We start from the raw sequence: 44,503 nt of genomic DNA on the forward strand, positions 1-44,503 counted from the left end.
CGATACTGCACCTATTTGTCAACATTACTTGGGGCGCAACGTAAACAAAAAGGACAAAATTGTAACCGTTAGAATCAACCGAGAAGCTCTCGCAGTGAGTGAAGTTATTGCAAGAGTTTACGATGCTCATTCGGTTCCAACAACTCACCATCGGCAGCACTTTCCGTTACGGCGGCGGTCGCTGGCTCAAGTCCAGCACCAACCAAGCTCAACTCATCGGCCAATGGTCCTCCCAACTCGGCCAGCCCATTGCATTCGCACCCACTGACTTGACAATTTATCGCTAGAGTTCTCGCCCTGGCTTGGGGAAACCCGAGCCAGTTGTCCCGCGTTCGTGTCGCGCTCTGGGACAAAACATCAGCTTAGTTTATTGTCCTCGCCTGTATCAACCGAGCTAGTTGTTCCGCGTTCGTGTCGCGCCCTAGGCAAGTTATATAGCTGGTTGGAGTGTTACGATCGCCTCGACAGCCTGAGTGATTAGGTTGCTGGTATTATTCATGCGATCGCTAAGGACAGTTTCGGTGAGTTGGTTCTTTACCTTGAGTAGTGCAATCGTCAAGGATAAGTCTCACTATTGGAATTACGGTTTCTTTACAAAACTTTACATGATGTCCTATCGTGCCCGTATCTCGGCTGGGCTTGAGCAGGACCGATTGCTTAGGTAGTCTGGGTGATTAGGCTACTGCATTATGCGCTTTCCAAGGGCAGTCTCGCTCAGGGCGCTGATTGACCAGAATATTGTGATCGCCTAGGCAGCTTCAGTAGTTGAGCCGGTGTTTGGTTGATGCGATCGCCAAGGATAGTCTTCGGTTGGTTTGAGTGTTGCGATCGCCTCGTCAGTCTGAGTGATGGTGCGGGTTGTTTGGCGTTGGGACAAAAACGGCAATGACTTGTGGATTATGGACAAAATAAAGACCATTCTAGTAACCAATAAAAACTAACAAAACCAAATAAAAACAAATAAAAGGCTTTCGCAGAGGATGAAAAAAATGAGGACAAACTATGAAAAAATTAGGAATGACTGAAGCCGAATTTGTCAAAATTTTTCCCGCCACTGAGAAAGAAACTTTTTGGGACAAAATAGGGGTTGGCTTAGAGTGGATAACCTATGCAATCTTTCTCTGGGTGATTCTCGGTAACCCGCTCTATGGCGTGTACCAGTATCTTACCACCGAAACTTTAGAGCAGCATTGTGAACAGATAAGAACCGAAATTCGCACTATCAACAACTATACCAAAGTAAAGCTTAAAGATGTCTGGAAATCCGAATGGGAAAACTGTTCGGAAATTGCCCGCCATAAAGCCAGAATCCTAAGAAACAATTGACCCGTTCAAGCTAAACCCGCCCACAACCGGCGGGTTGACGGACTCAAATTCACTCGTAAGACTGGAGCCATTCCGCCATTCGCTGACTCACCCAGTCGCCAACCATCTTGCTCTCAACACCCATCAAGTTAGCCCCCACAAATCTGTCAATACCATCAGCAATTCTAATGCATAAAACACAAAATAAATCGTGGATTATAAGATATAATGATGAAAAAATCAACTAAAGGCTTTCGCAGTGGGTGAGACAGACGAGATAGAGTCTGACCCCAAAAAAAGGAACGGCAGCAACCGTCCCAAACCAAGTAATTAATCTAAGGAGATTATAGATGACAACCGTAGTAATCGGCTACTACAAAACCACCGAATTGCTAAACGCAGCGATTTGGGACCATATCAAGCATTACCAGAATGTATCCCAGGCAATTAGTGTGCGATTCGAGCCGTACCAGAAACCTGTCTGGCATCGGGGCCATGTCCTGTATCACGAACTCAAATTCAAAGCCATCGTGACTTACGAGACTGTTGATGGCAAGATTCAGACACGCCGCTGTTCGGCGCAAGGCTGGAGCGTTTTCGGCATTACCCGCGAGAACAATCAGTTACGAGTCCACAGTTGGGATGGCCGTGAGTTCCATGAATATGCCCTCACCCGCACAACCTGCACCTGCCAGTCCTTCCAGTTCCAGACTGGCTTAGTCGAGGGCCAGTGCAAACATTTACAGGTAGCTGCTCCCGAACTCAATCAATCGCCTTGGCTCGAACAACCGCTCTATGTTTACCCGTTTGGACAACGACAAGCCGAACCTGAAACGGTGCAGCTTCATCCCGGTTTGGTCTTAGCACCTGGGTTCCGGTTGGTCCGCACAGCGCAAGGATATCGGGTGGTGGCAGACCTGCGCGATCGCATGGGACGAGAGCAGGCTAAGGTCATCGGGACCGTGGAGCAGCAGGGCGAATGGGTCAACTACTCGAATCCGCGCGGTACATTCGGAAAACGGGTCACCGCCACTGCCACGAATTTGAGGGTGATGTGCCAAGAGTTGCACCAGCGTTCGATGTATAGCGATTGGCAAGTGATAGACCCGAACGCCAAAGACGAGGATAAAGTGGACCTCAATGAATTGGCGAGTGCGGCGATCAACTGGAGCCGCATCAAGCCGATCGCTAACCGGGCAACCCCGCAACCTGCAACCCCGCAACCGACACCGGCGCGATCGGGTGAGGACGAAGTAGACCTCCAGGAACTCGCAAGTGTAACCATCAACTGGAGCCGCATCAAGCCGATCGCTAACTCGGCAACCACACAACCGACACCGGCGCGATCGACACTGATCCGACCGGCAACCCCGCAACCTGCACCGGCGCGATCGGCACCGGCGGCGAAACAATCCGTGCAGTCCGAGCAAGAACAGCACCAGACTCGAACGATTCGGGTGGAGAAGGACGAAGAGACTGGACTCTACTGGTTCCGCGATATGAACACGGACAAATTCTGTGGTGATGGCTACCCAAAAGACCTCGTAAATTACCGCGCTCAACAGTTTATTTTAATGGGATGTGTCGTGGAAACCTTCGACCCAACTAAGGGAAAATGGTACGTCTTCCAAAACCAGAAATGGCTTCCCGTTAGTTCCCCTCAACCGGCTTTAGTCTTAGCTTGATTGGGTCATATCTGGCCTCTATCTGCTATCAAATGGAGGTCAGATAAATCCAAGAAAGAAGGAAAAAATAAGTAAAGTAAGCTAAAAATAAGAGCCTTTCGGATAGAGTGAAACAATTGAGAATTTGTTATGACTCAAACAGACAGAAAACCAACTATCTCGGTATTTGGCTTCAAAGAAGAAAACGCACTCGTTGTCCCGGAGATTCCGATTAATGCTCGGAACAATTGTCAAGCTGGAAAGTGGACTCTAGGCGATGAAGACTACGGCTCGAAAGTGACCATGACCATCTTAAAGTTTAGCAAGTTCTTTGGCAGTCTAGGTCAAACGAAACATACGCTCTGGGGACAGATTTGGTTCATCGCTGAATCGGGGGAATTGCCTCACGATGTTTTGCTAGTAACCTACGTCAAAGGTCGCAGCCTCAGTGACTTCAACCGACTCGTTGCCACCGTCCAGGCGCGAGGGATTGAACCGGCTGAAGGGCTATTTATTCCTAGTTTCATCAAGCATTCGGGCCAGAAACCGGACGAGTCGGGCATGGTCAAACCGATTAACTATTACAGCCTCAAATGGGACTGGATGGAACGCTCGAACTGGGACATGATTGAGAAGGCCGCAGCGGTATTAGCCGATCCACAAAACCAAGCGCGGATGATTGACTTAGATGGCACACGCGAGATGATTTGCTTAGACGAATTACCGCCTCATCAGATTGCTAACTTGATGGCTGCTCACTTGGGAAATTCGAGCCAAACTCACGAACCGAACGTAAAACTTTTGGCGGGCAACTAACTCAAGCATTCTCATGGAAGGCTATCAGCTTTATCTTGACCTTAACGTGCGAGGAATCCGGCTAGAAAGTGGTGATAGAGTCTTGATTTTGAGCGGTCCACAAGCGGGAAAAACGGGACGGGTCAGTATTCCTCGCTATTGGGCAGGTCGGGATTTTCAAGATTATTTCGTGCGCTTACGCGGGAATAAACGTATCTCTTGCCCTCGTCATCAACTGCACAAAATCAAGTAAAAACTGGGAGGTTTAGAAGCCTCCCACCCCATCTCACCGGCATCAACTGCCAAGAAATCTTGCACTCAACCTGTAAACCTTTGCACTTTGGAGCATTACCATGACCGAATTTACCGATTTCTGGAGCCGCAATGGATGGCTCTGTCAATTCCAGCATCGCGATGGAGTCGTGGGTGATTGCCTCATCATCACGCCCCACGTTAGGCCGCCCTATCACACTAGCGATCGCTACCAAGGCTGGAGTGTCACTGCACTTGAAAGCTGGTTCCAAGAACTAGAGGAAGCCACCACTCTCACTATGGTCTTGCCCCAAGCCGAAGTACCGGCCTTGGACTTGCGAATCTTTCCCACACCGGACGGTTACTGGTGCGCCGCTTGGCCGCCGATGCCCGAAAGTGAGCCGGGTCAGATTTATGTTCTAGTGCGTCGGTTCAGTCCCCATCCGAGTTGGCGCTCGTGGGATTGGCAGGAGCGCGCTGAAGCCAGTCGGTTGCAGCACATTCAAGACCAACTCGCCCGGGCTGCCAAGATGATTTGGCGAGCAATCGAGCGCGGTTAGTGACCGTTGAGGCGATCGCTTCCCAACGAGGCAATCGCCTGTCAAAATTAAAGGGTAGTCTTAACAATTATTGCTAATCAAACGGAGCAAAATCGGATGAATCTTGAGCAAATTAAAGTGTTTTTGGACAGCCAGAGCGAGGAATTATCATTGAGCGATTATCTAGCTTTGGCTAAGGTGGCAACTCATGCGGCATTCTTGGTAAGCAGCGAGGATGAAGACTGTGACCCTCTAGTTGTCAGCCCTGAAGAATATGCGCTGCAAGATGGAGACTTCTGCCATTTCCAGGATGCGGCACAATCTCAACTTGATGAGCTAGATTTCTGGTGGTTTCATGAGCTAAACTGGAATCCAATGTTAGAAATTCAGCTTTCCTCGACTAACTGGATTAATCTAGCCCAATGGCTCTTAGAACGCGCGGCCCAAGCTCGTAAGGAAACTTTGCCCTACAAACAATTGCAACTATTTGATTAAGAAAATCTAGCCAACAATGAACGATACTAGATAAAATTGTCAGACGAGTCAAAATCCAATAATCGAGAACCTTACCCATGCAAAAACAAAGCAGAGTCTTGTCAATCAAAACCTCGAAAATACCTTGCCCTTGGTACGAGGATTGGAATGCCTCAACCCAGTATCTTGAAGAAAAAGCAGCATGGGATTTTACTCGCAAAGGATTACCTCCAAAAGAGCCTAAATTATCCTGGAAAATTAATTGTCTCCGAGGAATATTACAGGCTGTTGGGTTTATGCTTGATAACGTTGGGCTGCAAAGAAAACCTGGTTATTTCTATGGTGAGATTCCAGAAAGGGTTGAGTCGGTTTCGCTAGAGTCTTGCCTTGAAACGGGTGAGGGCGAGTTCGTGCAAACTTTGACCAAAAAAGTATGTCACAACCTAGCTAATAAAGAATTGCATATAGCGGAATACTTGATGCAAGTGCGGGGTGTAACTCAAACAAAATCTAGTCCATAAGAATTAGCAGAGGGTCCATTTGGTGAAAGTCTATTTGGAGATTAGGAAATCATGTCTCTAGGGTTTGGTGAATGGGCAAGGCAAGTCTCGAATGCGTGGCGAGAGGAATATGCTCGTAATGGTGTGTTCGACGATAGCGAGATTCAAAACTACCGAAGACAGGGCTATTATGTGGTGTACGAATCGGTCGAGATTTGCTGCCCTGAAACGGATGGGTCGCTCGGATACGCCCAGTCAATCCTAAGTCAACCCGATGGCAGTCCAGCTATCTTCCTCAATCAAGAACAAGCTCAAGAATTTGCCCAGGAACATCAAGCCTTCTGTGCTAAACCTACTGGAATCCACCGGCATACTCCCAAACCCAAGCTCAGGCCCAAAGACCAACCTCGCGCAACCGATGCAGTCTTAGGCGGTAGGGGAACTCAACCTCACGCGACCGATGCAGTCTTGGGAAATTCCATTACTGCCAGCCGCCAGCAACTATTTCGCAAACTCCAAGCCAAAGGGGGAACACCTCAAGAATGGGCAAGACTAGCAATCCTAGACCATGAATCGGGCTGCACTTGTCCCCAGATGCCTCGCGTCCAGCCCTATCTCGCTGCCTGGAATCGGTGTGGTTTACGTTCGTGAACAACCGGATGCAGTCAGCGGGTGCGATCGCCATGAATGCAAGACCCACCCAGACAATGCGCTATGGATACGGATAGATGCGATTGGTTTCGGCAACTTGGCGATCGCTTCTAAAGGGTACAATTATCATACCCTTGGCAACTCTTGACCTCAGCCAGCTTCAGCCGGACCGATTCACGAGCATCGGACTGTGGACTAGATGAGTAGGCGATCGCTCAGAGCATGACAAGTTCGCGGCAACACCGAATCCTCTCTGACTCTAGTCAATCACGACTGGCATCAACCCGATAGAATCGCTCAACGAGCCGATCACCACGGATGCAGGATTGAGCTAGATGCAGCCATAACTCACGGATGGCGGGTGGGTGCGATATGGAGGAAAAGGCAATCCAGCATCATCCTCCACTAACGATTAACTACAAATCGCTACGGGCATTAAATGGTTTTCAATCAAAGACAAGACTTGAGAAGCATCATCATCGGAAATTCCGTTTAAGATAGTTTGAGGCAAGTAAATCGGTGCAGGTCGAGAGGTTTCTTGCAAATCAGCCAGTTTTATTACACATTTCCTCAAGGCTTTTAAGTCTGTTTGGTCACCAATTTGAGTGAACAAGTTGACCACTGATAGACTATTTGAGACCGGAATTACTCGAATATCACCTAAGCAACAACAGAGCAAACTATCTTGATAGGAATCGTAGACGCTAGGATAACGTTTGCATATTTGCTGGGATAGTCCAGTCATCACTCCATCGGGACTAACCTCGTGGCAAATGAACCCATACTTAATATCTAGCAAATCATATTTAATGGTGAGTGACTTGTAACTTAGCAAATTCCACAATTCACTAGCCAATGAGCGTAAACTATTCAGGCCATCTTGCTTGATTTTTAGCATGATGTCCGCTTGCCCAAACGGAAAAGATTTGTTTTTGTACGAGTCATTAAATTTGTCGAACTGCTGGAGGTATTCTAATTTTTCAGGGTTTTCTCGTAGATGCTTGTACCACAATAGGATATACCACTGCACCCCGAAATCATTTATTTTATACCCCTTGCTATTCATCCTGAGCGGTAGAATAAAATCGCCTATTTTCCAGCCTATTTGTCGAACTCCGGCTTTAGCCCATTTCCTTGATTCTTTCCAGTCTTCGGGAAACATTGCAGTTCCATTAGGCGATTTAAAGACCTTTGCAGCATGGTAATGGTTTTCTATGCAACGGGTTTCGTTGAATACGCTAACGTAGGCAAAGAACGCGGTGAATTCTTTATGCTCTTTTTTCTGGCTCTCGAAAATTTTCATTTTCTTTTTCTTGATTCATTTCGCCCTCCGCGATAGCTTGCCTTTAATCAGTTTTAGTTTTTCTTGATTATCCATTTATTTTCTAGTTTTTTAATTGAGTCCAGCCCGTTTACGGGGCCAAAATAACGAAAAAGGCAACAGCAGAACAGCACCGACCACCCAGGCGATCGCATACAAGCAACAACCTACCGCACCCAGGTAGAAAACGAACGGACGAGCGAATAATACCGCAATATCAGCCACCCGCTTGCGTTCGTCTAGGTCATCCGCCCAGCAGAACAAGCCACCAGCTAGAATCACCACAACCAGGCTCACGAGGGCCAAGTTGAGGAAAAAAGGATAGCCAGCAAATTGAGCCAGCCAAACTAGGATTAGACGGAGTAAGAATAGATAGAAACTCAGGAAGACTGCAACAATTAATCCACCTGCTAAAAGGGAACGATTCATTTTTTATATTTAAGTTCGATGTTCTAAAGCAAACAGTATCAAAGGTCCAAAAAATGGCAGCCCAATTATTGCAAAAGAGTATCCAACTATTTTAAGGTAGCTTACAAATGGAAAAAATAAGATGGATGCAGCTTTGCCAACCCATGCCCGCCTATCGGGGTGACTAGCCCACGGATTAACAGCCATTTTTAATCTCACTACCATTAGACTCAGTAGAAACAACTTAAAGGCAACCCAGAACCAAAAGAACTGAGATAGCCATGTGAGCAAAAAGCCAACGACCACCAGATACAGGATAACAGCTAGATAAAATACAATCTTGTCTATCAGTAACTGGTTCATAATCTTGCATCCTCCCGAAACAGCACTTTGGATCTTAACCTGGCTCCTAACGAAATGGCTTTAAGTTTTTTTACTCAACTATAAAGGAGCAATGTGCTTGGGTTAGTGAGGGCGATACGGTTGAGTTGTCCGTCGCCGTTGATTGAGTTCTTGTTCCGCAACCAAGGCACGATTCCGCATGGACTCGGCAACTCTATCAGCGGCAAAAGCTCGTTGGTTGGCGCGTTTGATTTCGGCTCGGCATCGGGCAGCACTGGCATTTTCGAGTTGAGCGCTGTGAATGCTAATACCGAACAATTTAAACTCAAAATGAACCCAACCGAAATAGATGCCGCAGACCATGCCGCTGCCGAATAATGTGCCTAAGATAAAGTCTTTCATTGCAGATAACCTCGATATTTGAGTACGTTTCTAATCGCTGTTGCGCGTCTTCTTTGGTCCCATCTAATGCAAGCGGCCCGCCATTGTTCTGAGCGATGCGGATAAGACTTGACGAAATCGTGTGCTTGGTTGGCTGGATTAGCGCAAATGTTGAACAAGCCACCGGCGCTCAATTGCTCGGTTGTTTCATCCCGGAAAGATTCGACTCTTGTGGTCAGAATAAAGTCTTCACCTCGTAACCCTTTCTTGTGCAAATTCCCAGCAACAGATGGGGCAACATCGCTCACTCGGGGACTGGCTTGATTCCAAAGGTCGAGAATATTCAGGAACAATTCAAGGTGTTGTTCCGGTGGTAGACCGTGTTTTTCCATTCGGGAAGCAATCAAGTTGATGCGAGATTGTGTTCGTTTTAAGCAACCTTGATTGGCTTGCTCTAATGTGCCGCCTTTTCCATAATTGCTGCACCAGCCTTTGTTGAGAACCTTTCTCCCTCCAATCAGACTCGGGTCAATGTGTCCATGAATCAAACTGGTGTATTGTCCAGAAACAGTGAGATTGCCCTCGGCGTGACCGATCGCTAACACCGCAATCGAGTCCATGTTCTTGGCGACATCCGCTATTACTGGAGGAGTGCGGTAGGTGACTTGATTGACGGCTTGAGTAACAGGACGAACGAGCGGACTATCGGCAAGAGTTTGACGAGTGGTGGGGTTACTGATGGCGATCGCACTGGCAATCCCAACCGCACCGTAAATCAACCAATTCCACTGGAACTCGCTCTGTTGCGGTACGGGTTGTGCGAGACGCTGCATTAACTGGTTCGCGTACAATTCGCCCACGCTGGTGGCTGAACCGAACGAGTCGGGGTTTGGGTGACATTCGATGCGATCGCCTGAAGGTGATTTCTTGATGGCTCCCAATCCCATGCCCACTGCTGTAAGAGTTCCAGCGAGGATAAACCCGCTTTGGGCAGCAGCGGCGGTATCCGGAATCGTTGCCAATTCGCACATCTGTTTGGCTCCAGGTGACAGCAATTGGCACGGCATTACGTTGATGTGGTGGTTGATTCCTCCGATGGCGACTGCACCTAAGCTGGCTCCTATCAAAATCTTGTCGTGAAGTTTCATTTCTGGTTTACCCATCTAAGGCTTGTCTAGTGCGGTGGGCTGCATTTTCACAGGCATCCAAACAAGGTTTGTAGCCTGACAAGTTCTCGGATTCTATTTGGCGTTTAGCCAGTCGTTCGGCAAACATGATATCCACCAGTTCTTCTGTTTCTAAGTGGTCTCTCAAGTTAGCAGTTCGAGATAATCCTCTGGCTAGTTTTACTTCTTTGCAACTACCTCCCAACAAAGGGCGATACATGGCATTCGTGCAAGCTCCGAACTGCCAGCCTTCTACCACCCCATGATTGTGCAAAACTGTGGTGAAACTAACCCGGATTTCCTTGCCCTGGAGCCTCAACTTAATTCGTTCTAAATCCTCGGGGCTTGCGCGGTCGATTACTGATTCAGCAAGTTCGGGTGAAGCCTCTAAATATTGCAGGAAAACTTTAGCCGCATCTTCCCGGTAGGCTTGCCCTACTGCCCCTGGGAGTAATCCAATGATGTAAAGAAGTTGAGACCTATCCGCTACTGGGGTGGCTCGTGCTGCACCACCTCGTCCAGGAAATTTGTATTTCTCACTCCGAGTGAGTAATTCAGAATGCTCACGGCACAAGCGTTTCCAGACTTCATGCGGATTCTTCTGACCACAAAACCGAATGACATCATAGACAGAGTAACGACCATCTTCAGTAACTCGAATTTCTTGATTTTCAAATTGTTCAAAGGTGACAATATTCATCCCCTAGTTTCTCCTCATTTTTTCACTAAAACTAACAAGAATTTATCCACGAATGATGCCCTCGCACCAACTCGAATTCATGTCAAGTTTTTGGCTCAAATTCTTGTTTTAATGCCAGGTAGCTATACCGTCCACAATCGAGATAAATAGTGTAATCATCGGGATAACCAAAGATTCCAACATAAACCTTTCCGCAAGCGGTAAACCAGTCTTCAGTCTCGGGATATTGATTGCCGAATTCTTTGAACTGAAGGAACCATTCTAGGCGAGTTTCAGCCGGTAAATGCTTGATATTCTGCTCAATAGTCTTAACAACTTCACTCATGAGTTTGGCCTCCAGTCGCTACAAAATCTCGGTATTCGTCTATCAAAGGAAACGTGATACTTCGGTCAGTGATTTGATAGTTTCGCCACAATCCTGGACCAAACCCAGCCATGATTCCGTGGTGCGCGTGTACCCCGGATGAGCGCCCGGTTGTGCCTTGGACACCGTAGGTTTGACCTTTTTGGATAACATTGCCAACCTTGACCGAACGTTTAGCCAAGTGTCCCGTCAGCCAGACCAAGGGCTTACCCTGGATTGTGCGGTCAAGGCACTCAAGAATGACCACATTGCCATAGCCGCTGCCGGTCTTTAGTCCGCCAGTTTTGCCCTGGAATTCACTGACAAGAACCTTGGCATGACAAGGAGAGGGCAAGGGGACGGCAGTGTTACGCGGTTCATCCTGGAAAACATAAACGGGGTCATAGCTGCCTGGGGGAGACTGGTCGATAAAGTGCGGACCACGATGCTGAATGAGTGGCCTAAACGGGACAACAGACTCAGCCGATTTGGTCTTGTCGGTTTCTCGTTCAATGGCCTGGTTCGCAGTGGTTGCGGTAGTGGTTGCCAGTGAATGAGTCCATTCGTAAAGTTTGAGGCTCTGTTCAGCGATACGGTTCAACGGCGGAATTACCATGAACGAGAGCAACGTCACTGAGGCGATCGCACACAAAGCATTACCTCGACTCACTGCTGCATAATGTTGGGCATTAGCTCGTTCTTTCTGGGCTGCTTGGGATTCGAGATTAGCGATAAATTGGTGGTTTTCTGCGATGATGCGATCGCGTTGTTCTTGGAGTTGCCGCTCGGTTCGCAGTTCAATTCCTTTGAGTTCACGATACTGGAACTCTGGCTCTAATTGCTGGAGTACATCAAGTGAGGTTTGGTTCATAACTGGCGACATTGACTGGCATAGACTTCGATTGCTGTGCAGTTGGCTCGTTGTGGTGGCGGTTGAGGTGGCTCGTTTGCTGTGGCGGGTAGCGTTTCAGGTGCGGGCAGGTTCGGGATAATTCTAGGTTTGGGAATCGCTTGAATCGATTGTGAGGCTGATTTTCTTAAACTAGGAATAAGCGCAAATTGTCCGATTCCTGGTTTTGCCATGTCCAACCCAAACAACACCAGCATGAGTAGAACGAGCAAGCCTGAGACTCTAGGAATGATTATCCAGCGTTTCATGTTTCATTTTCATCAAACAATTTGACAAGGGCGACACCTGCTCCTAAACTAGCCCCTGAAGTTGCTGCCATTGCAGTTGCACCTCCACGAATTATCAGGAAAAATAGAGTGCTGCCACCCGCAATCGCCAGGGCATAACCAATGGCTTTGGCAGTTTTCGTTAGCGGAAACTCGCCCCATCTAACTAGAGGCTTACTGGGTTCGATAGTCTGGAGGGAAATAATGGAGTTATGGGTCGAATAATCTTGGAGCAAATTGTTCAGAGCAACCAGGATGGGAATTTTCTCGCTAACTTCAATTTCATTGGACCAATCTATAGGATGAGTTTCTAAATAGTGTCGCGCTTTCTGTTCAAATTCTTGCCGTTGCAAAGCCGTGAGTCTAGCCTGCAATGCCGCACCTTTGAGAGGCCGTCCGTTTCTGTCGATAAATTCGTTCATAATTTGCTCCAAAGCTGAATAAATAACAGCAAGCAAACAGTGTAAAAATACTGTCGCTTGCTGTAGTTTTATCGAGATTGATACTGCTCTACGTTGGTCCGCACATTCAGGATGCGGCTACTATTAACAGGGATAGGCCCATTGTTCGCAACTGGCCCCCCTTGCTGACGGATGAGTTGGGTCCGGTAGGTGCGATCGCTCTCCTCAACCAACGGACTGCCCAACTGCGTCACCAACTTGAGTCCGCGCACCGTGGCGTTGCCAGTCCGGGCTGCAACCGGGGCGTTGTAGGGCAAAGGCTCGTTACTAGCGACCCCGGAGATTGCACCTTGGCAAGCATTGAAAAGGCCAGTGACAATGACAAACAAGCCGATGCTCATGGACCAGTACGCCAAAGAGCGCCAGGGATGCTTGGGATTCGAGTGTTTGAGGGTGTTGCCGAGCGCATTCCCAATCGTGTCAATGGCAGTCCCCGCGCCGGATTTCATCGCATCAGGCGCACCCGCCAGCCGGTTGTTTGCACTAGCCGAAGCCCGTTGGATGGCATTCAACGCATCTTGTGTAATCCGTTGAGCGTGTTGGAGTTGGGTTTGAGCTTGTTGGATTTGAGTTTGCGGGTCAGTTTCCGTTGGATAAGAATTCATGATTTACCTCGATTAATGAAAGCTAAAAAACCTAGTTAGTTTCGTGTTTTGGTGGAGGTCTGCCCAGCCAATTAAAGTTGGTCATCCTCGGTATCATCAGAACGCTTCTGTTCAAGAAACTCGTTAAATTCTAAAGCGATGGCCTGAGGGGACAACGAACGTAAATGAGCGATGTCTTCGTCATCCATGGAATCTTCCGCACGGAACAGTTGTTGTCGTTGGATATCTTTGAGGTCCGGGGCGTAGGCAATCTGTCCGCCTGCACTAGAGAAGCAGACGGGGTGATAAGGACGAGCCTCGCTGAGTTTTTTGAGCTTGCCAAAGAGTTGGACTTTTTGAGCCTCGTCACTCGTTGACCTTTCGATAGCTTTCTTGCAAATTTCAATAGATTTCATGTTGAAGCCTCGACCAATGGCAAAGGTGCAGAATTGGGCGCTAACTGAGCCATCAAAACCTAACTGAGAGACGTAAGGAGATTGGGAGACAATCCACAGAAAAATCTTGTCTTCTAAGCCAATAAAAGCTAAAGTTTCTGCTAGTTGAACAATTGTTGAGCGATGTTTGGTTCCACTGGTAAGGTCGCAGTCTTTGGCAGCTTTGATGATAGCGGGCCATTCGTCCAGGATGACGATGTAGGGCGATGGGTCATAATTCTGCCCAGTCTGCATCGCTCGTTGCCGTGCTTTTTTCCGTTGGGTTTGCTCACTCATCGCACGACGTAATAGCTCAACGCACATCGACACGCCCACGTTGGGTTTGTCTAGGTCAATGCTGACGATGACCGGGAATCCATCGCTATGACAGAGCCGTTCGAGTCCCAGGAACACTGAACCTTTCGGGTCCACGCCATTCCAGATGACATCGGGACAGATTTGCGAGACTTCCCGAATCATCCCGCACAATGTGCTAGTTTTCCCGGACTGGGTGATAGCCGGAATCAGCAAGTGAACTTTGATGCTATCCGAGTTTTGTCCGCAGCCAAACACTGCCGCTTGCTGCACTAGATTGAGTTCCGGTTGTTCAGGTTGAGTCGGCATTTTATTGGCATATCCCGATAGCACGATTGGCTCGGATAACGATGATTTGACTTTATCCGTTGGGGCTGGATGATTCGGTGATTCTGTTGGTTCATGCGATCGCCATAAATCCGAACCCAACGCACTATCCTGGGACTCGTTCAAGGCTTCGTGGCTGGGGCTGGACGGCTTCGGCTGGACTTGGGGTGCGGTGGTAGGCATGGTTCTAGCTGGCTGATTTCCCGTTACCGGGATGGGCCTTGTCAACCGTTCATGCTGCGTCTGGGAACCAGCATTGCGCTTTGAGTCCGAACCCGACCCGACCCCGAAAAAAGCAGCGGCGGCAGTTCCCCCGATGGCGATCGCGCCGCCACCGAATTGCAGAATTATTCTTGCGGTTGTGGGAACGCCAAATGAGACTTCCTGGGTTTGGTTGTTGTACGCATTAACTAGCACTGGCACCCGCTCAACCCGCTCAAAGGAGGCCGCAAACATCGTGCCGCCAATCAACCAGGACACAGGAGCCAGTGCCAGCCATTTCAAGTTTAAGGACATCAGAATCCTCCCGGGAATGGGTTGTAGTAGTCCACCGGGTTGACTTGCCCTGGGGCGGCATCTTCGGGGATGTTTTTCACGACCGATCGCCCGTAAACATCCCGCCGTTCCAATTCGGTTGCTACTGCATCTAATCCTTGTAAGCGCAATAAAGGGACCAGTGCAGCCTTGAGGTCTTCTTGTCCGTTCATCAAATCGAGTGCGACTGCAACGGCGTCAGACTGGGGCAGGTTCGGGTTTTCGCTGATAATGTTAGCCAGCAACTGCACCATGCCAACGGCTTGAGTCAGATGCGGAGATAGCTTTTCGTAGACCACTTTGCGCTCAGGTTTGCCGTTCTCGTCCAGAACAGGTTGACCCGTTTCGTCCGTTTTCACCGCAGCCGGGTCGGTCCAGACTAACGTAGACCCTTCGCCACCGGCACCCAGGTTAACCTTTTTCATGGCTTCAATGGCACTGGCATACTTGATGGCGGCTGGGTGTTTGCCATAGTTCGGGTTGTTGCGATCGCCCCGGGATTCTTGGACCCGACTATTGAATGCGTTGGCTTCGTTGGTAATCGCCATTTGCAAATATCCCATCGCCTCGGGATTGTTCGGGTTGAGGTCGAACTGCGTGATTTTGGCAACTTCAGCAACCCGTCGGTTTTGCAGTTGGTTTTGTGCGCTGCTGCGAATCGCCTCCAAACAGCTAACTTCAGTTGCATTGCAGTTGGCCGGATCGACTTGGGCGATCGTTGCCCCACTCTGGCTGAGGGTCCCTTCGCTGTGAACAATGGCAATCACCGAAAGCATTAACGTAGCAAGCGCTGCGGCCAATCCTGCGGCTAACCAGCGATTGAGCAACAGTTGCAGCAGATTGGCCTTGATTTGGCCCAACTGCGGTAGCCGTGAGTCTTGGACTAAATCATCCGCTAACTCATCAAGATAGGGCGTATCAAATCCTGGATTAGCAATGGTCATGGGTTTTCTCTCTAGTAATGAACAATGTTGTGAGCTTCGTCATACCACTGAGGGTCCAGACTCAGGGCACTTTTGGCTTGAAACAACAGGTATTCGATGACTGGCACGGCAAAAGCACCCACAAGCAATCCACCGGCCAGCATTGCCGGAGTGAAGGCCAGCGCTATACTTCCGTGGGTCATACAGCCGACTGCTGCACCGACTAGGCTCGACCAGGTGACCCCGATTGCCAAATGTCGAGCGCGTGTTGCCAAGGTTTTGAGTAGTGATTTCATGTGCGAATTTTCTTGAATGCGTAATGAATGAACGAAACGGAGGCGATCGCACCTAGGATGATGCCGATGATTCCCCCGGTCAAAAGTCGCTCATGTAAAGCTTTGGCCTGGGGGAGCGCCACAGCTATCGTGGTAGTGGTAGTGACTGAAAGTGTTTGGATTCCCACCGATGCGACTGCACACCACCGGGCAACCTCCAGTCGTTCTTGGGATTGAATTTCTAGTTGGTGCTGGTAGGTGGCGATCGCATTTTCGGTATCTGCCCGGGCGCGTTCGGTTACTCGTTCGACGAGGAAGGCGTGATTTGCTTGCGGGACGGTGACGAACCCAGCGCCGGTGCGTTGGTCGGTTTTTGCCAATCTAGCAAGTTGCCCATCCCAGTTTGGAGCGACTCCAAGGCAGTGGCGATCGCTTCGTCGCACTTTCCCAGTTCGTCGGATTGCCAGCCTTGGGTGAGATTGGCTTGGATTTGCAACGCCATGAACTCATAGCCCATTGCCGTGATTTGGTCGCTCATCGGCTGGTAGGTAGTCCGGAGCAACTCGTAGATAAAGTGCGGGATGCTACCCTTGGCTAACTGCTGTGGATAAAGGCCATAACGCGCTTGGAAGTATTTATCTAAGTCAAACTTGTCGTTAGGTTGCTGCTGCCGTTGCTGGGCTTGATTGGATGCGATTAGCACCATTTCGTCCAGCACTTTTTGGGCCAGGACTTCCAGGGAAATTTCGCTGGTTTTGGATTGCTCAACCAACCGTTCTAACAAGGATTCAATCTGCAAAGGCTGGTTGAGTTTAGTTGAGTGATTGTCGATAGTTCCCTCGCCATCCCAGGTCAAACCAAAGATAGAACAGACCGCTTCAATTTGCTCGGGTTCGAGTTCTAGTTGAGTTGCCAGTTCGAGAATATTAGCCATGTTTCCGTTCCTCTTTAGTGCGGATGTAATCAATCAAAAATTCGAGGACTTGCCGCTGTCCTGGGTGGGTGGTGCTGGGCAACCAAAATTCTTCCAGCGCCATGACGAGCGACCCCCCTCCGGTCATGGTCGAAAATACGTCCCAGAAGCGTAACGCCTTACCTTTCTTGACCACCATCTCTTGATAATCTTTGTAGGTCATTCGCAATTTGCTGACCCCAAACCATACGAAATGCACCATCAAAACATACTTGAAATCTAAGAACGCTCCATGCGGTCCTCGGGGTACTTTCAATCCAGCTAACGTTAGTCCGGTTTGCTCCATGTAATGCTGAAGGGTCTGGTAGTTACAACCATAGAGCGCGATGAGCTTACCTTTGGTGTAAGGCGCATATTCTGTCAGTCTTTGAATTCGTTTGGGTTCCATTTACCATCGCTTTTGCCAATTTGCACTTTTCCTAACCCGGTCGAAGTTGATGCGATTTTCTACCTCAGCACATTAGGAGTTCTAATGCAGTAAGATGAGATTTCGTAACAACTTGTAATCAACTAGGAATTAGTTATTTTCATTTAATCCAACGCGCTCAGAGAGTACAAGAGTTTACGGAATAATTTCCGTTCTGGTTCGCAAAAAAAATCCCCTCATTGGAAGGGGACAGCAGCCTAGTGGGAACAACAAGCTCAAAAGTGTTTGCCGATGTTTTCGAGTTCGCTCGTGTGGGTTTGGGCCAATAGTGCCAGCAGTTCAGGAAAGAAGCAAGGAGCTTTGGCGAACTCTAAACCGGCTCCCCATTTGTCGATGCGCGATTCTAAAATTGTTTCTGTAGTAAACCGACTCAACACTGCGGCTAGAAACCGAACACATCGCGCTCGTCTGCCTGATTTATAATCGAGTTTTTCTCCAGGGTAACGTAATGGCAAGAATCGGTCACAGAATTGCTCGGGACTCATGGCGATTACCTTCGGCATAGCTTCGCTTACCGCATCCGGCGAGTGCTGGTTGTTTTGGCGCGGTGATAGGTGGCGATTGCATCGGTGTGGATTCGGTTGTAGTGCATACATAAAAATTGCTCCTCAAAGATTCTTGGAAAATCGAACGCTGACAGCTAGGGCTAAGACAAAACCGAGAAATAGGTAGTACAAAATCCAGAACATGACTAAATTTTCCTTAGACAACACAGATGGTCTTTTTAAAACAGGTTGAGTTGCTCATAACTAGAGGGGTTAGATTTCCGAGCAGTTTTGGGTACTGGTTTAGTTGATTGCGTGGACATCCAGTTATGCTGAGTTTTTAGCGAGGATTTTAGTGAGTGATAACTACTGTAACCGCGCTCATCTAAACACTGACAAAACGCATCCAACACGGAAATTCCTTCAGGGGTGGTCATGTTGGCTAGTTCGGGCACGTTTTCAAGGACGAAAAATCTCGGGTTGATTTCGCAAATGAGTCGAGCAAACTCGAAAATTAATTGATTGCGGGGGTCGTTCGGATTACGGTTGCGGTTCATCCGGCTAAATCCTTGACAGGGTGGGCCACCAATAATCACATCGACTTCTCCGCGTTCTAGCCCAAGCCAACCGAGCAATTCTTCACCTTGAAGTTGGCAAATGTCGCCTAGATAAAAATGGGGACAACCTGGAATTTCCGGGTAAGCGGCACGCCATCCTCCACCACTGACGAATGGGATTTGAACTGCACTATCTGATTCTTCCTTGCGATTGTCTAACCGCTGCGCCAGAGCTTTTTCTAACTTGGTTTGGTCATCGTCGCTGCCATAGTGGAACTCGCACGGATAGGCTCCAAGGTTGTGCATATAGGTGAGCGCGGCATGGACGTTATTATCAGCCGCCGCAACGACTTGGAATCCTGCCTGCATAAAACCCAAACTAAATCCTCCAGCACCACAGAACAAGTCAATGGCAATCGGATATGGTTTTGAAACGTAAGACTTTCGAGGCAACAGCAAACCCGAAGGAGATAAGACAAAATCTGGGTCAGGTATGACTAAGTTGGAGTCCAATGCTAGATGTGCCATAATTATCGAGCCTTTTTGCGAGAGGTTTTACGAGAATTTTTGCCAGATGTGCCAATTTTGCTCGTTAAGATATCTAGCACTTGTGCCGCATTTTGATGGCGATATTCCGCCCGAAGATTCCGCGCATACTGATGGGCTTTTTGGATCGAGTAGAACCCGGAGATTTTCAAGAAGATTGCTCCCATCTGGCAATCAACCAGCTCTCTCAAGTAAATGCAGCCCGTCTCGCCATCACGGACGACGAACGTAGTCCATCGTCGGCAACTGGGTTTTGAGTATCTTTCTTTGGTGATTCTCATCTCTTCTGGTTCCTCCTCGGTGAATGTCTGAGCGTCTTTGGGTCGTAACAAGAATGATGGGCAGATTGAGTTTAGGTGGTGGCAAGATTGGAACACCACTCAACCCGCCAATCAAGGCAAAGATAAACATAGATAAAACCTAGTTTTGTTGGTGTTTTAGCCGGTAAATTAACGAGTCTAAGTACCGTATAATTTGATGGTCTTCGTTGTTTTTTGCCGCATTCAACCGACGTTCTGCTAGACTGAGCGCGTCGGAAATGTGTTGGTCTAGGTATTGCGTAATCGCGCAAATTGCTTCCTCTTGTCGTTTCATCCGAGCTTGGACTATCTCGCCAAATTCCTGGGCTGACAGTTGCGGAAACTTCTCAGGGTTTTGTCTGAGTTCTTGATAGAATTTTTGGACGTTTTTCTGGATTTGTTCGCGCTGCTCTGGCGTTAAAACTGGTTCCGGATAAGCATACTCTCGCCAAGTCTTTAGGAACGCTTTTAAGTGACGATACTGCCCTAACCAAATCTGGTCTTCCTGTTGGTCGAGTAACAAACCATAGACCGGGTAACTATCGTCCGAACCTAAGTCGCAACCAATCAGATGAATTGCCACCGAAAAATGGTCAATCAGTGCGGAATAGACCCAGAACGAATCCGTGTGTCCGCCATAGATATGCTCGACGTAACAGTTAGTAGCTTGATAAGTCAAAATGACGTATCGTTTGGCGGGTTTATTTTCGACTTGCAACGCACTCAATAGTTTCGGGGGAATGCCCATCGGTAACAAGTAAGCGCTAGGGATTTCGACTTTAGAAGTGGGTGCGGGATGATGTTCCCAACAGCCCATTTTGCATTCGATTTTTTGTTCGTTCATGGCAAATTCTCGTGATAGAGGTAGCGGTTACCGCGAATGGGCAACCGCTTAGAAAAACTAAAGAAAAATGAGTTAGTATTCGCTGGGCAACATCAAGACTTTTTCGTTCAGAAAGAGCTTGATTTCAGCTAACGGAAAGTCCGTATATGGGATTTCTTGGGTCAACACCGGGTCATTGGTATCGCGTAACAATGTGAGAATTCCCGAGTTTTCCTGTACCGATAATTGCCAGGTTTGGAAATGCTGCAACATCTCGTCAGTCTGAACACGCGCATCTAGTTGGTACGAGGCGATCGCATCAATCAGCCAGTAAGCCTGGGCAGTATCCGCTAGATACTTCACGCCATCGGTGTAGTTGAACCGTTGAAGCCAGTGCTGGTAGTGGTTCTCTGTGCCTTGGAATCGAGCTAAATCGGCTTGGGTGATTGTTTCCATGAGTTGTTCCTCACTATTTCTTTCATCCAACGCGATAGCTTTTTATTTCTCACTTCTTATTTTTTTCTTCTCTTGATTGCTGCATCTGACCCAGCGGGGACGAAGCCCAAGCTAGTTGCTGCTTGAGTTGCTCGTTCTCGGTCTGAAATTGCGTTAGCTGCTTGCTCGTGTCATACAGTTTGGCATTGAGTTCCGTGACCTGCTGCTGCCACTGCACAACTTCTGGATTCTTGCCCGGGTCTTTCTGCCGTGCGATCGCTTCCTGGGCTTGTCGGAGCAATTGTTGCATCTGCTCAATCTGCAACTGCTTTTCTTGAGTGACTGCGGTGATTTGGGCTTGGACTTGGGCGAGGGGGATGAACTTATCCACAGGAGGCAAGAACACTTCCACCGGCTCCATCTGTTCGGGATAGCAGGTAATCATTAACTTATCGCCAGAAAGCTGCACTTTGAACCGATTTAGGGTATCGCTCTCATCGGGCAGTTCCACAATTTGGGCGATGCGATCGCAATGTTCGCGGTTGTCATGCTTCACAATCCGAACATAGGACCCCACAGTGAGCGGTTTCGGGTCCGGTTTCTGCTGTTTTTCGAGAGCGCGGTGAGCCTCGGCTAACTGGGTCTCCAGCGCCATCACCTTAGCGGTCAGTTGCGAGTTGTCGGCATATTTCATACTGCGCTCTTTCGCTGCCATCTGCGAGGCAAGGGCTTCGTAACGCTGCTGCATCTCTTCTAGCTGAATCACCAGTTGTTGGTTCTGCTCAACGAGTTGCTCTAGGACCGCATCGGACCGGCTGGCTTCGAGTTGTTCAAGCTGTTGTTGCAACAGGTGAATTTCTAAGTCTTTCTGGGCGTTTTCCTGAACAAGCGCCTGGAGTTGCTGATTTTCTCGTTCGAGCCGGTCCCGTTGGGCTTGCAGTCCGTGAATCAGGGCCGTGGCCTTGTCTGCTTCTTTGAGTTGGGCGCTGAGGTCTTTGACTTGCCGTTCCAGTTCAACGAGGCGATCGCTTTGTTGCGGAACCACCGGCGCTAGTTTTTGCAGGCTCAAGGCTTGTTGGACATGGCGATGCCGGGGAGTAATGTCGCCACTTTCCCCAGCTTCTTGCCGCGCTAAGTTACGAACACAGGAGCGAAATTGGTCCGAACCTACTTCATCTAACCCCAACCCACGTTCTATCCAGTTGAGTTGCGCTTCCTCGATGACTTCATCTGGTTCCCCAGCGTTGGCAATGAACGAAGCGATTGCTGGAGTTGCTTTGTTAGTCCTGGGGGAAGATTGCATCAACTTGGCAACGTCCCACTCAGTTAAAGTCTGGATGGCTTCAATCAGATGGTCTGTCAGCACCGGCGAGTTCATGACCTGGGCCAACCGCTGGGCTTCAGCTTGCAAGGTGGCGACTGCATCCTCATCGGCTTGGAATTTGTCCGCCACCAGTTCCCAATCGGCTTCACTGACGGGTTGCCCTAACGTGATGCTGCTGTGACGAGCTTTGCGGATGCTGGTGACCGTCTGCTTGCCCGCTTTGAGCAGTTTGACGAGTAGATGCTCATCGCTGACTTTCGTGAGTTCCTTCAGGGCGCTGATGCTCCAGGACTGGACCGACTTAAGAATGAGCCGTTGGATGCGTTTACGTTGGCTGTCGAACCATTCCGAAACTTGAATCAGGGCGCGGGCCATCCAAGTCGAACCGCCAAAGTCAGACGAACGCAGCCAGTCTTCAAATCGCTGCTCTCCCTGGCTGAGTCCATGTTCGAGGCAGAGTTCATGCAGCAATCGGCGGAAGCTGCGACCGATTTCTAGGCCGCTGGTGAAGGTGTGCTGGACGAATCCGAAAAACTGGGACAGGGTTGCTTTGGCTTGACGCTGCAAGGCTTCGGAACCGAGGGTGCTGTAATCATACTCGAACCGCAGGTCAAGGGGCAGTTGGCTAAACGCATTAGCCGTGGCAAGTTGTTGGGCGCTCATGATAAGTTGAAGGTAGTTTTTTATTTGTTCGAGCGGGGTGGTACCCGCTTTTTTTGTTTGTGGGCTGGTGACCCGAGACAAGCACTGACTAGGAGCCATCGCCGCGCTTCCTGAGTCGGACTGATGCCCGAGGGTTGCGAAATGATGCTGGCTCCTTTATGGTTGACTTAGTTAAACTCAACTATATCAATTAACAAATCTAAGTGTCAAGCAAGTTAAGGAGTAGAGGAAAGTTAAGATTTAACTGGCGCGTTTGTGCAGGTAGTCCGTTGTCGCAAGTTAATTCCCAACAAATCAAAATCTTGGTTTTCGAGATGAGGCAGTTATTACCCGAGCAGTCTAACGTGGCTCTAGCTCGGGTTTTGGGCTTGACTCCGGCTGCTATTAGCAAGTGGACTAAGGGCAAAACGAGTACGCTCAAGGAGGAAACCAAAGCCCGAATTGTCTCGTTGCTCGGATGTCCGCAAAAGTCATTGGACGAGTTTTTGAGCGGGGCCTTATCCTGGGATGAGTTTAAAGCGACCTGCTCTAAACAATCCATCCACGAACTGGGTCAAGAGGAAGCGCCAGCCTCGAAAGAGAGCTTTTTTAAGAGGATTGACCAACTGACTTGGTTAGAGGCTGTCGAAGCACTGCAAGCGATTGTCAAGCGGTTAACCACACTCCAAACCGAAATGAGTCGGCATGGACCCCGGGATATTGTGGAGGTGGTCGAGGCCCTCGCGTCATTGCTAGACCTAGACTCAGTGATGCAAGTGGCTGAACGGGTGAAAATCTTGCTAGGCGATCGCATCACGACTTTGGAACACCGAATGCAGGAGTTGGGGTTGCTCGAATCGCGTCCGTTCCAGCATAATCCGCTGTTTCGTAAGCTCGAAGAATACCGGCTAGATGCGGGATTGTCCCGGGAGCAACTGAGCGAACAACTCTACCTCAAGTCCGGTGGGCGATTCGACAAACAGACGGCTGCTGCGATCGCCTCGGGGAAGCTGCTACCTGATAACGGTGAGGTCTTGTGGGTGGGTTGTTTGCTCAAAAATGCTCAAGGCGAGTTTTATAGTCATGATGAGTTGTTGGCCCTAAGAGCGGGCAATGTGGATTTCTTCAGTGCCAGTCGCCCACAGGAGGAACCAGACGAGCCAATCGAAGATTTGGGGGCGAAGGGGGGCAATGGAATCAAGTCGCTGGATTGAGGCTTTACGGACGACAGCCAGCCAGACTTGGCGGCTAACTCGGGCATTCCGCAGTCGGTTGGTGGAGCTAGTTTTTTGTGAGTTGCTGGTGCGCTTGGGTTTGCTGGAACAGGCTGCGGACGTTTCCATTCGCTCTGGGTTTGGGTTGTCCATCGACTGTGCTTCGGTCGCCGTTGCGGATAACTTGCTTGTCAATGTAGAGCGGCTGTGTGTTTGTGTGGTGATGCTGTCGGATTGCTTATCCCTGCGTCCGGTCCCCCACGTTGGCATCTGCCATAACCTGCAACCCGTCGCCCCGATTTTCGACCCCCTCAAATTGCTGACATTTAATCGTTGTTTTTCCCCGAACGAGTTTGAACCCGTTGCGACCCATTTGCTCGACATTTTGAAAACTCAAGGATGGTATTTTATGCAAAACGATAATCAAAATAACTCAGCCCTAGCTGATGCCAACTACCTGCGCGTTATCGACTTCATGCGGACCAAACGGGCTGAGGGTTATGCGGTGATGGCAGCCAGTATGGTCGATGACCGGGTAATCTACACCAACGATTTGTATTCGAGCGCTAGGGTGATTGTCCCAGCCCACCAGATGACCGACCCGCGCTCGTTCGACAATCGCGCTCTGTGGCGAGATTCGTGGGACTATCACGAGCAACTTTATAGCTTACTCCACCGGGACAAGTTCATCGGCGAGTTCTACCACAAAATCCGGCGCGTGAACGGTTCTTTTATTGGTGTGTGGGCTGACTTTTATTTCGTCGAAGACCACCTGGGAATTCCCATGCGAATTGTCGTGTCTCGCCCCGATAACTGGGAACTGCTGCCCGAACCTAACCCGACTCGCTCTGCTGCATAACTAATGATAAATCTTGCCCACAAAACGGCCATCATCACCGGCGCTTCCTCGGGCATCGGACGGGCCACCGCACTGCTACTGGCTGAGGCGGGCGTCCAAGTCACGCTGGTCTCAAGGAATGGCGATCGCCTCCAACAACTTGCCGACCAGATTCTCAGCAGCAGCGGCACAACAGTCGCCATTCCCGCGAATATTACCGATTGCCAACAAGTTCAACAAATGGTGCAAACGGTCCTGGACAAGTTTGGACGAATCGATATCCTGGTCAACTCTGCCGGACTGATTGATGTGGCTCCGACCGTTGAGGCGAGTGTGGAGTGCTGGCAGCAGTTGATTCAGGTGAATTTGCTTGGGACGATGTACTGTTGCCATGCCGTGGCCCCGGTTATGCAAGAACAGCAGTGCGGACATATCGTCAATGTTTCCTCGGTGGCGGGTCGGACGGCTTCGGCTGGGGTGAGTGCCTACAATGCCAGCAAGTGGGGTGTGGGGGCGTTCTCGGAAGCGTTGCGGCAGGAACTCTGCAAGAGCGGGGTGCGCTTGACCGTGGTCGAACCGGGTTGGGTCGAGACGCCACTCTATGACGCGATTGCAAGTGGGGCCATGCAGGAGCGGATTGCGCGTTGGCAAGAGGGCATCGGGGAGCCACTGATGCCGGAGGATGTGGCGGGGGCGATCGGGTTTGCGCTATCTCAGCCGCAGCGGGTGAACGTGAACGAGATTTTGCTCAGACCGACTGGGCAGGTGAATTAGTGGGGCGTGGGGGTGATCACAAGTCAGCTTATTTATAAGAGATGACTTTGACAGATGACTTGTGATCACCCTGGAAAAGTCTAATTCTGCTACGGTTTCAGCGATTTCCTTGGGGTTGGCAGCAGTGTGGGGAATCAGGGCTAGTTCGAGACAAGTGGTAAGGACTGGTGTGTGTGATTTAGCTGGTGGAGCCTAGATGATTAGGTTGGCGATCGCATCCTGGGAAATCGTGGCTAGTTCGACGCGGTTCGGATAGGTCTAATTAAGGCTTTGGACAAAGGACTCTTGCTCTTGATTTAACTGGTGGAGCCTAGATAACTGGGAAAAGCGATCGTCTATGCCCAGGCTGGGCTTACCGCATTCTGTCGAATCCGGCATGGGCTTTCTCTGCTGCCATCGCGATGCGTCGCGTCCATTTCGTCACCTGTTGGCGATCGCATCTACCGACTTGCTTCTGGGCAAATTCAAATGGCATCCCGCCAGTTGGCGATCGCACTGAACAAAGCCATAATTGACAAATCCTAGTCTCCTCATAATGTTTGGTTCCTGACCAGTTGACGAGAGCCTACTGCATAGCTGGGCTGTGCGGCATCCATCGAATCCGCCACCAACAAAGATCCGGTTTTTCCATTGGGATAGGGTGAACACAAGTCAGCTTATTTATAAGAAATCGATTTTAGAGGGAACTTGTGTTCACTCCCAAAAAAACATTGCCCTATCTTGATTGTAACGATTTTGATGAGGTGGTTAGCTTACTCTCAAGGAAACTGCCGAACGATGCAACATCGGCGAAATTGGCCCTCGTTGGTAGGCGATCAGTCTGCTGGCTGATTGAGCGGTAAGCGGAGCTATGTCGTAGGCGATCGCACCCAAGGAAAAAGCCATCTTTTCCAGCGAAAATAGGACCACTCTGTTTTAGGTGGGGGCCAATTGTGCCAGAACGATGTAAGTCTTAGACGAAAGTGTCAAGCATTTCAGGTTGAGGACTCTGGTGCTGGTCTGGTATGGTGCAATCGTCAGCAGCCGGATGGGAGCCGTCTGGTTATTTTAAGTCAGCGTGAGCATAAGTCGCTTCCATTTGGGTAGGGCAGATATCCTAGTTTTTTGGGAACTTCTAGCGTTTCCGTCTGTTTTTCTCGCGCTACTTTTGTTCACTCGAATGTAAGTTTTGTTCGCTCCATCTCTTGACGACTTGGGCAGGTTAGAGCAGGTAGTTTTTTAGCGTTATCTCAGATGAAATAAGGGCTATTACTCTTAAAAATGATGTGAGGGTTAATGGACCAAAGTTAGCACTTTGGGGTCACATTGCAACTTATGGTATTAACGCTTTTATAGAACCAGTTTAGGGGTTTGAATAGCAACCAGGCAGAAACTTATGCTAAGGCTAAAAGCCTTACATACAAGGGTTTTCACCCCATGTTTCTGGGAAATCATTGAGGTCACGTAAGGGACGCATCCCTCCATCAAGCAACTCCGAAGGCAAATTAAAGTGATAGCGACCCAGCATATTGATATGAGAATAGGCCAGAGGAGATAGCCGAGCGATATCTTCTGCCTTGAGCGGTGTTCCTTGAAGGCGGAGATGATTCAAGGCGGTATTCATGTAATAGGTATTCCATAAAACCAGCACATTAACTACCAAACCTAAAGCTGATAGCTGCTGAGTAAGACTACAGTTAATGACATTGTGAAGCGACATAGGCAAAAAACCGCTCCATCTTTGACTAGCATAAGCACAGAAGATTCTGAAAGCTAAAAGTATTACCCAGTAAGGATTTCAGCCTTAGCGTAAGTTTCTGTACGATTGCTACTCAAACGCCGTTTACCCATGCTGTTTCCCCCTTACCGCCAGTGTACTTATCTGCTTTGGTTCTAATTACGGCTTGATGCCAGCTTCATTCTTAAAATTCCGAGCCTATCGATGTGTGGACAAGTTACGAGTCATGGTGTCCCTTACAGGACCAAAGTTTTACTTGTATCAAAGGGTTACTTAGGAAGCTAACTTTACGGGCTAGTTTTAATTAGTTTTTCCCGTTGGTTATGAATTAGACATCGCATAAATCGCACACCTTTTTTCCTTCAAGTAGTATCCCGAACAAGTGAGACTTTGAACCAGTATAACCCCATACTGGCGGCGATACTACTGAAGTTTCAATCCATCTAATATCCTCAGCGAGTGAGGATAGTAAGTCTGTCGCACAAATTTAAGTTTTAAAAAAGTGTCTTTTGAGTTTTCCAAAAATTGAAAATGTAGAGCTTTTGTCGCTACGGAAGCCCTAAGTTTTTAAGTTTTTATTTGCGAATTGGAGGGGAGTCGAAGCCTTATTTCGATTTCCGCATTCGTATAAGACTTCAACTTAAAGACTTTGTTTTAACGACCTAGTCTCGGTCACCATAGAAAATTTTGCCCTAACCCTTGGGCTGGGGGGATAACTTTACTGCTAGAGCGTCAGGCTGGGGACATTACTCTATGCGGTAGAGGTGTCTCCAAAAACTATATTACTCGAAATCTACTCTTGTGTCAACAGTCGCATCTCCCATTCGTATAAGACTTCAATTAAAGACTTTGTTTTAACGTTTCCAATCAATTGGTTTCCCCAGCGAGTGGGGATAGCAAAAATTATAACCCTTACCCAACGAGGTATCCCGGGCTGGTTTGCGTGGCAAAGGGGTTGTTGTTCTTGATCTATGTGGTGGACTGTAGATGGCTCGGTTAGCGATGGCCTGCGACATAGCTAGTGCTAACGCGCAGGCTCCACCAACGACGTGCGGCATCTTATCAAACTCCAGCTAAATTTCTTAGGATACGATTGCCACCTTAACGAAATTAGCACAATAGATGGCGCTCAGGTAGATAGCTTTATCTTTTGCAACTGCTGCATGATGAAGAAAAAGAAACCGCTTTTAGAAGGAACGGAGAAACATTCCAGATCCAAGCACACTAAGACACCATATAACGAAAGCCAATTTCCATTCCATTGCATAACATACTATGGCAAATATAATACCCGCTATCATTACAAGGCAAGCTCTTTTTTTGCCTTCATAATGATAATAATCAATCAAGGGAGTTTGAACTGAAAAACTCACCCAAGCAACTGCTTCAGGATATAACTCTAATATAAGGAGTGCTATGGTTAGTCCTAACAAAAACAGGTATTTGAGAGTTGTGTATTTCATTGAATGATACCTTTCTACGAGTACAAATGGGGTGTTGATTGGCTACTTATACAATAGGTAAAAGCAGCCACAGCAAGCTGATTCCATGAATTAAAGTAATCGCTGAAATTTCCAATCAATTAATTTTCCCATCTAGTAGGAAATTGCTAGTTACCTGTTATCTAATTCATCAGCTAAACGTTCTAAATCACTGCCTTTGCCAATAGTGGCAGTTTCGTAAATGTTCCAGACTACCCCTGCAAGTAGCAGGAGTAAAATTCCAACTAACACCTTTTTTTTTCAAGCCATGAGGTTATTCCCGCTAATATTTCTCTATCACACTGCATCCTAAGTCAATCAACTAATTTCCCTAGCGAGTAGGGAGGCTAAGGAAGAGGCTGCCTTGCTGAAAGAAGGTATTTTGTTTCCAATCAACTAATTTCCCTAGCGAGTAGGGAGTAGGGGCGGCGATCGCAACCACTGCACTCTGCTAGTTTCCAATCAACTAATTTCCCTAGCGAGTAGGGAGTGTAGCTCGTTGCGGGGGATTGGAAGGATACGAGTGGTTTCCAATCAACTAATTTCCCTAGCGAGTAGGGAGGTTAAAGAGCGTCAAAAAATTGTTGCAATCTCTTGTGAAAGTTTCCAATCAACTAATTTCCCTAGCGAGTAGGGAGGGTATTCGGAGATGCAGTGGGTTTCGACGGGGATTCGCGTTTCCAATCAACTAATTTCCCTAGCGAGTAGGGAGACGGGAATTAAAAAATTAATAAAATCTATTGTGACGTTTCCAATCAACTAATTTCCCTAGCGAGTAGGGAGCCTGTGGTCAAGCAAAACGTAGGCCCCGAAGGGATTACCTACGAGTTTCCAATCAACTAATTTCCCTAGCGAGTAGGGAGTTTACGGAATTGAACCCAAAGAAATTCAAATCAATGACTACTGTTTCCAATCAACTAATTTCCCTAGCGAGTAGGGAGGAAAAAACTTAGGAGAAAAGTATCATGTCTAACAATAAGTTTCCAATCAACTAATTTCCCTAGCGAGTAGGGAGTATGCTGAAGCTCATCCTACTAAGGAGTTCCTAGTAACTCCAAGTTTCCAATCAACTAATTTCCCTAGCGAGTAGGGAGTTGGAAACATAAGACTGTCCAACACATGAAAGCAGCCCGAGTTACTGTTTCCAATCAACTAATTTCCCTAGCGAGTAGGGAGTTGTTCCCCGTCAAAGCAGACAGCCGAGGCGCGTTTATTACCGTTTCCAATCAACTAATTTCCCTAGCGAGTAGGGAGAGAAAGATTTGAAAGCTTCGGTTCTTTCCTCTGTGTTTCCAATCAACTAATTTCCCTAGCGAGTAGGGAGCAACAACTCCGAGGTGAAGAAGCCTCCGAACAAGTCAGTGGATTAGTAGCTAAGTTTCCAATCAACTAATTTCCCTAGCGAGTAGGGAGATGGCTACCTGTGCGGTATGCTGGCGCTTAATCTATGAGGGTTTCCAATCAACTAATTTCCCTAGCGAGTAGGGAGGGAGACTTCATCAAATGTCTAAGTTCTTTGTGTCTGCCCCGGTTGTTTCCAATCAACTAATTTCCCTAGCGAGTAGGGAGTTTAAATCTGGTCTATAAAGTTAATAATTCTTCTCTCTACTTGTTTCCAATCAACTAATTTCCCTAGCGAGTAGGGAGGAGACTCGTCATATGGAGTTAGAAGAAATGAAGTACCTCGTTTCCAATCAACTAATTTCCCTAGCGAGTAGGGAGCCAACATCCGGGTACAAGACCGAGCCAACAATGCAAAGGGGTTTCCAATCAACTAATTTCCCTAGCGAGTAGGGAGGGGTGGAGATTGCTCCTCTGACGCTGGAAACAGCAACTCAGAAGGAGGTTTCCAATCAACTAATTTCCCTAGCGAGTAGGGAGTCCAGAAAAGACAACGGGAAACCTGTTTTTGAGACCGTTTCCAATCAACTAATTTCCCTAGCGAGTAGGGAGCCCAAGCAAAATCTGAAAACAAACACCTGTCGGGTGAGGTTTCCAATCAACTAATTTCCCTAGCGAGTAGGGAGTTGAATTAAAGCTCAACCTTAAACAGCAGGTCCCCTATCAAATGGTTTCCAATCAACTAATTTCCCTAGCGAGTAGGGAGTCCATACCTATAAAGAACATCCGAGCGAGAGAGAATTGCAGCAGTTTCCAATCAACTAATTTCCCTAGCGAGTAGGGAGGTTAAGGAATTAATTTCATGGACACCAACAATTTCGGTTTCCAATCAACTAATTTCCCTAGCGAGTAGGGAGGCAATCATGCGATCGGCGTCGTCCCAGCAATCGTCATAAATATGTGTTTCCAATCAACTAATTTCCCTAGCGAGTAGGGAGCAGAAAGGATTAAGCAAGCCTTTGCCCAAGGTTCCAAGAGTTTCCAATCAACTAATTTCCCTAGCGAGTAGGGAGTTCAAGATGCGAATGAGCGATAACCAAGTTCTTCACGTTGTTTCCAATCAACTAATTTCCCTAGCGAGTAGGGAGGGTGCAAGCGGCTCAGGCATTCTTGAAAACCATCGCGATGGAGTGTTTCCAATCAACTAATTTCCCTAGCGAGTAGGGAGGGGAGTAGATGCTACAGACATGTGCCCTGAGTGGGACATGTGTTTCCAATCAACTAATTTCCCTAGCGAGTAGGGAGTCCGACGACTCAATGCATTCAATCAATCCATCGGTGTTTCCAATCAACTAATTTCCCTAGCGAGTAGGGAGAGCTCTTACTGAAATGGGGAGTATTAACTCCATCATGGTGGTTTCCAATCAACTAATTTCCCTAGCGAGTAGGGAGTGATTACTGAACCTTCACTGTATTTCTTAGGTATGTTTCCAATCAACTAATTTCCCTAGCGAGTAGGGAGTAGGGTGTAAGCACTATGTAGTGGTGCTAGGGCAGTTCGATAGTTTCCAATCAACTAATTTCCCTAGCGAGTAGGGAGTGGGTTTGCTAATGACTTAACTTCAGACATCTTGAAGTTCCAGTTTCCAATCAACTAATTTCCCTAGCGAGTAGGGAGTATCTCCAACCAGTAGATAAGGAGTTCAAGGCAAGTAAAGATATCAAGGTTTCCAATCAACTAATTTCCCTAGCGAGTAGGGAGTCAAGGTATCAATCTCTCAGCTAACAAGGGATTCGATATTGAGGAGATTGGTTTCCAATCAACTAATTTCCCTAGCGAGTAGGGAGGTGGTTAACCAAAAAACACAACATTGGAATAAACCTTGATCGTTTCCAATCAACTAATTTCCCTAGCGAGTAGGGAGATACCCCGATTGTAACCCTTACTGGGTGGGAAGTCCAGAGGCGGTTTGCGAAGCTCAAGAAAATTGTTGCTACATTGGTCATAAAAGCACCTCTATCTAACACCTAGAACCCTTACCCAGCAAGGCTGCGAGGCTCCCAACAGGTTTTGGTCGTTTCAGCGATTTTGACTGAGCCTCGCAAAGACTCCCAAAACGGAAGGGACTCAATTCCTGAAGGACTGGGGCCAATGAACTAACTCGGTCCATTAAACAATGACCGAACTCGGGTATTCAGCAATCGCTGGACCCACGCCCCAAGTTTCAACTCGGGCGGAGGTATGGCGGGAAAGGGGATAAAACCGGATGCTGTCTTCCTCTAGGTTGAGCCGATCGCCCAGTCGTTTCTTGAGTTCATCAAACTTAGAACGAGTTAGGACGCATTCAAAGGTAGAATACTGCACCCATTTTCCATAGCCTTCTAGCAAATCATGAACTTTCTTGCGCCGTTTGTTGTCAGGAATATCGTAAACCACCACATAAAACAGCATCAGCGATTGTATGTCAGTTCAGAATTTGTGGGTGGAAATATTAGACTCATCATTTTTTATTGGCTCTATTTTCATTGTAAGATAAAAGAAAACCAAAATTTATAATTTTGGCAAAAGTTTAGCGAATCTGATACGGGGAGTATCCGTTGATAGGTTCATAGACAAATTGCTTGTATTCCTTAACTTGTTGATGAAGCAAATCCCATTTTGGTTGAGCTTCTCCAAAATCATCAGTAACCGTCTCTTCCATGCGTTGCAGGAATGCTTTCAAAAACTTAGGTCGTCCAGACTCATTCAAGTAACAACCGCCATTTTTGTAAACAAAATCATCCCGCACATCCATGATATTGCGATTTACTAGATATAAAACTAGCGAATCAACCAAGGGTGCGCGAAATTCTTCGATTAAATCTGAAGCTAGGGCCGCATGACGATAGCTGCCCTCATGCAAACAACCGGAGTAGGGGTCAAGTCCTTGCAGTTCAATCAGCGTCAGCAGATGATTCCACAGCACTTGATATCCAAAGGACAACATGGCATTGACCGCATTCCCTGGAGGACGGCGGGACCGACCGGCAAACACAAAATCGCGAGAGTTAAGACAGTATCCAAAAGCCGAGAAATATTGGGCCGCGCCAGTCCCTTCATACCCCATCAATTGGTCAACTTGTTCTGCTTTTCCAGCTTTGGTCGTCAGATAATCCAAACTCTGAATGGCAAAAGCAACCACGTCAGAATTTTGTCGCCGTTGTTGGCGCATCAAAATCACCCGAGAGTTTTTTAGTTTAGCTTGGACGATGCGCCGTGCTACAATTAAGCGGTCTACCAAGCTCAATTCTTGTTGATACCGAGACAGTTGCCGATACCCGCGTTCAATGGGCAGAATCCGGCCATAACAGTATCCCATCCGCGATAAATAAGCAATGGAAATATTCCGCCAAAGGCAACTTCTAATCGCTTGGGTGGTTATTTGAGATTTGCCAAACACCAGAATCATTTCTAACAGGGGCAATTGAATTTCATTTAAAATGGTATTGCGCCGTTTAACGAGCAAGAGTTCGCCATCTAAACAAACATAGCAACCTTGCTGAGAAACATATAAAGTCTGCATAATAAATTGCCATGAAAATAATAAAAATTGGCTTAACTCCCGTTTGTCGAGCATTTTGCTCAAAAACCAACTCAATTTTAGGACAAAGCTCACACACAAATTAATAGTTTTGATACAGATATCTTTGACGCCCAAATCTTGTCTGTAGGGGCAATTTAATCGAATGCCCCTACAAATGGAAACATTAGGGACGACGGTCTAGTTCATCATAATTGCGATTGGGGATTACTGAAGCAGCTTTTTGAGCTTGAGCATTTCGCAGCATTTCCGTTTCACCAGGATTTAAAAAACGCACCACCCCATCGACAAAAGCTGAAGTTACTAATGTGGACAAAACCACCATTATAGTATTGGTGATAACAGCGGTTAATCCTAAAGGTGCAATCAACAAAATAACTAAGGTGATTATGCCATTAATACAAGCGACGGCAATATGACGAATGAGAATTCCACGCATTGATAGATACATGAGTTTGACTCCTGATTGATGAAAGATAGATAAATTCTGGCCGCCTTTTCGGAATTTTGGGGCAGCGCTAGGTAGATGGGGCATGAACGTTGAGGGGAATCAACCGGGGGCGATCGTACTTGTAGCAGAGATAAACAGAGTCCTCCGAAAAGTTGGGGTTTCGTGAAACTCTAGGGGGAACCTACCTCAGAGCGTAAAATCTCTAGTGCCCAAGCATATAATGAGCGCGATAGCGGTTGTTGAGGAATTTGCAAATGGCGACCGCAGACCTTTTGGAGACTTTCAACGATTAATTTCATCAAAAATTCTGGACTCTCAGAAACCTTCGGAAATCCATTGTTTGACCAGAGCAATTGCATCTCCTGTAAGGTTACTGGAGTTGCTTTATGAATCAAATCATTGCGCTTAAACCGAATCCCATGTAGCAGTTTGTACCATTTATCTGACTCACGGATATTTTCCAGCTTGCACCACCCATTAATTAAGCCATAAAAACCCGGTTGATAGGGTTTCCCATAAGGGTCAAAATTAGGGGGGAGGCTGATAATATTTTTTCCTAACCAATTTTCTTGCTCACTCCGAAGATAAAGCAATCGCTCGACAGTTTGAGAAAATTGCATAAAGGTGGTGGTATAGTTTTGCCGCTTTAACTGCAATTCAATTAAAAACACCGTTTCCCAGGTTTGCAAACCTGGATTGGTTCGCAACTCCAATAGCTGATCGCGCCATTGCTGCACCTGTTCAGCCCCGGCTAGTTGTTCCACCAGGCGCGATCGCAGCCACCCATTCTCAATTTGTTTGTTCTGAGCAAACCGGACAATTTCCCAATTGGTCGAAAGTGCTAAGTATCCGGCAAGCTGATATAACGGCTTATGGCGGCTTTGATGGGCTGATAACCAGACTTGAGCTTCCTGAAAATCCCCTCGTTCCCAGGCTGAAATTATACGAGAGCGCTCTAGCGGCCAAAAATATTCGCTCAAGGGAACCATTTCATAAGTTTGGGAAAGGACTGCCGACAACATCCCGTTTTCACTTGCGGGATAGGAATTAGGCGGCTCAATTGGTGAGGCATTAATCACCTGAAACTCGCGCACTAAGGCCGCCGCACAGATTTCCAGGCTTTCTGCAATTGCCGGAATAGACCCTTTATTTTCAATCATCAAGACAAATTCATTCAGGGGAGACTTTTCCCGCTGCTCTAGGGCAAAAGGCCAGATAAAATTCTCAAACTCCTCCCGAATTGCATGACGATCATTAGCATTTACCTTCAACTCCAAGACATCCACCTTGACTCCAGGCCACGTCATGTTAATCTTGCCTTTCATCAACTGCGCCAACCAGCAGGTATCAGCCCGCCGGTAATTCCAAGGCACTGTTTCTGGCTGATTCGTTGCCCAAAGGATGATATGGTTCAGCCCTTTAGTCACACTATCGGAAATAATTTTATGGTCCAGTAACAGTTCAACCGAACTAAAATCACCCCCCAACCATTCTTGACAATATTCATAGTAACGAGACCCCAAATCTCGGACACTCCAAGACATAGAGGTTATGCTCGGTTCATAAAAACCCCGCTCAATCCCCAGTTCTTGATACAACTGGTTAATATGGGGAGGATGACCGCGATCACCATCCGCCCCAAAACAGCGAACTACCCCATCTTTACTCCGCCAACCGACTTGGCGAGTTCCAACAGTAATGATTAATGTATCAACGCGCTCAATTTCGATCTGTGCAGTTGTTTTCATCATGATTTTTCCATCCATCCTAAAGTTTAAGTGCCTTCTCAATAAAAGCCCCTCAGAAATTGCTATTCATTCCAGTAAAAAACCTGAATGAGAAAGCCAGTTGGACAAATCAAGAGTAGTCATATTTGTCCAAAATGGCTTTTAAAATTAGAGTTTATTCACCCAAATGATGAGAAAATTTGCCAATCACCAACAAAAATTAAACCTAGGTCATCGGCCAAATTTGAGCGGGTTGTCTTAACAAATTAAGGTAGTTTTTACGCGGATCTGCGGTTGCACCAAACACGGTCACGACTTGATAAGCATCTAAATCAGCTATCCAAATAGGAGACGGAACTGCTCCGCGTTGAACCCCACCACACAAACTTTTAGCCTGATCAAAGTTCTTATTGTTTTCCAGGTTATGGAATTCTTGGTGAAGAAGATTTAAGGCATAAGGCTTATCTTGGTTTTGGCCCGAAACAACAACTATTCGACAATTGCGATCAACCGCTTCACTCCAACGATTGCTGGTGACTTGTCCCACTTGTAACGGTGAACGGGGATTTACAGCAAGCTGAGTCACCTGGTTTAAAGCTTGGTAAAATTCCTGCAACCGCTGTTGAAAACGTTGCTTAAATTCCTGGATAGTATCCGGTAGGTTCCAGAAGGAATCTTTGGTTTCGGGGTATAACGTAGACCCTCGATACCAGGGCGCTCGTTCGCGGTTCTGGCGGGAATAACAAGGACGCCGCGCCCCTTGTCCGATTCCTCCTAAATGAAACATCATCCAAGTGAGAGTTTTGAACAAAGAAGAGATCGCCTGTTGCCGGTTACCAGGTGCTTCGGGGGAATAGCGCAGGACGAGGATTCCCACCTGTTCACCACAATCGTCATTTTTTCCTTGGTGGTTAGGACTGGGTTCTCTTTGAGTGACTTTCCCCTCTAAAATCTCAACTCGTAGCCATCCCCATTGCTTGGGGTTAATGCCACCAAAGAATTGAGCTTCCCAGCGCTGAACTTCCTCTGGGGGTAAGACACCCAAAGTAAAGCTGCGGAACCAATAGCGCAACATCGATTTAAAGGCGATCGGGCGAACTTCTGAATCCGGTTGTCCGCGCATCTGCCATTCTTGACGTCTATCGTTCCAATTCCATTGGGTAAACTTTTGGCGTCCGTGAATCAGTTGACCTTGCAGGGTAAATTCTAGGCGGAAAAATTCATCCTTGGGTTGACCAGCACCGGCTCGGATGAGTTCTCCATAGCCACTATTAACTTGAGAGCCAATTCCCCCTTGCAACCCGGTCACCAACCATGCTTTAACTTGGTCTAAAATTTTGGCATCGCTGCAATTGCTAACCAAGCGTAATCCAATTAAAAATGTGGGTTCTTCTAGGGAGAAAAACGGATTAGGATTGGGACTATAATTAGGTAAAGAATCTCCATCCCATTTCCAGATGTTGTTTGCCATATCCACCTTTAATCCAGCTTTGTTAGGCAGGGGATAAGCATCAAGGAAGACCACTTTACCATAGCGATCACTCCCTTCGGCATCCAGAGAACCAAACCAAGGGGCAATCTGCTTTTCGGCTTCCTTCCAGCCTACCCCTTCTGCTACCATCCGTTCTCGAATCGCCTGGGTTCTAGCAACCCCACGCAAAGTTGCCGAAGGAATGTAAGGCATCCCCAAAGCATCAAAAGCAGGTAATAGAATGCTTTCAGGTCCCCGATGTCCGCCGACTCGAATCCGCCAGGGACATTTAACTTGAAAAGTATTCTTTTCACCGGCGATTGCTTTGGTGCGATCGCCCAGTTGTTGCAGTCGCCGCTGATACTGGGCGTTTTCCTCTGCCAGTTGCAAAAGCTGCAACTTTGTACCATCTTTTTGTGGAGCTTCAAGCGATCGCATCCAGCGTAGATACTCTACAAAACTGGCAGTGCGATCGGGTTGCGGTGGGTGATCGGGAAATAACCAGGGAGACGGAGGCGAATTTTGATTCCCACCGTCACCTGGATTCCCGCCGCTACCTGGATTCCCGCCACTACCTGGATTCCCGCCACCTCGGTTAGCACCGACTGGAGGAATAACCCGGCGAGGGACTGTATTTTCAGCAGGAGTTGGGCGGATTGGAGGAGTTGCAGGAGGCTGGGGTCTGTTCGGACGTTGTACTGGATCGGGTGTCATGATTTAATCCTCTCCAGAAACATCGTGATAAACAGCAGTCGCCCAAAAACTAAACTCTCGTGCCAAAGCTAATCCCAAGCCGGTCAATCCTAAATACTCATCGGTTTGCAAGTTTTTGAGGGTAGTTAAGCCGCGATCGCCGGTTAGGTTGGCATTCTGCAAATTAGCAAGGGTCTGTAAACACTCGAAATACTTACGAACGACCTGCCTTTTCCCTTCTTGGCTGAGGGCCTGTTCTTCAGCTTTCAGGCGCATCATGCCCCAAGTAGAAAGATAGGTATAAAGTTCAACCGCTTGATTTTTCTGTTCTTTGAGGCGAGTGTTCTCCTGAGTTTGCGATCGCAACCCAGACAGCGCCTCATAAACGGGAGTTGCAATAGTACGCGGGTCAAAAGTCATCATGGTTACTCCTTGGAGTCAATCAATACATGGAAATTGGGGAATAACCCGTTTAGACGGGTCTTGTTCCTATCTCTGAATTCTTTAGAAGAAGTACAGCTTGTATTTACAAAGAGGCTCTCCTTACAAGTTCTAACAAGGTCAAATTGACCATTGCTGAACGAATCCGCGTCCTAGACTTTCTTGACCCCCAATCTGGATAATTTCTTGGCGACTCAACAAATTTTCAAATGCAGCCTGAGAACTTTCGCGGGTCCCATTTGCCTGGGATGTAACGCCCCAAGGAAAATACATCACAGTATCCGGTGGAATGGCTTCCTCGTAGCGAAAACCGCCCTCGACGGATTTATGCTCATCTAACTTAACTTTCACCTGCCGCCAGAGACTCATTTGGATTAATGTCATACAATGTTGGTCAGGCAAGACCAAAACGCGATCAATACTTTGACTAGCTGGATGCTGCGGAATAAATGCTTGCCAGTTGTTCCAGTCTTGTAACTCATTGGAACGGATAATCGCATCTTTGAGATAAATCCCTGACTGATTTTTTTTCACATTGCTCAAATAGGAGTCCGCAGGAATTTCAGGTAGAGTCGGATTAAACCGCTTCCAGCGACGGAGTAACATTGGGCAGCTAATCCAAATCACGCCATGACTCAGGGAAGGTACAGGCAGCCACAATAAAGAACCATCTCCAATCCAGACATCTCCTTGTTCGAGTTGGGTGATTGTCTTACCTGTTTGGGATTGGTATTCTGCCAAAAACTCTTGATTGTCCAAATCTTTCAAGTCTGGGCCAAAGAGTTGAGTGCGAAGTACGCGATTGTCCACATTAGCTCGTTGGCGTCCCCGAATCGTACTTGATGGAATATAAGGTAAATCCGTATGAGATTCACGGGCAATTCCCAACAGGTTCCCTTCTTGAGTTGTGCCGCCGGTATGTAATGGGGCTAAGAGATATAGATAAACTAACTGAGTCATTAATTTGCTCCTTCGTAAGAAATCCACAACAATTCGGAATACCCCAACTGTCGCCAGCGTTGAACGTGAGGGGGTGCGGTGAGACTATCCTGGAACAAGGGTTCCGGCTGATTGAGGTAGTACAAACTTCCTGGGGGCGCGGCAAAGACCTGGGGGGCCGGAATACTACGCTTAACTTGCCCCTGTTGACTCTCTTTCTCTCGAACACGGCAACTAATCGCTACAGCTTTGTCCGTTGCTACGCTGACTAAACTGCCAAGTTTTTGATTACTATTGACCGCATGAGCTAATTTCCATTCCCAGGGCCAAGCGCGGCATAAGGCTTGGCCTTGATCCTGTTTACGCTCAAAAACCCCAGGGGTGACAAGATAGGCGATCGCCTTGCTGGATGTTTTAAAGTTGCGATCGCTCAAGGTAGTGATCGCCTGCCATTGCTCGTCTAACGGTGGACAGCGCTCTAAAATTGCCCGGTGTCCTTCCCCGCCGAGTTGAATCACCGTCCTGTCGAGTTCCTGATCAACAGCGATCGCCAAACTCCAACCCGGTGCCATCCGGATGGCATTCTCGACAAAATAGCCATCAGCATCTTTGACCTGGCGGGTTCCTTCTTCCAAGGTATTGTGGGAGCGAGTTTCCACGGTCCAGGGTTTGACAGCCTTGGAGTCTTGAGTTAGCCAGTTCGGTTTGGCAATTTGTCCTGTTTCTAAATAAGTGGCGATCGCCTGACTCGATAAAAACTGACGATAAAAGTAGCCTTTGGGTAGTTCGTCATCTTCCCCCTCGTTATCTCTTTCCAGACGGGGTTTTACTAAGGGACAAGGCTGGAGTCGATCCCAAAATCCTTGGGACAAAGGAGAGTTTGGCATCCAGTCTAAGGGAAGCAAGGGATTAGGTCCCACAAATCCCAAAGGCCGGGGAAAATAGAGCGTATCCTCATGAGCAAGAAACACGCCCTTGACGTGAAACTTAACCGGGTCACCGGCAATCCCTCGCAATGCCCCGGCGATAGTATGCCCGTTGGGCGGAAAAATGCTCCCCGCCCAGGCGCGTTCCCCCGGGGTGAAGGGCTTGGCATCTCGGAACATCAGCACGTCCAGCGGCGTGATTGTGTACCAATACATTTAATTTGGACCTCCTAACTTAATCTGGCGACTACGCAGCACAAAAGCAGCCAGTTTCAGCCAGTTTTTGACCTCGGCTTCTTCATGTTGGGTTTCGGTGGTCTGGTATAACCCGGTGAGAAATTCGCTCAAGGTCTCTTGAAATTTAGCTTTCAAGGCATCATCGCCTTTGAACACCTCACGACGGCTACAAAAGGCGATGCTCCAAGGCATAATGGCGTCGGCACAGGGAACCGGATGTTGACTCCACACCTCGGCGGCTTGCTCAAATAGGGCAGAATCTAGGGCAGGGAAATCTAAGTTAATGCCATCTAACTTAGGGAAATCCAACAGCGATCGCCACTGATCAAATACATTGAACTTGGCCGTTGCCTTAAGAATATTTCCATTGCCATAGAGGACCCGTACTTGGACCGCATCTTTAACTTTTCCCTCGGGACTACGATGGTCCTTGGCTCCCTCTTCCGCCGCCCAGAGATTTTCTAAAGCGATTGCCAGGGGAACGGAATGATGAGCTAGGACTATGCCAAAGCTAATACTGGCTAGTGAACCCATCGTAAACAAAGGCCGCTGAGAAAGATTTTTGGGCAACTTTTCCCCTTGCCAGCGCCAATAGTCCCCCTCACTGGTAAATTCCCCTTTCGGGTCGCTGCCGCCCTTGAAACATTGGCGAATATCCCAAAGCCAGCTATCCCATTCCCATAAGTTGGTGTAGGCCAAAACGTCATCGCCACCACCATAAATCAACCGTCCGGCATGGCGCACTTCGGTTAAATAGGGGACTAACTGATTGGAAAAATCCAACAAGGCGCGACTCAGGGCGTTATGACTCGCTGGACCCATACGTTTTTGGCACTCTAGGAACTTCTCTAGGGACTCACGAACGGCTAAGTCCGGGATTTGGTCTTGCAAGGCTTTGGGAATATACTTCTTATAGGCTTGCAAGGGTTCACCTTTGAGCCAGTTGCTCATCCCATCGCCATCGCCAGCGGCGAGGACATACCAATCCGTTGGATTAGCGCCAGAGGGGAACCATTGGCTGATGGCCTCACGCAGTTTCCGAAGTTCTTCTTGTTTCTGCTGTTTTTGCTCGGTTTTAGTCAGGACCGCCCCGGCTGTCTGCGCTTGTGGTTCAAACTCTTCAATGTACCATCCGGCATTTAAAACCCGGGGATGAGGCCATTCGGGATGTTGGTCCGCGATCCAAGGAATTCCCCAAGATTGGGGTTCCCCCTTAGAATTCTTTTTAATCCAAGGAAGATCGCTTAAACTTTCGCAAGCCTTCTGATAGTAAGCCAAGGCTTCTTGTTGTTGGGGATGATGTCGCAACCATCCGGCGACCCCCGAAGTCAAGTCAGGATAATAGAGCTGCAATCGGGTTTGGGGCTGGTGCAATAAATCGGGCAGAATCCGGTGCAATCCCCGTTTAAGCACTTCGGTGGCATTCAGTTCTTCAATCCCATCAAATAATCCGACCGACCGCTGCCAATCTTTGGCCGTCTCTCCTTCGGTGACCCAATCGGGACCGTTATGGACTACTGGACCTATCCCCGAAATAGTAGACCGGGGTCCAAAGGCAGACGGAATATTCCAAGTCCGCGAATTTTTCACCGCCGTCAACGCAAACCGGGTTTGGTCGAAAATGCTGGCCCACCAAGAACCCACATTCAAATTCGGCTGTCTGGCTTTATAAGATTGTGACCGTTGGCGGCGATCGCGCCAATCTTCGACAACGCTACTCTGATAAGTTTCGGCCACAAATTGCGCTTCGGCCTCCACCAGTAAATCGGATGCTGGACGAGCAAACTGATTTTGGACTTTTTGCCAAGTTTGATAACTTTGAGGTTGACGTGGGGACTGGTGCAGTTCCAAAAGGCGATCGCCCAGGGGTAAGGCCGTCCAATAGGTTTGCCACTGCGCTTTGAGCCAGTCGGACCAAGTATGGGGGTTGAGTTTGGGCATCCATTTTTGACTGTTTTGCAAATCCGCCAACACTTGGTTTCCCAAACTCAGCCATTCTTCCTGGAGGGTTTGTTCAGCCTGTTGCATTGCGGCGCACACCGGATTTTTTACTTGCCCCTTGCCGGTGCTACCTGCCCCGTTATCTGGCAGAATCATCACCAACACATTAGGAAATCCAGCGGTGAGCAGTTGCCGTTCGCTAGGGGATTCAATCCACTCGGAAAAGCCAGGATATTTTGACAACAGCCAACAGTCAATGAGCGGTTGGGCATAGAGGCAGGGATACACCAGGGTGTCCGGGCCGTATTTCCAAGCAAGCGCCCAAGCGACCTTAGCAGACAAATAATGGAGTAACCAAGACCCCGCCCAAAAGTCGCGCATCTTACGGCTGGCTTTGATGAGTTCCTGCACCGGCGTGAAGCTAAAAATGCCTACATAAGGACGGGATTGGTGATAATCTTTGCCTTGGATGGCCCGCTTCCGGGGATAATTATTTGGGTCACAATGATAACCTGCTAAAGCCCCAGCCAAAGCTGAAGTCATGGTGGTATGACTCCATACGGACGCATCGGGAATCCGAGTATCTGCCGGGAGTAAGGGCAACGTGGATTCTTCTGAGAGGTTCGCCGTCTGGTCTAGGGCGCGGGAGAGGGCCACGGGATAGCAGCGCCATAACCACCAGTAAACTTGCCGTACATCCGTACAAGTGCGGATACTGTCGGGAATCAAACTAGCTTCAACTTCCGCTAACCATTTGCTTCGATTAGTCTTGTCATTGAGCAAGAAATCGTGCCATTCGGCTAACTTAAGGGTTTGTTTGGCTCCCGAAAGTAGATGTTTGATTTCTAAGCCGTTCTCGTCATAATCTACCGCTTTATGACCGGGCAGACGACCCAGGGCAGCGCGATCGCTGGCTGAGGCAATCAAATCGCACAAGCCAATCTGTTTCAACCAGTTGCTATTATAGACAGACTCCTTATAAGACTTGGCTTTCGGGGATATCCAGCCCTCCATGCAAGCCAGTGATCGCCATGCTCCTTCGCTACCGCGTCCCACATTCGTATGTAATGCTTTGAGCGCTGGATCATGGAGCAATCCCCAGATCTTCGCTTGCCAATAGGGTATATTTGTCATGGTTTGTTGATTTTTATTGAGATGAATGGACCGGCGGGGAATTAACGCAAGCCGTCGCCTTCTGTTGACCTATCGGGATATTTGGGAAAAATTACGCAATTTTTGGGACATTCTTAGAATTTCTTGCCGTTCCCAGCCTCCATCTAGGAATGCCATAAGGATTCTGCTTCATTCTGTAGGGAAGCAATTGCTCCAATATGCAAGGTTTGCCCGTGACATTGTGTAATTAGAGTAAGACTCTCACGATTTACGAACCCAACGCTGCGCACAAAAATCCGATTAATCCTTAATTTATCAGCTTTTTCTAGGGTTGTCTGATATTTGAAGATATGTATCTAAATTATTGCAAAACGATACAAACCCTTACAAATCAACACATTTCGCCATTGTTAACAAACTGTGTCAATATTGCCATTACCTTGACATTCTCCAAAAAAAAGGGTAAACCGCATGGCTAAGAAACCAACCCCCCACCCTTACTCCGACCGCAGCAGTTTTGAGCGGCTGATGTTACTGATTACGGCCCTGGTTCACTATCCTGGCGTCGGACATATCCCGGAAGAGGAACGGGAAAGTCACTCCGGCGATGCGCTGCAAGCTGTTCAAGAGAAATTGTGCGATTTGGCGGCGAGTTTGGAAATCAAATTGCCTTCAGGCTATCCAGCAACTGCCACTCTTCGCAAAGATTTACAATGCTTGCGAGATTACGGTATCCTTGATCACCGGATTTATCGCTGGGGATATTACTTGGGAACTGGCGTGATGAGCCTAGAACAGTTGCAGGTGATGATGTGCGCCTTGGAATCTCAAGGTAAATATCAAGGTAATCCCCAAGCACGTCAACTTTACGAACTGTTATCTCGGCGGTTGCGAGGGTTGGAGTTGGCAAGTGCAAGGCAATTTTCTTACCCGATACGCCAACATCTAAATCGAGCCATCATGGAGACTGACCCTTTGGAGATGATGAAACGGGGGAAGAATCAAAATACTTTATTTCATCAACAAGCAACGGTGGAGGAAGCAATCGCCTCTGCTCAGGCGATCGAACTGTCTCGTAAGCGTGACCCCTATGGTCGCGGGTTGGTCGGTCCTTTGCAAGTCTGGCCTCTACAGTTGGTGTACCATGATATTGCTTGGTATTATTAGGGGTCGATGGGGAAATCACTTTCCCCACCTCCCATTCAGAACCCAGCGTGCCACTTTCACGGCACTAGGC

Annotated in this window: 51 protein-coding genes and 1 CRISPR repeat array (1 of these 52 cut by a window edge); of the genes, 16 read left to right on the forward strand and 35 right to left on the reverse strand. The window is 48.0% G+C overall.

Annotated elements, in window-relative coordinates; all coding sequences use genetic code 11:
• Both NG796_RS16980 and NG796_RS16985 read left to right on the forward strand, forming a co-directional pair.
• Positions 1–72, forward strand: partial view of a Tfp pilus assembly protein FimT/FimU gene (locus NG796_RS16980; RefSeq protein WP_261208041.1) — the final stretch only. The gene continues 423 nt to the left of window position 1, outside the view; only the last 72 of its 495 coding nucleotides appear in the window; its start codon lies beyond the left edge, outside the window; it ends in the stop codon at positions 70–72.
• 26 nt (positions 73–98) lie between these two features.
• Positions 99–287, forward strand: coding sequence for a hypothetical protein (locus NG796_RS16985; protein ID WP_261208042.1), 189 nt, complete (start codon positions 99–101; stop codon positions 285–287).
• A gap of 143 nt (positions 288–430) precedes the next feature.
• Here the strand turns inward: NG796_RS16985 and NG796_RS16990 are convergent, their stop codons facing one another.
• The gene (locus tag NG796_RS16990) at positions 431–559 is read right to left on the reverse strand and encodes a hypothetical protein (protein WP_261208043.1); all 129 of its coding nucleotides are present in this window, start codon (positions 557–559) and stop codon (positions 431–433) included.
• Between the two features lie 189 nt (positions 560–748).
• Positions 749–877, reverse strand: coding sequence for a hypothetical protein (locus NG796_RS16995; protein ID WP_261208044.1), 129 nt, complete (start codon positions 875–877; stop codon positions 749–751).
• A 125-nt stretch (positions 878–1,002) separates the two neighbouring features.
• Here NG796_RS16995 and NG796_RS17000 point away from each other — a divergent pair, with 125 nt between their 5' ends.
• The 9 genes from NG796_RS17000 to NG796_RS17040 all read left to right on the forward strand — a co-directional run bounded on the left by NG796_RS17000 (position 1,003) and on the right by NG796_RS17040 (position 6,328).
• Positions 1,003–1,326 carry a hypothetical protein gene (locus NG796_RS17000; protein WP_261208045.1) on the forward strand — a complete coding sequence of 108 codons (324 nt, stop codon included), beginning with the start codon at positions 1,003–1,005 and terminating at the stop codon, positions 1,324–1,326.
• A 329-nt stretch (positions 1,327–1,655) separates the two neighbouring features.
• Positions 1,656–2,990 carry a hypothetical protein gene (locus NG796_RS17005; protein ID WP_261208046.1) on the forward strand — a complete coding sequence of 445 codons (1,335 nt, stop codon included), beginning with the start codon at positions 1,656–1,658 and terminating at the stop codon, positions 2,988–2,990.
• A gap of 129 nt (positions 2,991–3,119) precedes the next feature.
• Positions 3,120–3,785, forward strand: a complete 666-nt coding sequence (locus NG796_RS17010; protein ID WP_261208047.1) for a hypothetical protein — start codon at positions 3,120–3,122, stop codon at positions 3,783–3,785.
• 13 nt (positions 3,786–3,798) lie between these two features.
• Positions 3,799–4,017 carry a KOW motif-containing protein gene (locus NG796_RS17015; protein ID WP_261208049.1) on the forward strand — a complete coding sequence of 73 codons (219 nt, stop codon included), beginning with the start codon at positions 3,799–3,801 and terminating at the stop codon, positions 4,015–4,017.
• A 100-nt stretch (positions 4,018–4,117) separates the two neighbouring features.
• A complete protein-coding gene (locus NG796_RS17020; RefSeq protein ID WP_261208050.1) occupies positions 4,118–4,576 on the forward strand; it encodes a hypothetical protein in 459 nt (152 codons plus the stop codon).
• 96 nt (positions 4,577–4,672) lie between these two features.
• Positions 4,673–5,050, forward strand: a complete 378-nt coding sequence (locus tag NG796_RS17025) for a hypothetical protein (RefSeq protein ID WP_261208051.1) — start codon at positions 4,673–4,675, stop codon at positions 5,048–5,050.
• Between the two features lie 77 nt (positions 5,051–5,127).
• Complete coding sequence (locus tag NG796_RS17030; protein WP_261208052.1) at positions 5,128–5,550, forward strand: hypothetical protein; 423 nt, start codon at positions 5,128–5,130, stop codon at positions 5,548–5,550.
• Positions 5,551–5,601: 51 nt separating this feature from the next.
• Positions 5,602–6,180 (forward strand): hypothetical protein, encoded by a 579-nt coding sequence (locus NG796_RS17035; RefSeq protein ID WP_261208053.1) that lies wholly within the window; start codon positions 5,602–5,604, stop codon positions 6,178–6,180.
• On the forward strand, positions 6,164–6,328 hold the full coding sequence (locus NG796_RS17040; protein WP_261208054.1) for a hypothetical protein: 165 nt from the start codon (positions 6,164–6,166) through the stop codon (positions 6,326–6,328). Before NG796_RS17035 ends, NG796_RS17040 begins: the two co-directional genes overlap by 17 nt.
• A gap of 264 nt (positions 6,329–6,592) precedes the next feature.
• On the opposite strand, the gene NG796_RS17045 is transcribed toward NG796_RS17040, so the two are convergent.
• The 22 genes from NG796_RS17045 to NG796_RS17150 form a co-directional block, all read right to left on the reverse strand.
• Positions 6,593–7,483 carry a hypothetical protein gene (locus NG796_RS17045; protein WP_261208055.1) on the reverse strand — a complete coding sequence of 297 codons (891 nt, stop codon included), beginning with the start codon at positions 7,481–7,483 and terminating at the stop codon, positions 6,593–6,595.
• Positions 7,484–7,573: 90 nt separating this feature from the next.
• Complete coding sequence (locus NG796_RS17050; protein ID WP_261208056.1) at positions 7,574–7,930, reverse strand: hypothetical protein; 357 nt, start codon at positions 7,928–7,930, stop codon at positions 7,574–7,576.
• Between the two features lie 444 nt (positions 7,931–8,374).
• Positions 8,375–8,653: a hypothetical protein gene (locus NG796_RS17055; protein WP_261208057.1), complete on the reverse strand. Its 279-nt coding sequence runs from the start codon at positions 8,651–8,653 to the stop codon at positions 8,375–8,377.
• Positions 8,650–9,780 (reverse strand): hypothetical protein, encoded by a 1,131-nt coding sequence (locus NG796_RS17060; RefSeq protein ID WP_261208058.1) that lies wholly within the window; start codon positions 9,778–9,780, stop codon positions 8,650–8,652. The genes NG796_RS17055 and NG796_RS17060 overlap by 4 nt, the downstream gene beginning before the upstream one ends.
• Positions 9,781–9,787: 7 nt before the next feature.
• A complete protein-coding gene (locus NG796_RS17065; RefSeq protein ID WP_261208059.1) occupies positions 9,788–10,498 on the reverse strand; it encodes a hypothetical protein in 711 nt (236 codons plus the stop codon).
• 82 nt (positions 10,499–10,580) lie between these two features.
• A complete protein-coding gene (locus NG796_RS17070) occupies positions 10,581–10,823 on the reverse strand; it encodes a hypothetical protein (RefSeq protein WP_261208060.1) in 243 nt (80 codons plus the stop codon).
• A complete protein-coding gene (locus NG796_RS17075; RefSeq protein WP_261208061.1) occupies positions 10,816–11,712 on the reverse strand; it encodes a M23 family metallopeptidase in 897 nt (298 codons plus the stop codon). Before NG796_RS17075 ends, NG796_RS17070 begins: the two co-directional genes overlap by 8 nt.
• Positions 11,709–11,999 (reverse strand): hypothetical protein, encoded by a 291-nt coding sequence (locus NG796_RS17080; protein WP_261208062.1) that lies wholly within the window; start codon positions 11,997–11,999, stop codon positions 11,709–11,711. The genes NG796_RS17075 and NG796_RS17080 overlap by 4 nt, the downstream gene beginning before the upstream one ends.
• The gene (locus NG796_RS17085; protein WP_261208063.1) at positions 11,996–12,439 is read right to left on the reverse strand and encodes a hypothetical protein; all 444 of its coding nucleotides are present in this window, start codon (positions 12,437–12,439) and stop codon (positions 11,996–11,998) included. The genes NG796_RS17080 and NG796_RS17085 overlap by 4 nt, the downstream gene beginning before the upstream one ends.
• Positions 12,440–12,507: 68 nt before the next feature.
• Complete coding sequence (locus tag NG796_RS17090) at positions 12,508–13,083, reverse strand: hypothetical protein (RefSeq protein WP_261208064.1); 576 nt, start codon at positions 13,081–13,083, stop codon at positions 12,508–12,510.
• Positions 13,084–13,154: 71 nt separating this feature from the next.
• Positions 13,155–14,654, reverse strand: a complete 1,500-nt coding sequence (locus NG796_RS17095) for a type IV secretory system conjugative DNA transfer family protein (protein WP_261208065.1) — start codon at positions 14,652–14,654, stop codon at positions 13,155–13,157.
• A complete protein-coding gene (locus NG796_RS17100; RefSeq protein WP_261208066.1) occupies positions 14,654–15,616 on the reverse strand; it encodes a hypothetical protein in 963 nt (320 codons plus the stop codon). The genes NG796_RS17095 and NG796_RS17100 overlap by 1 nt, the downstream gene beginning before the upstream one ends.
• A gap of 11 nt (positions 15,617–15,627) precedes the next feature.
• Entirely contained in the window at positions 15,628–15,891 is a 264-nt protein-coding gene (locus tag NG796_RS17105) for a hypothetical protein (RefSeq protein WP_261208068.1), read from the reverse strand.
• The gene (locus NG796_RS17110; protein ID WP_261208069.1) at positions 15,888–16,250 is read right to left on the reverse strand and encodes a hypothetical protein; all 363 of its coding nucleotides are present in this window, start codon (positions 16,248–16,250) and stop codon (positions 15,888–15,890) included. Before NG796_RS17110 ends, NG796_RS17105 begins: the two co-directional genes overlap by 4 nt.
• Complete coding sequence (locus NG796_RS17115) at positions 16,169–16,804, reverse strand: hypothetical protein (protein ID WP_261208070.1); 636 nt, start codon at positions 16,802–16,804, stop codon at positions 16,169–16,171. Before NG796_RS17115 ends, NG796_RS17110 begins: the two co-directional genes overlap by 82 nt.
• The gene (locus tag NG796_RS17120; RefSeq protein ID WP_261208071.1) at positions 16,797–17,231 is read right to left on the reverse strand and encodes a hypothetical protein; all 435 of its coding nucleotides are present in this window, start codon (positions 17,229–17,231) and stop codon (positions 16,797–16,799) included. Before NG796_RS17120 ends, NG796_RS17115 begins: the two co-directional genes overlap by 8 nt.
• A gap of 254 nt (positions 17,232–17,485) precedes the next feature.
• A complete protein-coding gene (locus NG796_RS17125) occupies positions 17,486–17,866 on the reverse strand; it encodes a hypothetical protein (protein ID WP_261208072.1) in 381 nt (126 codons plus the stop codon).
• Positions 17,867–17,994: 128 nt separating this feature from the next.
• On the reverse strand, positions 17,995–18,840 hold the full coding sequence (locus NG796_RS17130; RefSeq protein ID WP_261208073.1) for a DNA cytosine methyltransferase: 846 nt from the start codon (positions 18,838–18,840) through the stop codon (positions 17,995–17,997).
• 2 nt (positions 18,841–18,842) lie between these two features.
• Positions 18,843–19,139 (reverse strand): hypothetical protein, encoded by a 297-nt coding sequence (locus tag NG796_RS17135; RefSeq protein ID WP_261208074.1) that lies wholly within the window; start codon positions 19,137–19,139, stop codon positions 18,843–18,845.
• Between the two features lie 139 nt (positions 19,140–19,278).
• The gene (locus tag NG796_RS17140) at positions 19,279–20,001 is read right to left on the reverse strand and encodes a hypothetical protein (RefSeq protein WP_261208075.1); all 723 of its coding nucleotides are present in this window, start codon (positions 19,999–20,001) and stop codon (positions 19,279–19,281) included.
• 72 nt (positions 20,002–20,073) lie between these two features.
• On the reverse strand, positions 20,074–20,436 hold the full coding sequence (locus NG796_RS17145; RefSeq protein ID WP_261208076.1) for a DUF6876 family protein: 363 nt from the start codon (positions 20,434–20,436) through the stop codon (positions 20,074–20,076).
• A gap of 49 nt (positions 20,437–20,485) precedes the next feature.
• Positions 20,486–22,402, reverse strand: a complete 1,917-nt coding sequence (locus tag NG796_RS17150; RefSeq protein WP_261208077.1) for a hypothetical protein — start codon at positions 22,400–22,402, stop codon at positions 20,486–20,488.
• A 344-nt stretch (positions 22,403–22,746) separates the two neighbouring features.
• On the opposite strand from NG796_RS17150, the gene NG796_RS17155 reads away from it, so the two are divergent.
• The 4 genes from NG796_RS17155 to NG796_RS17170 all read left to right on the forward strand — a co-directional run bounded on the left by NG796_RS17155 (position 22,747) and on the right by NG796_RS17170 (position 25,706).
• Positions 22,747–23,595 (forward strand): hypothetical protein, encoded by an 849-nt coding sequence (locus tag NG796_RS17155; protein WP_261208078.1) that lies wholly within the window; start codon positions 22,747–22,749, stop codon positions 23,593–23,595.
• On the forward strand, positions 23,573–24,454 hold the full coding sequence (locus NG796_RS17160) for a hypothetical protein (protein ID WP_261208080.1): 882 nt from the start codon (positions 23,573–23,575) through the stop codon (positions 24,452–24,454). Before NG796_RS17155 ends, NG796_RS17160 begins: the two co-directional genes overlap by 23 nt.
• 3 nt (positions 24,455–24,457) lie before the next feature.
• Positions 24,458–25,207 carry an SDR family oxidoreductase gene (locus tag NG796_RS17165; RefSeq protein ID WP_261208081.1) on the forward strand — a complete coding sequence of 250 codons (750 nt, stop codon included), beginning with the start codon at positions 24,458–24,460 and terminating at the stop codon, positions 25,205–25,207.
• Between the two features lie 337 nt (positions 25,208–25,544).
• The gene (locus NG796_RS17170; RefSeq protein WP_261208082.1) at positions 25,545–25,706 is read left to right on the forward strand and encodes a hypothetical protein; all 162 of its coding nucleotides are present in this window, start codon (positions 25,545–25,547) and stop codon (positions 25,704–25,706) included.
• A gap of 248 nt (positions 25,707–25,954) precedes the next feature.
• Here NG796_RS17170 and NG796_RS17175 read toward each other — a convergent pair whose 3' ends face one another.
• From NG796_RS17175 to NG796_RS17225, 11 genes are all read right to left on the reverse strand, one after another.
• A complete protein-coding gene (locus tag NG796_RS17175; protein ID WP_261208083.1) occupies positions 25,955–26,092 on the reverse strand; it encodes a hypothetical protein in 138 nt (45 codons plus the stop codon).
• A gap of 508 nt (positions 26,093–26,600) precedes the next feature.
• A complete protein-coding gene (locus NG796_RS17180; protein WP_411268817.1) occupies positions 26,601–26,906 on the reverse strand; it encodes a Tn3 family transposase in 306 nt (101 codons plus the stop codon).
• A 1,809-nt stretch (positions 26,907–28,715) separates the two neighbouring features.
• Positions 28,716–31,671: direct repeats of the CRISPR family, unit length 36 nt; unit sequence GTTTCCAATCAACTAATTTCCCTAGCGAGTAGGGAG.
• Between the two features lie 245 nt (positions 31,672–31,916).
• A complete protein-coding gene (gene cas2, locus NG796_RS17185; RefSeq protein ID WP_261208084.1) occupies positions 31,917–32,198 on the reverse strand; it encodes a CRISPR-associated endonuclease Cas2 in 282 nt (93 codons plus the stop codon).
• 118 nt (positions 32,199–32,316) lie between these two features.
• Positions 32,317–33,363, reverse strand: a complete 1,047-nt coding sequence (gene cas1, locus NG796_RS17190) for a CRISPR-associated endonuclease Cas1 (RefSeq protein WP_261208085.1) — start codon at positions 33,361–33,363, stop codon at positions 32,317–32,319.
• Between the two features lie 130 nt (positions 33,364–33,493).
• Positions 33,494–33,778: a CRISPR-associated protein Csx18 gene (csx18, locus tag NG796_RS17195; RefSeq protein WP_261208086.1), complete on the reverse strand. Its 285-nt coding sequence runs from the start codon at positions 33,776–33,778 to the stop codon at positions 33,494–33,496.
• 170 nt (positions 33,779–33,948) lie between these two features.
• The gene (locus NG796_RS17200; RefSeq protein WP_261208087.1) at positions 33,949–35,529 is read right to left on the reverse strand and encodes a hypothetical protein; all 1,581 of its coding nucleotides are present in this window, start codon (positions 35,527–35,529) and stop codon (positions 33,949–33,951) included.
• 202 nt (positions 35,530–35,731) lie between these two features.
• Positions 35,732–37,690 (reverse strand): RAMP superfamily CRISPR-associated protein, encoded by a 1,959-nt coding sequence (locus NG796_RS17205; protein ID WP_261208088.1) that lies wholly within the window; start codon positions 37,688–37,690, stop codon positions 35,732–35,734.
• Positions 37,691–37,693: 3 nt separating this feature from the next.
• Positions 37,694–38,092 carry a hypothetical protein gene (locus tag NG796_RS17210; protein WP_261208089.1) on the reverse strand — a complete coding sequence of 133 codons (399 nt, stop codon included), beginning with the start codon at positions 38,090–38,092 and terminating at the stop codon, positions 37,694–37,696.
• Positions 38,093–38,230: 138 nt separating this feature from the next.
• On the reverse strand, positions 38,231–39,070 hold the full coding sequence (gene cmr4, locus NG796_RS17215) for a type III-B CRISPR module RAMP protein Cmr4 (RefSeq protein ID WP_261208091.1): 840 nt from the start codon (positions 39,068–39,070) through the stop codon (positions 38,231–38,233).
• Positions 39,070–40,191: a type III-B CRISPR module-associated Cmr3 family protein gene (locus NG796_RS17220; protein ID WP_261208093.1), complete on the reverse strand. Its 1,122-nt coding sequence runs from the start codon at positions 40,189–40,191 to the stop codon at positions 39,070–39,072. Before NG796_RS17220 ends, cmr4 begins: the two co-directional genes overlap by 1 nt.
• Positions 40,192–43,287, reverse strand: coding sequence for a type III-B CRISPR-associated protein Cas10/Cmr2 (locus tag NG796_RS17225; RefSeq protein WP_261208094.1), 3,096 nt, complete (start codon positions 43,285–43,287; stop codon positions 40,192–40,194).
• A 450-nt stretch (positions 43,288–43,737) separates the two neighbouring features.
• Here NG796_RS17225 and NG796_RS17230 point away from each other — a divergent pair, with 450 nt between their 5' ends.
• Positions 43,738–44,433 (forward strand): hypothetical protein, encoded by a 696-nt coding sequence (locus tag NG796_RS17230; protein WP_261208095.1) that lies wholly within the window; start codon positions 43,738–43,740, stop codon positions 44,431–44,433.
• Positions 44,434–44,503: the final 70 nt, after the last annotated feature.

Origin of the sequence: Laspinema sp. D2d, assembly GCF_025370755.1 — a bacterium.
In the GTDB taxonomy this organism is placed as follows: Bacteria; Cyanobacteriota; Cyanobacteriia; order Cyanobacteriales; family Laspinemataceae; genus Laspinema.

What these genes read in the sequence shown, in the direction of transcription:
- NG796_RS17000 (WP_261208045.1), top strand. Translation starts at nt 1,003, where the DNA reads ATGAAAAAATTAGGAATGACTGAAGCCGAATTTGTCAAAATTTTTCCC.
- NG796_RS17005 (WP_261208046.1), top strand. Translation starts at nt 1,656, where the DNA reads ATGACAACCGTAGTAATCGGCTACTACAAAACCACCGAATTGCTAAAC.
- NG796_RS17010 (WP_261208047.1), top strand. Translation starts at nt 3,120, where the DNA reads ATGACTCAAACAGACAGAAAACCAACTATCTCGGTATTTGGCTTCAAA.
- NG796_RS17015 (WP_261208049.1), top strand. Translation starts at nt 3,799, where the DNA reads ATGGAAGGCTATCAGCTTTATCTTGACCTTAACGTGCGAGGAATCCGG.
- NG796_RS17020 (WP_261208050.1), top strand. Translation starts at nt 4,118, where the DNA reads ATGACCGAATTTACCGATTTCTGGAGCCGCAATGGATGGCTCTGTCAA.
- NG796_RS17025 (WP_261208051.1), top strand. Translation starts at nt 4,673, where the DNA reads ATGAATCTTGAGCAAATTAAAGTGTTTTTGGACAGCCAGAGCGAGGAA.
- NG796_RS17030 (WP_261208052.1), top strand. Translation starts at nt 5,128, where the DNA reads ATGCAAAAACAAAGCAGAGTCTTGTCAATCAAAACCTCGAAAATACCT.
- NG796_RS17035 (WP_261208053.1), top strand. Translation starts at nt 5,602, where the DNA reads ATGTCTCTAGGGTTTGGTGAATGGGCAAGGCAAGTCTCGAATGCGTGG.
- NG796_RS17045 (WP_261208055.1), bottom strand. Translation starts at nt 7,483, where the DNA reads ATGAAAATTTTCGAGAGCCAGAAAAAAGAGCATAAAGAATTCACCGCG.
- NG796_RS17050 (WP_261208056.1), bottom strand. Translation starts at nt 7,930, where the DNA reads ATGAATCGTTCCCTTTTAGCAGGTGGATTAATTGTTGCAGTCTTCCTG.
- NG796_RS17055 (WP_261208057.1), bottom strand. Translation starts at nt 8,653, where the DNA reads ATGAAAGACTTTATCTTAGGCACATTATTCGGCAGCGGCATGGTCTGC.
- NG796_RS17060 (WP_261208058.1), bottom strand. Translation starts at nt 9,780, where the DNA reads ATGAAACTTCACGACAAGATTTTGATAGGAGCCAGCTTAGGTGCAGTC.
- NG796_RS17065 (WP_261208059.1), bottom strand. Translation starts at nt 10,498, where the DNA reads ATGAATATTGTCACCTTTGAACAATTTGAAAATCAAGAAATTCGAGTT.
- NG796_RS17070 (WP_261208060.1), bottom strand. Translation starts at nt 10,823, where the DNA reads ATGAGTGAAGTTGTTAAGACTATTGAGCAGAATATCAAGCATTTACCG.
- NG796_RS17075 (WP_261208061.1), bottom strand. Translation starts at nt 11,712, where the DNA reads ATGAACCAAACCTCACTTGATGTACTCCAGCAATTAGAGCCAGAGTTC.
- NG796_RS17080 (WP_261208062.1), bottom strand. Translation starts at nt 11,999, where the DNA reads ATGAAACGCTGGATAATCATTCCTAGAGTCTCAGGCTTGCTCGTTCTA.
- NG796_RS17085 (WP_261208063.1), bottom strand. Translation starts at nt 12,439, where the DNA reads ATGAACGAATTTATCGACAGAAACGGACGGCCTCTCAAAGGTGCGGCA.
- NG796_RS17090 (WP_261208064.1), bottom strand. Translation starts at nt 13,083, where the DNA reads ATGAATTCTTATCCAACGGAAACTGACCCGCAAACTCAAATCCAACAA.
- NG796_RS17095 (WP_261208065.1), bottom strand. Translation starts at nt 14,654, where the DNA reads ATGTCCTTAAACTTGAAATGGCTGGCACTGGCTCCTGTGTCCTGGTTG.
- NG796_RS17100 (WP_261208066.1), bottom strand. Translation starts at nt 15,616, where the DNA reads ATGACCATTGCTAATCCAGGATTTGATACGCCCTATCTTGATGAGTTA.
- NG796_RS17105 (WP_261208068.1), bottom strand. Translation starts at nt 15,891, where the DNA reads ATGAAATCACTACTCAAAACCTTGGCAACACGCGCTCGACATTTGGCA.
- NG796_RS17115 (WP_261208070.1), bottom strand. Translation starts at nt 16,804, where the DNA reads ATGGCTAATATTCTCGAACTGGCAACTCAACTAGAACTCGAACCCGAG.
- NG796_RS17120 (WP_261208071.1), bottom strand. Translation starts at nt 17,231, where the DNA reads ATGGAACCCAAACGAATTCAAAGACTGACAGAATATGCGCCTTACACC.
- NG796_RS17125 (WP_261208072.1), bottom strand. Translation starts at nt 17,866, where the DNA reads ATGTATGCACTACAACCGAATCCACACCGATGCAATCGCCACCTATCA.
- NG796_RS17130 (WP_261208073.1), bottom strand. Translation starts at nt 18,840, where the DNA reads ATGGCACATCTAGCATTGGACTCCAACTTAGTCATACCTGACCCAGAT.
- NG796_RS17135 (WP_261208074.1), bottom strand. Translation starts at nt 19,139, where the DNA reads ATGAGAATCACCAAAGAAAGATACTCAAAACCCAGTTGCCGACGATGG.
- NG796_RS17140 (WP_261208075.1), bottom strand. Translation starts at nt 20,001, where the DNA reads ATGAACGAACAAAAAATCGAATGCAAAATGGGCTGTTGGGAACATCAT.
- NG796_RS17145 (WP_261208076.1), bottom strand. Translation starts at nt 20,436, where the DNA reads ATGGAAACAATCACCCAAGCCGATTTAGCTCGATTCCAAGGCACAGAG.
- NG796_RS17150 (WP_261208077.1), bottom strand. Translation starts at nt 22,402, where the DNA reads ATGAGCGCCCAACAACTTGCCACGGCTAATGCGTTTAGCCAACTGCCC.
- NG796_RS17160 (WP_261208080.1), top strand. Translation starts at nt 23,573, where the DNA reads ATGGAATCAAGTCGCTGGATTGAGGCTTTACGGACGACAGCCAGCCAG.
- NG796_RS17165 (WP_261208081.1), top strand. Translation starts at nt 24,458, where the DNA reads ATGATAAATCTTGCCCACAAAACGGCCATCATCACCGGCGCTTCCTCG.
- NG796_RS17170 (WP_261208082.1), top strand. Translation starts at nt 25,545, where the DNA reads ATGCCCAGGCTGGGCTTACCGCATTCTGTCGAATCCGGCATGGGCTTT.
- NG796_RS17175 (WP_261208083.1), bottom strand. Translation starts at nt 26,092, where the DNA reads ATGGCTTTTTCCTTGGGTGCGATCGCCTACGACATAGCTCCGCTTACC.
- NG796_RS17180 (WP_411268817.1), bottom strand. Translation starts at nt 26,906, where the DNA reads ATGTCGCTTCACAATGTCATTAACTGTAGTCTTACTCAGCAGCTATCA.
- cas2 (WP_261208084.1), bottom strand. Translation starts at nt 32,198, where the DNA reads ATGCTGTTTTATGTGGTGGTTTACGATATTCCTGACAACAAACGGCGC.
- cas1 (WP_261208085.1), bottom strand. Translation starts at nt 33,363, where the DNA reads ATGCTCGACAAACGGGAGTTAAGCCAATTTTTATTATTTTCATGGCAA.
- csx18 (WP_261208086.1), bottom strand. Translation starts at nt 33,778, where the DNA reads ATGTATCTATCAATGCGTGGAATTCTCATTCGTCATATTGCCGTCGCT.
- NG796_RS17200 (WP_261208087.1), bottom strand. Translation starts at nt 35,529, where the DNA reads ATGATGAAAACAACTGCACAGATCGAAATTGAGCGCGTTGATACATTA.
- NG796_RS17205 (WP_261208088.1), bottom strand. Translation starts at nt 37,690, where the DNA reads ATGACACCCGATCCAGTACAACGTCCGAACAGACCCCAGCCTCCTGCA.
- NG796_RS17210 (WP_261208089.1), bottom strand. Translation starts at nt 38,092, where the DNA reads ATGATGACTTTTGACCCGCGTACTATTGCAACTCCCGTTTATGAGGCG.
- cmr4 (WP_261208091.1), bottom strand. Translation starts at nt 39,070, where the DNA reads ATGACTCAGTTAGTTTATCTATATCTCTTAGCCCCATTACATACCGGC.
- NG796_RS17220 (WP_261208093.1), bottom strand. Translation starts at nt 40,191, where the DNA reads ATGTATTGGTACACAATCACGCCGCTGGACGTGCTGATGTTCCGAGAT.
- NG796_RS17225 (WP_261208094.1), bottom strand. Translation starts at nt 43,287, where the DNA reads ATGACAAATATACCCTATTGGCAAGCGAAGATCTGGGGATTGCTCCAT.
- NG796_RS17230 (WP_261208095.1), top strand. Translation starts at nt 43,738, where the DNA reads ATGGCTAAGAAACCAACCCCCCACCCTTACTCCGACCGCAGCAGTTTT.